This is a genomic window from Pantoea sp. RIT-PI-b (genome assembly GCF_001187905.1).
GTDB classification, from domain to species: Bacteria; Pseudomonadota; Gammaproteobacteria; order Enterobacterales; family Enterobacteriaceae; genus Pantoea; species Pantoea nemavictus.
In genome coordinates this window covers 346,029-403,699 of the sequence record NZ_LGIS01000033.1, presented here as the reverse complement: position 1 = coordinate 403,699, position 57,671 = coordinate 346,029, and the positions used below count along the sequence as shown (strand labels likewise).

The following is a 57,671-nucleotide window of genomic DNA, read 5'->3' as shown; positions in this document are numbered from 1 at the left end:
CGGATTTCCGGATAACGCGCGATGAAATCAGGCAGCGCGGGAATCAGGACGTCACGCGCGGTTGAGCCGCCAATGTCGATGCGCAGGTAGCCACTGGGCCGGGCGCTTTCCGCGTTAAACGAGTGATCGATATCTTCCAAATCGCGCACGATACGCAGCGCTTTTTCGTAATAGTCGCGCCCTTCCGGCGTCACCGTCACACGGCGCGTGGTGCGTTGCAGCAAGCGAATGCCGAGATGGGCTTCCAGCTCCTGCACCAGTTTACTTAGCGTCGCGTTGGGTAGGTCGAGCGAATCTGCGGCGCGAGTATAATTGCCGGCTTCTACTACGCGGGCAAATGCCCGTATCGCCATTAACTGGTCCATCCCGTTCTCCACCCAAATGATTATCCACACACAGGAATAGTCTTTTCTATTTTACACCATTTATCAACAAACAGCTGAGCGTTACATTGGCTGTCATGCACTGCATCGCAGTCATCACAACTCAACTTAAATGGGAGAACGTCAACATGAACGCATTGAACGGTAAAATAGCGCTGGTAACTGGCGGCACGACCGGCATTGGCCTGGCATCGGCGCAGGAGTTGGCGGCACAAGGCGCGCGCGTGTTTATCACCGGTCGTCGTCAGGCCGAACTTGACGCGGCAGTGGCCAGCATCGGCAGCAGCGCGAGTGGCATTCGCGCTGACGCCTCCGTGCTGAGCGATCTCGACCACGTTTACGCCGAAATCGCTCAGCAGGCAGGCCGATTGGATATTCTGTTTGCCAACGCCGGTGGCGGCGATATGTTGCCGCTGGGCGCCATCACCGAGGAACATTTTGACCGTATTTTCGGCACCAACGTGCGCGGCGTGCTGTTTACTGTGCAAAAAGCGCTGCCGCTATTGAGTGACAAAGCCTCGGTCATTCTTACCTCTTCCACCACTTCGGTTCAGGGCACCGCCGGCTTTAGCGTCTACAGCGCCAGCAAAGCGGCAGTGCGCAACTTTGCGCGTTCATGGGCACTGGATGTGAAGGATCGCGGTATTCGCGTCAATGTCGTCAGTCCAGGTCCCGTGCATACGCCAGGTTTGGGCGGGTTGGTGAGTGAAGATCAGCGGCAGGGATTGTTCGATGCGTTAGCGGCGCAGGTGCCATTAGGCCGACTTGGCGAACCCGCTGAGATTGGCAAAGTGGTGGCTTTTCTGGCATCCGATGCCGCCAGCTTTATCAATGCCGCTGAATTGTTTGTCGATGGCGGTATGGCGCAGGTGTGATGCGCATCGGGTCGCCATTAATGGCGACCGCTCTCTCAAGCCGCACTAAGATCCGCCTCCACATACAAATAACCAATTCCCAACACCTGCCGCGCCCGATTCAACTGACCAAAATGCACATTAGTACCTTTGCTTTTCAACGCATCACGCGGATCGAACGGATTGAAATCGATCTGCCGAACAATGGTTTGCAACCAACTTTCACCAAAGGTACAGCTACGACCATACAACCAAATCTGATTAATATTTAGCGTGTTAAGAAAGTTATATAAGCTCATGCCAATCGCTTCGGCGGCGCGCTGTGACCACGCCACAATCCAGGGCTCGCCCGCTTGCCACGCCCGTAGTAACTGCTTGCTGCTGGGCTGCGGCGCATCTGGTTGGCGCTGATGAGCCACCTTTTTCAAGGTGCTGAGTGAGGCCACCGTTTCCAGACAACCCTGGCGCCCGCAGCTGCAGCGCTGGCCGTTAGGCTCAATGATGGTGTGACCGATTTGGCCGCTGCCGTAAAGATTGCCGCGAAAAATCTCACCGTTTATCACGAATGATGAGCCGATACCGTAATCCACATTGATCACGCAGAATTCGCTGAGAGCATTTTGATTCAACCATTTCTCGGCCAAAGCCAACATCACGCAGTCATTATCCACGCGCACTTCCACACCAAGCTTCTCCTCCAGCAAAAATTTCATCTGCAGCGGCGTTCTCCACGCGGCCTGCGGCATATGCTGTGACACACCAGTCACTGGATCGACCTGTCCGTGCACCGCTAACGCTAAATTAATGCGCCGCTTAGGCCACTGTTTGCAGATTTTCCGCCAGGCCGCTTCAATCTCACTCAGCAACGCCTCGGGCGTGTCGGCTTTGATGGTGTTTTGCTGAAATTCGCCCTGCGCCACTAGCTGCGCATCGGCCAGCTGCAATTCAATGCTGGTTGGTTTGACACATAAACACAGCGTCCAGGCTCCGTTGGATGGCAGCTGAAAACTGCCGTTGCTGTTACCGCGCGCGCTCATCAATGCATCAGAATGCTGCAGTTTTCCTTCCTCCAGCAGTGCTTGCACAATTTTGCTGGCGGCGGGAATCGTCAAACCACTCAGGTGAGCCAGCTGCGATTTGCTTAGCTGTTTATGACGCCACATCAGCTCAATAAACAGCGCCTTATTATGCTTTCGCACCTGGAAATTGTTCAGTCCAACCTGCTTCATCCTCTCTCCACCGCCGTGCATCAACCCGTTTACTAAACAGAGTTTACTGTCTTTTGTGATGGTTTCGCCATCCTGCCCACAACCATTGCTCTAGAGTTCGTCCTCATGCCAATAACAAAAAAACCTGATCACCTCTCAAGAGAAATTTAAAAATGACAACATCACCTGCAAAACACTCGTGGCTGGTCCGCCTTGGCATCCCACCCGCGCTGGCCTGGGGCTACATCGCTGTATTGCTGTTTATGATTGGCGATGGCGTGGAATCGAACTATCTCGCACCTTACCTGCATGAAAATGGCTTTACCCTCAATATCGCGGCGGCGGTCATCGCCTTCTACGGCGTCACCGTTACGCTCGGTTCGTGGCTGGCCGGTTCACTCTCCACATTGATTGGCCCGCGTAAAGTGATGCTGGCAGGCGGTGTGATTTGGATTGTGTTTGAAGTGTTGTTCCTCGCCATCGCCTTACCTTCCCACAGCGTGGCCCTGCTCGCGTTAACCTATGGTTTACGTGGCGTCGCCTATCCGATGTTTGCCTATGCATTCCTGGTATGGATTCAGGCCGCAGCGCCCAGCGATATGCGCGGTTCAGCAACCGGCTGGTTCTGGCTGGCCTTTACCGGCGGCTTGCCAACGCTGGGCTCGCTGGTGGCGATCTTCTCAATAAAGTTAATCGGAGAATACGCCACGTTCTGGCTGTCGCTTGGGCTGGTCGCGTTAGGGTTGCTGGTCATGGTGGTCGCACTGAAAGAGCGCAGCGGCTATCAATCGTTACTTGATGAGCAACAGCGTCAGCAGAGCGTCGCTCGCACGTTGATGGGCGGTATCGATATTTTGTGGCGTGAACCACGGATTGCCGCCGCTGCCGTGGTTCGCATCATCAATACCACGCCGTACTTCGGCTTCTTTATCTTTCTTCCCGGCTTTTTCACCGATCAGATCGGATTTACGCAAACCGAATATCTCAGCCTAATCACCATCATGGGATTAGTCGGCATGAGTTTTAACCCGATTGTCGGCAAGCTCAGCGATCGCATCGGCTGGCGCAAAGTGCTGACGGTATTTGGTGGACTTGGCTCCGGCGTTTCAATGCTGCTGATGTACTTCGTACCACAGTGGAGCCACGGTAGCTTTGTACTCAGCGTCATCTGCGCCTGTTTATATGGCATCACCTTATGCGGCTATGTTCCCGCTGCCGCGCTGTTCTCATCCCTGTGCCAACCCAAAGATAAAGGCAACGCAATGGCGATTTACTGCTTTGCCGCCGGACTCTCCACCTTTTTTGGCCCCGCGCTTTATGGCACCTTCAACGCGCTATTTGGCACCTCGGGCGTGGTGTGGGGTTACGCCGCCTTATACCTGGTCAGCGCCATCGTTTCCTGGTGCTTCCTGCTCAGCCCGCTTGATCCCGGCGAGCAGCATAATCCCGAGGCGCAGCGCCTGCGCCGTTTAGATTCTGTCGCTTCAGAGTAAAGAGAGAGCCATGAAAGAGTTTGATTACATTGTGGTGGGCGGCGGCAGCGCCGGTTGTATCGTCGCCGCCAGGTTAGTCACGAAAGGCAACGCGCGCGTACTACTGCTGGAAGCCGGGCGCGATGAGTATCATCCAGTGCTAAAAATGCCGGCGGGTTACATGAAGTTTCTCGCCAGCGACAAATTCCTCACCATGCACCAGACCGAGCCGCAGCCGCAGCTTAACGGACGCGGCGTGATTGTGCCGCAGGCGAAAGTGCTGGGCGGTGGTTCGACGGTAAATGCGATGGTATATATGCGCGGCCATCGTCAGGATTACGCCGACTGGAACAGCGCGCTGGGCAATCAGGGCATTGACTGGTCGTGGAATGCGCTGCTGCCGCACTTTACCGCCATCGAAGATAATGATCATCTCGGTGCACCCTATCACGGCGTCGGCGGGCCAATGAAAGTGTCGCATCTCGGCCACTTCAGTCCACTCAGCCGCGCCTACGTGAAGACGATGCAAGGTTTAGGCATTCCTTACACGCCAGATTTCAATACCGGCAATCCGTTTGGCGTGGGATTTATGCAGCACACCATTAACGGAGAGACGCGCCAGCGCTGTAGCGTGGTCGATGCCTTTATCACGCCGCTGCGCGAGGACGCGCGCTTGACCATCGCCAGCGGTGCGCAGGTAGAAGAGATTATCTTTGAGGGCCAAACCGCCATCGGCGTGCGCTACGCACAAGATGGCCATCCACAACTTGCCAGCGCACGCAAAGAGGTGATTCTTGCTGCCGGTGCCTATCAAACACCCAAGCTGCTAATGCTCTCCGGCATTGGTCCGCAGGCGCAGCTTAAACAGCATGGCATTACGCTGCGTCAGCATTTGCCGGGCGTCGGCAAAAATTTGCAGGATCACTATGAAGTGCCGGTCGTAGCCAGCACCAACGGTGCGTTTGGCTATTATGGTCAGGATCGTGGCTGGCCGATGGTTAAAGCCGGCCTGCAATATATGTTGTTTAAAGCCGGCCCAGTCACCACCACTGGCGTGGAAACCTGCGCCTTCTTTGATCCTCTCGATTTTAGTGCAACGCCAACCATTCAGATGTTCTGTGTGCCTACCGTGTACCTCGACCGCGACATCATGGGTGCCGATCCTGGTCACGGCGTTACCGTCAATTCGTTGTTGCTTCGGCCCAAAGCTACCGGCGAGGTAACCCTGCGCGATAGCCGCGCCAGCAGCTTGCCGATAATCGATACACGCATCTTTGGTCATCCCGACGATTTAGCACGCACCATCGCCGGCTTCCGTTTTGCGCGTAAGGTGATTGCCGCTACGCCCATCGGCGCGATGGTGCAGCAAGAGATCTTCCCCGGCGCAGAGATCAATGCTGATGAAGCCATCGCCGAACACTGCAAACGCATGGTGAAAACCGGCTATCACCCGGTTGGCACTTGCCGCATGGGCCACGATAACGATCCGCTGGCGGTGTTACACGATGATCTGCGCGTGCGTGGCGTTAACCGCCTGCGCGTGGTCGATGCTTCAATGATGCCCAACATTATTAGCGGCAATACCAATGCCATTGTGATGGCGGTGGCCCATCGTGCTGCTGAATTGTTGTTGCAGACACACCTCAGCGAGAACAAGGAGCCCGCTTATGAGTGAAAAATTAATTCGCCTGCAGCGTGCGCTCGCCGACTGGCAGCTCGACGGCGTGCTACTTACCCGGCGCGATAACATTGCATGGCTAACAGAAGGTGCCAGTTTTTACGTAGTGGAGCGCGCCGAAACCGGCGTAGCCAGCCTGTTCATTACGCAGGATAAGGTTTTGCTGCTCGCCCCCGAAAATGAAATGCCGCGCATCGTCGCTGAAGAAGCACTGCCGTTTGCCTACCAAGCGCTGAGCTATCCGTGGTTTCAGTCGCTAAATGGCATGTTGCCGTTGGGTCATTTTGGCAGCGATACGCCGCAAAGCGGCATGACTGATATTCTGCAATCGATGATCGTGCTGCGTCAGGGGCTGAACGCCAACGAGCAACAGCGATACAGAGTGCTGGGGCGCGAAGCCGCGCAAATTGTCGAGGGCGTGGCGCGCCAATTACAGTCGGGCGTGACGGAATGGCAGGTTGAAGCCAGAATTGCTGCAGCCTGTCTGGCACGCGGAATTCGTCCAATGTGCATCTTAATCGCGGCCGATGAGCGCATTGCCGCGTTTAAACATCCGGTGCCGACGCAGAAAAAGCTGCAACAGCAAATGTTGATTACGCTCGGTGCCGAGCGCCATGGGCTGCACGTGAGTCTGACGCGGTTGGTGCATATCGGCGAACCTGAACCCGTATTACGCCAGCGGTTCAACGCGTTGTGCCAGATCCACGCCGATATTCTCTGTGCGATGCAGCCGGGCCACAGCTGGTCAGCGCTATTTAAAGCGATTGAAGCTGCCTATCAGCAGCATGGACATGTTGATGCATGGCGCGACCATCATCAGGGCGGCCCCGCCGGTTATGGTTGCCGCGACATGATCGTGACGCCAGAAATGCCGGGCAACGTAAGCAACGATAGTGCTGTGGCGTGGAATCCCACGCTAAAGGGCGTAAAAAGTGAAGATACTTTTTTGCTCACCGTTGAAGGTTGCGAAGCGTTAACGCGCAGTGGCGAATGGCCCATGATTACGGTGCAGCGTAGTGAGCGTACGCTGCACTTCCCTGACTGGCTGGTGTTGCCATCGTCGGCATAAGGAAGCGTTTATGTCACCTCGATTACACAATAAAACCGCGATTGTTACTGGTGCTGGCAGCGGCATTGGCAGCGCGATCGCTACACTGTTTGCGCAACAAGGTGCCCGCGTGGCGCTATTTGATCTCAATAGTGAAATCAGTGAAACGCTGGCTGCGGAATTGCAGCAACAAAGCGGTCAGCGCTGTCTGGCCTGGTGCGCTGACGTCACGCAGACCGATCAGGTGCAAGGTGCGGTGACGGCGGCGCAACAAACCCTTGGCCCTATTGATATTCTGATCAACTGTGCGGGCGTGAATGTGTTTCGCGATCCGCTGGCATTGGAAGATGACGACTGGCAGCGCTGTATGGAGGTCAATCTTAAAGGACCCTACAACCTGATTCGCAGCGTGCTGCCGGGTATGCTGGCGCGGCAGTATGGCAACATCGTCAACGTTGCGTCGGTACACGGTCATAAAATCATTCCCGGCGCGTTTCCCTATCCGGTTGCTAAACACGGTTTGATTGGCATGACGCGCTCGCTAGGCGTGGAGTATGCCAGCCAGGGGATTCGGGTTAACAGCATTTCACCGGGTTTGATCCTGACACCGGCGGCTGAAGCCTGGCTAGCAAGCTGTAATGATCCACAAGCAGAGCGTGAGCGGCAGGCGGCATTGCTACCTTGCAAACGTATTGGTGAACCGCAAGAAGTGGCGTATACCGCGCTGTTTCTGGCATCCGATGAAGCGCGTTTTATCAACGCCACTGATATTCTGGTCGATGGCGGGCGTAGCCAGGTGTATCACGAGTAATCAGTGATCGATTGGGTTGCCGCCTCAGCCTTCGCGATTGGCGATTGGCGATTTAACACTCGCCAGCACGTTGATTGTTGATGCGCCACCCGATGACGAAATGTGCCAGTTGTTGCGGAAAAAGAACATTACTCTGCTGTAACCCGCTATGCTTCGGTGCTGAACCGAAAACGCGTCCGCTTTGTGGCGGCACTTGATAATCAGGAGCTTAAAAGATGTCTGAGAATCCCTCCATCGCCCTTATTGGACCGGGCGCGATTGGCACCACCATTGCGGCGGCCCTGCATGAAGTTGGGCGCACACCCACCCTTTGTGGTCGAACTGCGCACCCCCAACTGGAGCTGCGTCACGACAGCGGTAAGATTATCGTTCCTGGTCCGGTGCTCACCAATCCGGCTGAAATTGCGCAGCCATTTGATCTGGTGTTCTTGGCGGTGAAAACCACGCAGGTGGCCGATAGCGCCGCGTGGTTGTCAGCAATGTGTGGCGAACACAGCGTGGTGTGTGCGTTGCAGAATGGCGTGGAGCAGAAAACCCAACTTGCGCCGTATGTTAACGGCGCCAGCGTGCTGCCCTCGGTGGTGTGGTTCCCAGCCCAGCGCGAACCGGATGCCTCAGTGTGGTTGCGGGAGAAGCCGCGCCTAACGCTGCCTGATACGCCGCAGGCGCAGCGGGTGGTTGCCGCCCTGCGTGACACGCGCTGTGCGGTTGAGCTTTCTGATGATTTCCTTACTATTGCCTGGCGCAAGCTGCTGCAAAACGCGGTTGCTGGCTTGATGGTGCTGTCGAACCGTCGCGCTGGTATGTTTCAGCGTGAGGATATCAGCGCGCTGGCGCTCGCCTATCTGCGCGAATGTTTGGCAGTGGCGCGTGCAGAAGGCGCTGCGCTAAGCGATGACGTGCCACAGGAGATCGTGGAGCGCTTCCATCGGGCACCGGCCGATTTAGGCACCTCTATTCTGGCCGATCGCCAGGCCGATCGCCCGCTGGAGTGGGATATCCGCAACGGCGTGGTTCAGCGTTATGGCCGTGCTCGTGGCATTGCGACACCGATCAGCGATGTGATCGTCCCGCTGCTGGCGGCCGGCAGCGAAGGCCCGGGTTGAATTAAACGCGCCACGCCGCAAACAGTACGCCGCTTACCTGGCCTGATTGCTCGGTAATGGGGCTATTAGCGGCGTGATTTTCCATCCGGTTAAGTGGCAGCCCCCTTCATACGTGCATTAATCTCCGCAATTGATTCCTTTCCCATTCCCCACATCTCCAGCGCAACGTTTGTTTATTTCCACGCTTTACAGTGATAAATGTCACAAACTTGCGCATTGTTAAAATCTTTACTAGGGTTTGCGCTTCTTTAGACTCATATAGCTTTCTTTTCCTTTCGTGAAAACATGGCTGCGAAAGCTATAAGATCGCGCCACTTTTTCTCATGGAGGTTTATGAGCACAGAAGCGAATACCCATCAGTCGGCCACATCCAGCGGATTGACCGTGGACGATATCACCGTCATCGACAACAAATTACTCAAACGCGCCGTCGGTGCTGCCGCGTTGGGTAATGCCATGGAGTGGTTCGATTTCGGTGTATACAGCTATCTCGCCGTGATTATCGGCCAGGTGTTTTTCGCTGATGCCAGCGCGGCTGCCCAGCTGATTGCCTCGTTCGGGACTTTTGCGGCGGCATTCTTAGTACGCCCCATCGGTGGCCTGGTCTTCGGCCCGCTCGGCGACCGCATTGGTCGTCAGAAGGTGCTGGCGATAACCATGATCATGATGTCGATTGGTACCTTCTGCATCGGACTGATCCCGAGCTATGCCAGCATTGGCATCGCCGCACCGATTCTGCTGTTCGCCGCGCGCTTGCTGCAGGGCTTCTCCACCGGCGGCGAATATGGCGGTGCCGCCACCTTTATCGCGGAATATTCCACCGATAAGCGTCGCGGTTTTATGGGCAGTTTCCTAGAGTTCGGTACGCTCGGCGGTTATCTGCTGGGTGCCAGCTTGGTTACCGCCATGATCGCCTTCTTACCGCATCAAACCATGATGGATTGGGGCTGGCGTGTGCCGTTCTTCCTCGCCGCACCTTTGGGTCTGTTTGGCTTGTATATCCGCTTGAAGCTGGAAGAAACGCCGGCGTTTAAAGATCACATGGACAAGCGTGAAGAGATGGAGCACAACAAGCCGCGCTTGAGCGTGTGGCAGATGTTGCGCGATCAGCGTAAACCGCTGCTGAAATGTATTGGTCTGGTGCTGCTGTTTAACGTCTCCAACTACATGCTCACCGCCTATATGCCAAGCTATCTCACCGGCGTGCTCGGCATGAGTGAACTGTCCGGCCTGATGTTGGTGATGGTGATTATGTTTATCATGATGCCGCTGACGTTAATGTGGGGACATTTGACTGACCGCATTGGTCGCCGTCCGGTAATTGGTTTAGGTGCGCTGGGATTAATTTTGCTGGCAATCCCGAGCTTTATGCTGATCGGCACCGGCAATATGCTGCTGGTATTTGCCGGACTGGCGGTGCTGGGGGTATTACATACCTGCTTCAGCGGCACCATGCCCGCGACGTTACCGGCGCTGTTTGTCACGGACATTCGTTACAGTGCGTTGGCGATTGGTTTTAACCTGTCGGTTTCGCTGTTTGGTGGCACCACGCCATTGATCACTGCCTGGCTGGTGGACACTACGCACAACAATATGATGCCGGCGTACTACATGATGGGTGCCGGAATTATTGGTTTGCTGACCGTATTAACGCTGAGTGAAACGGCGCGTAAACCGCTGAAAGGTTCATCACCGGCGGTGGCGACGGAAGCGGAAGCGCATCGCTTGATTGATAAGCTGCGTAAACGCAAAACGAAGCATAAACCGGCTTAACTTACAGCCTGCGAAATCAATGAGGTTGCTGCTGCTGGCAACCTCATCTGTTACTAAGCGAAGCGTTAAATCCCCCTCTTATTCGATAATTTCCGAAACCCGCCTGAAATCCGTTGGTAAGCGCCAGAAAAGGCCAAAATATCGACTATGATTTGATGTCCGACCCAACTTTTATCCCGATTTTTATATCGTTTTCAGCCAGTAGCGAATCGCTTGATGTCGTCCATTGCCCCTGCGTGGGCTAAACGAGGCAATTGAATGGAATTCAGATCATTTGAAAAATCCTGGGGCGCTGAGATTCTTGCGGATAGCAGCGTCCGTTTTCGTGTTTGGGCACCTGGGCAGCAGCAGATTACGTTGAGACTTGCCGACAAGGATACGGCCATGGCGCAGGTGGGCGACGGCTGGTTTGAGCTGCAGCTCAGCGGCGTGGTAGCCGGTGCAGAGTATAACTTTGTGCTGGCTGACGGCACGGTGGTGCCGGATCCCGCCGCACGCGCGCAGCAGGGCGACGTCAATGGCCCTTCCCTGGTGATCGATGCGCACAGCTATCGCTGGCAGCACACCGCCTGGCAAGGTCGGCCGTGGCAGGAGAGCGTGGTGTATGAGTTGCATATCGGCACCTTCACACCTGAAGGCACCTTTCGGGCAGCGATTGAGAAGTTGCCGTGGCTGGCGGAGTTAGGGATCACTCAGCTGGAAGTGCTACCGGTTTCGCAGTTTGGTGGCAATCGCGGTTGGGGCTACGACGGTGTGTTGCTCTACGCACCTCACTCCGCTTACGGTTCGCCGGATGATTTCAAAGCCTTTATCGATGCCGCGCATGCGCACGGTTTATCGGTGGTGCTGGATATCGTACTCAACCATTTTGGTCCGGAAGGCAACTATCTGCCGCTGCTGGCACCTGAATTCTTCCATCACGAGCGCATGACGCCGTGGGGCGCGGGCATTGCTTATGATGTCGATGCCGTACGCCGCTATATCGTTGAAGCGCCACTTTACTGGCTGCAGGAATATAACCTCGATGGCCTGCGCTTTGATGCCATCGATCAAATTGAAGATAGCTCCAGCAAGCATGCTCTGATTGAGATCGCCGAGCGTATTCGCCGTGAAATTCCCGACCGCCCTATTCATCTCACCACCGAAGATTGTCGTAACGTCATCTTCCTGCATCCGCGCGACAAACAGGGCAACGCCCCGCTGTTTAGCGGCGAATGGAACGATGATTTCCACAACGCGGTGCATGTGTTCGCCACCGGTGAAACCCACGCCTATTACCAGGATTTCGCCGACGTGCCAGAGAAGTTGGTGGCGCGCGTGCTGACCGAAGGTTTTGCCTACCAGGGCGAACTGTCGCCGCAAAGTGGTCAACGCCGTGGCGTGCCCAGCGCCGGTCAGCCGCCGGTGGCGTTCGTCGATTTCATTCAGAACCACGATCAGGTCGGCAACCGTGCGCAGGGTGATCGATTAATCACCCTCGCCGGCAGCGATCGCACTAAGGTGCTGCTGGCGACGCTGCTGCTGTCACCGCATATTCCGCTGCTGTTTATGGGCGAAGAGCACGGCGAAACTAATCCGTTCCTGTTCTTCACCGATTTCCACGGTGATTTAGCCAAAGCGGTACGTGAAGGCCGGGCCAAAGAGTTTACCGGCCACGCCGGTCATGACGAAGAGGTGCCCGATCCCAATGACCCGCAAACCTTCACGCGTTCGAAACTCGACTGGAACAAACTGCAAACGCCCGCAGGCCAAAGCTGGCTGGCATTGACGCGCGAGCTGCTGGCGCTGCGCCAGCAATATATTGTGCCGCTGCTGGCAGATGCCGGCGGCAACAGCGGCAAGGTGCTCGCCACGGCTGAAGGCTTTGTTGCCGTTAGCTGGCGTTTCCCGCAGGGCGAGCTGTCGCTGGCGTTGAATATCGGTACACAAAACCAACCGTTGCCGGATATGCCGGGCAGGACGATTTTCGCCTGGCCGCAAGAGGCTGAAGCATTGCCACAACACGCCATCGTGGTGCGTTTGGCACAGGGAGCAACAACATGAGTATTCCAACCGCGACGTACCGTATTCAGTTCCGTAACGGCATGACCTTTGATCGCGCTGCTGCGCTGGTGCCTTACCTCAAACGCCTCGGCATCAGCCATCTGTATGCCTCGCCGATTTTCAGCGCCACCGCCGCATCGACGCACGGCTACGACGTGATCGATGCCAATGAGATCGAACCGGCCATTGGCGGCCGTGCCGGTTTTGATCGTTTGGTTGCGGCGCTGCAGCAGGCGGACATCGGTTTGATCCTCGACATCGTGCCGAACCATATGGCGGCCTCGCTGGAGAATCGCTGGTGGCGTGATGTGATTGAGTATGGCGAAAGCAGCCGCTATGCCAATCACTTTGATATCGACTGGACGCGCCGCCTGACGCTGCCGTTTCTTGGCGACAGCTTTGACAACGTGCTGGAAAACGGTGAGCTGAGCATTCAGGCAGATCCGCAAACGGGCCATCCGGCGCTGGCCTATTTCGACAGCTTCTATCCGCTCACGCCGGCGAGCTGGCAGGATCGCGCTGATGAAGTGCTTGCCATTACCGATGCCAACGCAATTGCTGAACTGCATGATCAACAGCCGTGGCGCCTTATCAGCTGGCGCGACGCACGCAGCGAGCTCTCCTATCGCCGCTTCTTTGAGATTACCGGTTTGGTGGGCGTGCGCGTGGAGGATCCGGCGGTATTTGCCGATTCTCACCGCTTGATTCTGGAGCTGGTGCATTCCGGCGCAGTCAGCGGTTTGCGTGTCGATCACGTTGATGGCCTGGCCGATCCGCAAGGCTATCTGCAGCAGCTACGCCGCGCCACCGGTGAGGATTGCTATATCACGGTGGAAAAAATCCTCGCCGAAGGTGAGCACATTCCCGCCGAATGGCCAATTTCCGGTACCACCGGTTACGAGTTTATTGCTGCGCTCTCACATGCGCTGATCGACGATGCGCAGATTGATACGCTGCATCTGGCGTATGAGTCCACCACCGGCGAACGCAACAACGTTGAAGCCGGATTACGCGTGGCGCGTGAACTGATGGTCGATCGCAATTTCGCCGGTGAATTTTCCCGCCTACTGCAGCTGGCGACGCAGATTGCTGGCTCGGAACACCGCAACCTTGGCGAAGCGGAACTGCACGTTGCGCTGCGGGAGATCCTCATCGCCTTCCCGGTATATCGCACTTACGGTCAGCTGGATGGCATGCCGCTGGAGGGCGAGGAACTGCTGCAACAGGTGCTGGAGCTGGTGAAAAACAGCGCCTCGCCGACGGTGCTGAGTTTGCTGCAGGCGATTTTACTGGGCGCGGTCTCTGAAGAGAGCGAACACCATGCCCATGAATTCCGCGTACGTTTCCAGCAGTTAACCGGACCGCTGATGGCGAAGTCGGTGGAAGATACCCTGTTCTTCCGCAATCACGTGGCGTTAGCCATCAATGAAGTGGGCGCTGAACCGTTGCCGCACGCCTTTTCGCTGGCGCACTTCCACAGCGAAATGCAGACGCGGCTGCAACAGCAGCCTGACGGCATCTCATCCACGTCAACCCACGATACTAAACGCGGTGAAGATGCGCGCGCGCGTCTATATACGCTAAGCGAAGCCCCTTCGCTATGGGCCGAAAATGTCACGCGCTGGCGCCAGATTAATCAAGCGCAGGTGGTTGAACTGGAGGACGGTGCCGCACCGGAACCTGCGGTGGAGTGGATGCTGTATCAGGCGTTAGCTGGCGTGTGGCCAACGACTCTGCAACCGCAGGACGCCAGCGAGCTGGCGTCGCGCTTTATCCCGTTTGTCGAAAAAGCGTTACGCGAAGCCAAGCTGCGCACTGACTGGGCTGAGAACAACGAAGCCTATGAAAAAGCGGTGCTGGATTACGCGCGCCACCTGCTGTCGCCTGCCAATCAACTCTTCCTCAGTGATTTCAGCCACGCGCTGCAGCCGTTTATTCAGGCTGGGCTGATCAACAGCCTGACGCAAACGGTGATTAAACTGACCGCGCCGGGCGTGCCGGATATCTATCAGGGCAGCGAAGCGCTGGATTTCAGCCTGGTCGATCCCGATAACCGCCGCACACCCGACTTTGAGCAGCTGGAACAGCAGCTGGATGAATCGGCGTCTCCCGACTTTAACGATGCGCAACACTGGCTAAGCGGCAAGCTTAAACAGCAGGTGATTGCGCGCTTACTGCAGCTGCGTCGTGATTATCCACAGCTGTTCCGCATGGGTGATTATCAGCCGTTAAACGTCAGTGGCGAACATCAGGATAAAGTGATTGCCTTTGCGCGCCAGGACAGCGACCACGCGCTGCTGGTGATCCTGCCGCGCCTGAGTTTCGACAACGCCCAATGGACGCAAACTGAAGTGGTATTGACCGAATCACTTGCCCATCGCCACTACCGCAATCTCTGGACCGGCGCAACCGTGACGATTGGCGATTATATCGCGCTGGATGAGGCGGCCTCGAGTGCGCCATTAGTGCTGCTTAGCAACTAACACATTGTCTGTTAACGCTGTTTGAGGAAATAACATGGAAAACGGTAAGCCTACAGAAATTACAGCAGGTTCGGGACAAGTGCTTGGCGCTAACTTTGATGGCGAGGGCGTGAATTTTGCCCTGTTCTCGGCCTGTGCCGAGCGGGTTGAGCTGTGTTTATATGACGAGAGCGGTGAAAATGAGATCGCGCGTTTCGATTTGCCAGAATACACCCACGAAGTATGGCACGGCTATATTCCCGGCTTACAGCCTGGCGCGCTGTATGGTTATCGCGTGCACGGCCCGTATGAGCCGGAAAACGGTCACCGCTTTAATCCCAACAAACTGTTGCTTGATCCCTACGCACGCGAGCTGGCGGGCGAACTGCATTGGGATGAATCGCACTTTGCCTACGATTTGCTGCACGAAGATAAAGATTTAAGCTTCGATACTCGCGACAGCGCGCCATTCACGCCGAAATGTCGCGTCATCGATCCTAACGAGTTTGACTGGCAGGATGCCAATCGCCCGAATATTCCGTGGTCGAAAACGGTGATTTATGAGGCGCACGTGAAAGGCTTCAGCCAGCTCAATCCGGCGGTGCCTGCTGAAATGCGCGGCACTTATGATGGTTTGAGCAATCAGGCTTCGATCGACTACATCAAAAGCCTCGGCGTCACCACCGTTGAGCTGCTGCCGGTGCACGGTTTTCCAGACGATCAGCATCTACTGGATCGCGGCCTGAAAAACTTCTGGGGCTATAACACGCTGGCCTTCTTCGCGCCGGCAACGCGCTACTTTGGTCCGCGCGGCATTCAGGGTTTCCGCGATATGGTGCGCGCTTTCCACGATGCCGGGATCGAGGTGATTTTGGATGTGGTGTACAACCACACGGCCGAAGGCAATGAGCTGGGCCCAACCTTGTCGTTTAAAGGCATCGACAACTACTCCTATTACCGCACGCTGCCAGATCAGCATCGCTACTACATCAATGACACCGGCACCGGCAACACGGTAAATACCTCACATCCTCGCGTACTGCAGATGATCCTCGATTCGCTGCGCTACTGGGCTGAATCCATGCACGTGGACGGTTTCCGTTTCGATCTCGGTACCGTGCTAGGACGTGAACCGGAAGGCTTTGATCAGCGTGGCGGCTTCTTCGATGCCATCATGCAGGATCCGGTGCTCTCCAAACTGAAGCTGATTGGCGAGCCGTGGGATATCGGCCCGGGCGGCTATCAGGTGGGCGGCTTCCCGCCGGGTTGGGCGGAATGGAACGACAAGTATCGTGATACGGTACGTGAATACTGGAAAGGTGACATGGTCACCAATGATTTTGCGGCACGCCTGCTCGGTTCCGGCGATCTCTACGATCAGCGCGGCCGTCGGCCCTGGGCCAGCATCAACTTCCTCACCGCCCATGATGGCTTCACCCTGAACGATTTGGTTTCGTACAACGAGAAGCACAACGAAGCCAATGGTGAAGATAATAATGATGGCCACAACGAGAACCGTTCGTATAACTACGGCGCTGAAGGCCCAACCGACGATGAAGGTATCAACGCGGTGCGCGAGCGGCAGAAGCGCAACTTCCTCGCCACCCTGCTGTTCTCGCACGGTACGCCAATGCTATTGGCGGGTGATGAATTTGGCCGCAGCCAACTCGGCAACAACAATGGCTATTGTCAGGACAGTGAAATCTCCTGGCTGCATTGGGAGAATTTGCCGCCCTCAGCCGATGCACTGCGCGATTTTACCCGCCAGGTACTGGCGTTGAGAGCCGCGCAGCCGCTGCTGCGCCGCGAAAGCTGGCGCGATGGCATGGATATCAAATGGTTCAACGCCGGTGGCGGATTCCAGCAGGCCGACCAATGGGATGATGGCACCACGCTCGGCGTGTATCTTGGCCGCCCTGACCTGCAGCCGGAAGATGGCATCTGGCATGACGTGCTGATGCTGTTTAATCCGTACGAAGGCAACGTACCGTTCCGCATCCCGCAGTTCGGTGAAGGCGGTTGGGTGCTGGAACTCTCTACCTCCGACGGCGTGGAAAAGGGGTTGGTGATTACCAAAGAGAAGGATTTCGAGCTGGAAGGCCGAAGTATGGCGCTATTCCGTAGGCCTTGATCATCCCTTGCTGAATGCGCAATAAATTGCGCCGCTACAGAATGAGCACACGTATCCGTAGCGGCGCGATTTATCGCGCTCGGTTGTTATTCTCGCCAACGCTCGCTTTCCGCAACGATTTTTGCGCCCGCTGATAAAAATAAATTAACTAAATTCCCTCATCTGCCGATGGTTATTAATCTGCCCTGTTCTCTGCGCGCCGTTCGCAGGGAGGCTTTTAGATTAAGGATAATAAGATGAACATCTCCCAACGCCTGTTCCTGACCTTTTCCATGCTGTTCGCCGCCATCATTCTGCAAGCCGTGCTCGCCATCAGTTTGCTTTCCGGCTTTCAGGATCGTTTTGAATATGTGCAAGCCAATGCGATTCCCTCGATCAAAGATCTCGGTAAGCTGATCGACGGAAGTAATCGTCTGGCGCTGACGCTGTATAAACATAAAAGCCAAACCGATGACAACAAAATGCCGGCGGTTGAAGAGGAGATCGCTAAGCAGCTGGCTGAGTTGAAATCGCTTACCGATTACTACATGGCACACGATATCTCCAGCGATGAAGATAAGCGTTTAACCGAACTCGCTTACGACAATATTCAGCGGGTGAGCGCCGCGCTCCCGGCCTTTCTGACAGCTTCCCGCGCCCATCAAAATGACCTTAGCCTGGCGTTGATTGAAGAGCAAAACGGCATCGGCGGCGCGATTCGTCAATTGATTGCGGATTACCAAAAGCAGCTGGCGCTGAATATTGCCATCGGCGATGAACTGCGCGCCACCAACCGTAGCACCTTCCATTCGGTACTCTGGACCACCATCACTGGCGTCATTGCCACCGTGGTGATTTTTGGCTTGCTGTCGCTATTCACCGTGTTGCGTATCCGTCGTAGCTTGTCCGCTGCCGGCAAGGTGATGATGGCCGCCAGCGAAAACCTCGATCTGACCCTGAAAGCAGACGAAAGCCGTCGCGATGAAGTCGGGAATATGGCGCATTCGTTCAATATCCTGATGGAGCGTGTGTCAGGCGCCCTGTCGTCTGTGCGTCAGGCTTCACAATCGGTCAGCAGCGCCTCCGTGCAGATCTCCGCCGGCAACGAGGATCTCTCTTCACGTACCGAGCAGCAAGCCGCCTCGCTGGAGCAAACCGCCGCGAGCATGACCGAGCTGAGTGAAACCGTGCGTCAAACAGCTGATAACACCCATCAAGCCAGCCAGCTTGCCGCTAACGCCAGCGGACTGTCGGAAAAAAGCAGCGCATCGCTCACCACCATGCTTTCGACCATGGACAATATTCGCGGCAGCTCGCGCAAGGTAACGGAAATCGTCTCAATCATTGAAGGCATCGCCTTCCAGACCAATATTCTGGCGCTGAACGCCGCAGTAGAAGCCGCGCGTGCCGGTGAGCATGGGAAAGGGTTTGCGGTGGTGGCAGGTGAAGTGCGCAGTTTATCGCAACGATCAACCACCGCCGCGCGTGAGATTAAGACGCTAATCGAAGAGTCGCACCGTCTGACCGAAGCGGGTGCTGAGCAGGCGAGCGATGTCGGCCGCAACATGAGCGTGATGAACGATGCCATCCATCAGGTGAGTCAGCTGGTGGAAGAGATCGCCGCGGCCGCCGTCGAGCAGAGTCAGGGCATTGTGCAGGTGCAGCAAGCGGTAAATCAGATGGATGACGTCACGCAGCAGAACGCCGCGCTGGTGGAGCAGGCCTCTGCCGCTTCGCAGTCATTGCAGGAGCAAGCCGGGAATCTTAATCAGCTGGTGGGTAAGTTCCACGTTGCAGAGGCTGCAGAGGTTCAGCGGCCCGCAGCGGTGGCGCGCACGCCGTCACCGGTGAAATCCTCGCGCGTTGCGCTGGTGAATGACGCGGATTGGCAGAGTTTTTAATGCGCTGCCCTCCACAATGCTGTTGTGGAGGGCATTTTATACCGTTAGCGCTTTACGCTTGATCAAGTAAGACAGCTAACTGCTGTAAAGCACTTTGCAGTTGATATCCCGCCTGAATACGCTCCTCTTCATTGGCTTGCTCAACGCTGTCACAGGCACGCAGGATAAAATCTGCGTGAATACGCTGTGCCGAGGCACGAATTTGCGCATTGAGCTCAAGTAACGATTTGCCATCTCTTTTTGCCAGCAGTTGGTTCAGCTCTTCCTGATAATCGGCATTACTGCGTTTGAGTTGCCCGATGATCTGCGTGTTAAGTTGACTATCGTTGCCGGTTATTTCAGCCAGATGGAAGGTCGGCACGGCATCAGAGGGTTGAGCGAACACCTCAAGTAGCGCGCGCCGCACGTCGTCCAGCGTACAGGGTTTGAATAAGCAGCCATTCATCCCGGCCTGTAAACAGCGATCGCGTGCTTCATTCATGGCATCAGCCGTAAAACCGATAATCGGTAGCGCGGCCAGTTGCTGAGCTTGCTCCAAATCACGAATGGCGCGGGTCAGTTGATAACCATCCATGCTCGGCATATTGCAGTCGGTAATGACCAGATCCCAGCGTTGGTGATTAATCAACGCCAGCGCCGCCAGCCCGTCTGCCGCTTCTGTCACCTGATGCCCTAAATGGCTTAACTGTTTATTCATCAGCAGGCGGTTGGCAACGTTGTCATCCACCATCAGAATGCGCATTTCACTGAGGTTTTTGCTGATCGGCATAGCAACCTCAGCGGCGGGTAATTGACTGGCCACCGGCAGTAAAATCGTTGCGGTTACGCGCGTGCCCTGCGACGGCTGGCTCTCAAGCGTAATGTCGCCATTCATCATGCGGCAGAATGACTGGCTAATATAGAGTCCCAGCCCGGTGCCGGTTCGACGGTTATCCGCCTGTTCAAAAGGCTGAAACAGCTGGGATTGCTGCTCCAGAGGGATACCAATACCACTGTCACTGACGCGCAGCGTAATTTCGGCCTGTTGCGTCATCTGGTTTAACTGCTGCTCAACTTCCAGTAGCACGCCACCGCTGTCGGTAAATTTAATCGCATTACTTAACAGATTGGCCATCACCTGCTTAATACGCAGCGCATCGATCTCCACATTCTCAACCGCATGAGACGGAACGTGCAGTGACAAAGATATCTGTTTTTGTAACGCCAACCCTTTAAAGGTATTCACTACGCTCTGCGCGATATCCACAATATTGCCGGGTTTTGGCATTAACTCCACGCGCCCATTTTCGATGCGCGAGATGTCGAGAATATCACCGATCAACTCGACTAATCCCTCTGCGGAATCTGACGCCACTTCCAGTGCCTGCATATCCAGCTCGCCAGTTTTGCCTTTACGAATAGCAATATCGAGCATGCCAATAATCGCATTCATTGGGGTACGAATTTCATGGCTCATGGTGGATAAGAAGGTAGATTTAGCCCGGCTGGCCTCTTCGGCCTGCTCTTTAGCGATGCGCAGCGCTTCCGTCATCTGCATGCGTTCGGTGATATCCATCCACCCGCCTAATACGCCAGCCATTTGCCCGGAGGCATCCTGATAAGGCAAAAACCAGGAGTAAAAGGCCATGAACTTCTTTTTCCCGGTGTTGGGGTTTACATCAAAGGTTTCATCGACAAAATAGGGCTGGTTATTTTTCATCACATCCATAAAAATTTGGTGGATGCGAACTGCATGCTCCTGTCGATGAAAAGGCGCTTCTTCCAGAATGGTTTTGCCCAGCGCCTGCGATCTTTCCAGACCCACGATATCAAGATAGTGGCGGTTACAGTCGATCAGGCGTCCCTGAACATCGCGGGTAAACATCGGGAACGGCATACCATCCAGCAGATGACGCATTTTTTGGTTTTGATCATCCAGAGCCTGTTGCGCTTGCTCTTTCAGTATCGTCTGGCGACGCAGATAAAAGGCCCAAATGGCGGAAATCAGTACTAACGCTAACGCAGCACTTAATGAGCCGATAATGACGGTGCTATAGCGATACCAGAAGCTGTCCTCCACCACCATGTTATGAGGTCGCCAGCGGTTACCGATAAGATCTAATTCATCCGGGGGATAAGAGAGTAAAACTTTATCAATAATATTTTGTAGCATCGGTTCATTTGCAGAGACCGCAAAAGCAATAAAAGCAGGGTTATCGCCGACCGTATTAACGATTTTAAATGCGTCGTTGTAGATGCTGACTAATTGATATTCGGTATTAACCATCGTATTGACTACCGCATCCACCTTGCCCTTATCCAGCAGCTTCATCACGTGATTAGCATCAGTGGCATGAACTATTTTGATGGTGGGATATTGCTGCGCGATCATCGGTTCTACTGCGGTGCCGGCAATAATGCCTAAACGCTTACCTTGTAAATCCGCTACTGACAGAGTCTGTCGATCTTTTTTAGGCACCACTAATACAAAGGCATTACGTAAATATCCGCGGGTAAAACGCAGTTTTTCCAGCCGACTGGCGCTCGGCGTTAAAGCCACCAGCATGTCCGCTTTATTTTCAGTGACCTGTTCAATCATCGATTCGACATTATCGCCACGAATAAAACGGAAATTCAAGCCGGTGGTGAGCGCCACCATTGACAGCACATCCGGCCCCACGCCTCTTACATTACCGTTATTATCAATAAACGAGACGGGTGCATAATTTTTCAGCGTTAATACATCTAATTGCGGGTGTTTTTTAATCCACAATAGCTCTTCGCTATTGAGTGGAATGGGCTGACCTTCCTGCAATAGTCCCGATCGCCCAGGCAACCAGAATTGTAAAATCTTGCGAGAGAATTCGGCTGGCAGTGCATTTAGCGCCTGATTAAAAATAGTCAGCAAGGTTGCGTTGTTAGTATTTACCGCAAAGCTGATTTTCGTTTCAGGTGTGCTAGCGTACTGAGTGATGCGCAAATTATTTAGAAAATTACGACTGACTGGATAGGCATCGCCGAAATAGACTTCAGCGCGACCAAAAGTCACCGCACTGATTGCATCCTGGTAATTATCATAGATTTGCAGTTTCGCCAGCGGATAATAACGCTTAAAGGTTGCTTCAGGCATAAAACCGCGCGCCATTGCCACGGTACGATCGGTAAGATAATACCCCGGCTGCTGATTTTGCCTGGAGGGTACGGCAATAATTGATTGTACGCCGGTGTAAGGCTGAGTCAGTTGACTATCCTGCGGCGCTCCCCACGACGTTACGGTAGGAATGAGATCAATTTTATTATCTTTTAACGCTTGCCACAGTGCCTGCTCACTCTCAAAGCGGGTAACCTCAACCGAAACGCCCAACATAGCGGTAATTTGATTAAGATATTCAGCAGAAATTCCCTGCAATTCGTTACGACTGCTGCGAAAGGTGAATGGCGGCCAGTCACGTGAAAAAACGCCAACTTTTAATACCGGATGGTGCTTAACCCACTGTTCACCTTCAGGAGATAACGTTAGCGGGATAGTGGCATCGACTGCATCGTTGACACGACTGAGCAGGATCATTTGTTCGGTTGCAGCCATAACCTGAGTTAATCCATAACTTAGGATAAATACGCTGAGACATAACTGTAATCTGACCCGACGCCAAAATCTCATAATGCTCCTTTCACGTTAAAACCCTCTTTTATACCTGCCCAGCATCATCACATCAGACGGATCTTTGCTAAATAGCGTGTCAATACAGCTTTGTCGCAGGAGATAATTTCCCGACCAACTCAACCAAATTTCTTGCCTGGGTCTTTTGTAACACACGCGCTTTATAGGTGCTGACCGTTTTACAGCTCAGCCCCATCATTTGCGCGATTTCACTGTTACTTAATCCACGCAGCAGGAATTGCAATACTTTATGCTCTTGCGCCGAGAGTTTCTCTTCCAGCGAGTGCGGTGAATTGCTGGCACTTAATTCCACCACATCGCTGCAGGTTTGCAATGGAAAAAAAGCGTAACCGTCCTGAACAGCATCGATGGCGCGCGGCAGATCCTGGGGAAGATTATCTTCGCCAATCAGTGCTGCCGCGCCACAGCGACGAAAAGCCTCCGTTGATTGTTGCTCGGGCTGCGCGGCAATCAGGATAGTTTTTCCTGCATATTGACGTTTATTGAGCAGTTCCAGTACCTCAATGGCCGAAATAGCGGGTAATTCCGTGCTCATTATTACTGTATCCGCCACAACGGTTTCTACCAATTGCAAGGCTTCATAACCATTAGTTGCACTCCCTAATACCCGCATATTTTGCGTGAGTAATACAGACTGAATGACTCTTCGTCTTTGCTCGAGCGTTTCGACAATGATTACGTTATTCATAATGATCAGTTGAATAAATCATCGCGATATTTGAACAGCTCAATATCGCTTTTGATACCCAGCTTACGCATGCCGGATTGTTTATGGCCGCTGATGGTCTTGCGACTGCGCTTTATTTTGGCGGAGATTTGCAAAATCGTCATGCCATCGAGGAAGCATCGCAAAATTTCAGATTCACGCGGAGTAAGCAATTGCACATTACGGAATACATCTTCACGACTTTCCGCTGCTTCACCTTCAACGCCCTCTTCGCCCTTATTTATTGGGGCAGATGGCGCTTTTACCGGCATGGCCAGCAGCTCATGTTTAATATTTTCCGGGCGGTAAATCTGGCCGTTAGCAACATGACGAATAGCATGAAAATACTCTTCCATGGTCGCGCGTTTACTCACGTAGCCACGAATACCGATGTTATAAGCCGTGCGGATCACCGCCAGGCTCTCAACTGAGGAGGAGAGCAAAATCTTCATCGACGGATAATGATTTAAAATCTGACGAATCAGCGATAATCCATCTAACTCTTCATCGCCCAAAATATAATCGAGGATCAACACATCAGGCCGATCGGTACGTAAGTAACGCATTAACTCGTTGCTCAGGCCGAAACAGCCGCTGAGCACGAAATCTTTTTCGTCCGTAATCACCATCTGCAGCGAACTGCGGATAATGGGATGATCATCCAGTAGAACGATAGATATTTTTTTGTTATCAGATAACCAACTCATCTTTAATGACCTCAGTAAATAATCTCTTTGTGTGACTGATATCCAGTGAAATCAGCGTAAGTTGCCACTCAGCCATGGAATGAGCTGGCCTGCGCTGGCGTAGCCGCGGAAGGTGGCACTGTAACTGTCGAAGCGATTGGTCACTTCGGCCACGCGGTTGTTGTAGTAATCAGATTCTGCAGATAACACGTCAAGCAAAGTCCTTTTCCCCAGGTGGTACCACTGGTCAAAGAACGCCAAGCGAATACGATCGGACTCAACCGTCAAATTACGGTAAAGATCAGCACGCTGCAGCATGGAGCGCGCGTCTTGGTCGGCGTTACGTATACGATAGTCAAGATCGCGCTTTTGTTCTGCAATTTGTTCGCGCTGCGCTTCAGCACGTTGCAGTGCAGCCTGCTCTGCTGCAGTGCCTGAACCGCCACGGAAAACGCCCCAGGTAACATTGACACCGGTCTGCCAGGCTTGCTGACGACCAAATTGATCCTCAGCGGTATTTTTACTCACCACCCAATTCACTTTTGGCATATTGCTGGAACGCACCGCCTTAGCCTCAGCAATGGCGGCTTCAGTCTGCGCCTGCGCCTGGCGGAGCACCGGATGCTGATCAACGTTCGCCAGCAAGCGTTCCATTGAGGACAACGCAAGATTCCACTGCGCGGTGCGCGGTAAAGGCACCTCGGTATTACCAATCAATTTATACAGCGTAATTTCCGTTTCACGCGCTTTGGCCAGCGCGTTGTCCAGCGAAGACTGCGCCTGAAGCTCGCGCCCCCTTGCCTGGGTTAATTCACTGCGGCGGCCTGGGTCCGAACCAACAATACCGCTCAGCATTTTCACCAGCTCTTTCATGCGCGCAACGTATTGTTGGCTCAATTCGATGATTAACCGCTGCTTACTCAGTTCGACTAATGCGCCACTCACCTGCCAGGCGAGATCTTCAGCAGAAGCATTCACCGCGCTACTGGCTGCGTTGGCGGTCTTTTTACGACTATCAATAGTATGGCCGGTTTGACCGAAATCGTAGAGCGTGGTGGCCATATTCATGCTGACTGCCGGTACATTGCTCTGCTTACTCTTTTCGCCACCGCCAAACTGAACAGAACGTGAACTGGTGCTCAAATCAACCTGAGGCCAGCGTTGCCCTTTAGCTTCATCGACATTCGCCTCTGCTGCCTGCACGCTAAACTGCGCACTACGCAACTGCGGGCTGGTCTGCAATGCAATTTGCGTGGCGCGATAAAATATGGCGCGGAGCGCATTTTCATCCGGGCCAGCCCCTTTGTGATGGCTGTTAAGCGCTGCAGCTGAAGGTAACGCGTTTAAACGGTTTAGCTGCTTAGCCTCCTGATTTGAGGCTGCAACAGGCTCCTCGGGTACTGCAGTGAACGGATTAAAGTTAACGTTTTGCTGTTGGTTAAGTTCCGCCGCTGCGCGTTGTTGCGCCGCAGAACTTACCGCTGGCCCCACATTTTCTTTCACGTCGACAACCGGTTTTGCCACAACATTCGTTACTGGCGCAGCTGCGATGGTTGTCGAAGCCTGGCCAGAAAACAGTGGACGAACGGGCGCATTGCCCGGCTTTGCTTCCGCTTTTGGCAAGGCTTGAGCGCGCGGAGCGCTGACGGCTGGCTCTGACTCCCAAATCAATACCGGTTGACGCACACCCACAGCGGGAGCCGTCACGGTTGTTTTTTTAGTTAACGACTGCGTTGAAGCCGCCAGCGTTGTCGCGGGTGTTGCCACCGGCGTGCGCACCACCGGCGTGGGTAGCGAGACACTCACCGGTGCGCGGGCACGGCTATTTGACTCGGTTACTGCGGTGGCGGCACCACTGCTATTGCTATCGCGGAAGACGCTCGCCGGACGCGCGGACGTCACTGGCGCTGTCTTTTTGGGCTGCTGCGCCGCAGAGATAAACTGCAATAACTCATCGTCTTCAATACTTGCATCGGCGGTGGACATCCAAAACTGTGATGCAATTAGTACTGCTAACAAGCCAACCTGGGTTCTAAACTGCAAAGAAGTATTGTTCATTAGTATTAACGCTCACGAAACGCTTCACGGGCTTTCATTACCGGTTTCAGCAAGTAATCAAGAATGGTTTTTTCGCCGGTACGAATCTCAACGGTGGCGATCATGCCGGGAATAATGGGCAGCTCTTTACCGCCTGCGGTCAGCGAGCTGTGATCGGTGAGAATCATCACGCGATAGTAGGTATCGTCCGGGCGCCCAGCCGCGGCTTTCTGATCGTCCTTGAGGGTGTCAGGGCTGATGAACTCGACCTTGCCGGTCAATCCGCCATAAATGGCGTAGTCATAGGCGGTGATCTTCACCATCGCTGGCAAACCGGGACGCAGGAAGGCGACATCAGAAGGACGGATTTTGCCTTCCACCAGCAGCTGATCTTCCAATGGGACGATCTCCATGATGTGCTCGCCCGGCTGGATAACGCCGCCGATGGTGTTAACACGCACATTCTTCACCGTGCCACGTACCGGAGCGCTGATGCTGGTGCGCTCCAGCACGTCAGAGCGGCCAATCAGGTTTTCAGAGGTTTGCGACAGCTCCAGCTCCAGCTTGATCAATTCGGAGTTGGCATCCGCCTGGAAACGGTTCTTACGTTCAACAACCTGCGACAGCAGATCGTTAGCGGAACGACGCATGCGCAACAGTTCAACTTCCGACAGCAATCCGCGCTTAGCCAGCGGCTCAGCCAGCGAGACTTCGCGCATTGATAAGGCATAGCTGCGTTGTAAAGACTCGACGCTTTCATCCAGCGCTTTTTTGCGCGAGTTATAGGCACGTGTTTCCTGCTGGACGACTGCAGGATCAGACATCACCTGCTCGTCGAACTTCAGTGGCATTTGATAGGCTTCAGCACGTAAACGGGTGATGGTCGCCTTAAGGCCAATCACTTTATTTAGCACTTCGCGATAGCTGGACTGTGCACGTGTTGGGTCGATTTTCAGCAGAATTTGCCCCTGCTCAACCACATCCCCTTCACGCACGTTCATCTCAGCCAAAATCCCGCCTTCGAGGCTCTGGATCACCTGCTCACGGCTTTTCGAAATAATGGTGGCGTCGCCGCGCGTAATCTCTTCCACGCGTGCCAGGCTAGCCCAGATAAGCGCCGAGCTAAAAATAATCAGGATCATCCACAGCACCAGGCGCGAGCCAGGCGTGCTTTGTGACATCAACGATTCCTGGATGTCGTTCATAAAGTGGGCATCGGCAGCAGAAACAAATTTCTTTTGCTTACCAAAGCCTAAACGTGGCCATTTCATACAGTTTTCTCCTGCGCTGATGCCTCGGGATTAACCGACTCATTAGCGGAAGTTTGTGGTGTGGCAATCGGCTTTTTCTGCACTGATACCGGTGCCTGAGCCGCCTCACCGCGCAGGGTTGCCAGAATGTTGGCTTTTGGACCGTCTGCGGCAACCCTGCCGTTTTCGACGATGATGATGCGATCGACCAGCGCCAGCAGCGATGGACGATGCGTCACCACCACCAGCGTTTGGTCGGCAGTCGCCTTCTTCAGATGCTCAAGGAAAATAGCCTCGGTCTGGTTGTCCATCGCGCTGGTCGGTTCGTCCAGCAGCAGCACCTTAGGACGCAGCAGCAGCGTACGTGCCAGGGAAACCAATTGACGCTGCCCGCCTGACAAGGCATTACCGTGTTCACCCACCGGCAGGTTGATACCTGCAGGATGGCGTGCGGCGATTTGATCGAGACCGGTGAGGCGCAAAACGCGCAGCAACTCATTGGAAGTGGCATCCGGCTGGCCGATCATCACGTTTTCACGCAGCGTGCCGTAGAACAGACGCGCATCCTGGCCGACAAAGCCCACCGCACGGCGCCAGTCGGCTGGGTCGATCTGGTTGACATCCAGTCCGCCCGCAAAAACCTGCCCTTTCACCGGTTGATACAGGCGCGCCATAATGCGCAGCAGCGTCGATTTACCGCTGCCGATACGTCCGAGGATGGCTACACGTTCGCCCGCTTTAATGGTGACCGAGATACCGGTGAGAATTTCCGGGTTCGGGCGCATTGGCGGTGCGGGATAAGAGAAAGCGATGTTTTTCAGTTCGACGTCGCCATTCAACTCTGGCTGTGGCAGATAGACCTGCTCAGGATCGCGATCGGTCGGCATTTCCATCAGCTTGTTGAGTGAATCCAGCGCTGCTTTTGCCTGCTGATAACGTACCGCCAGTCCCATCACCTGACCCAGCGGCGCGGTGGCGCGACCAGAGAGCATCACGGTCGCAATCAGCGCACCCATGGTCAGCGTGCCGTCGGAGATCAGATAGACACCAATCACGATTAACAGCACGGTTTGGAATTGCTGCAGGAAGGTCACCGCGCCCATTGCGCCAGTCGAGATACGCTTGGATTTCATGCCGCTCTCGGCCTGCATGGCGCTGAAGTTCTGCCAGCGACGCTGCATGTGCGCTTCGCCTGCGACGGCTTTCAGGGTTTCCATGCCCTCAATGGATTCAATCAACACGCCCTGCTTCAACGAGGCTTCCTGCAGGTTGCTACGCATGATCTTTTTCAGCGGCCACTGGATAATCACGCTGACCAAAATGATGGTCGGAATCATCATCAAGGGTACCCAGCCCAGCGGTCCGCCAATCATGAAGATGACGGCGACAAACAGCAGGACAAACGGCAGGTCAGAGATGGCGGCCAGCGTGGCAGAGGAGACGAAATCACGCACCGATTCGAATTCACGCAGCTGGTTAGCAAACAGTCCTGAAGATGACGGCTTGTTTTCCATCCGCACCGCCAGTGCCTGGCGGAATAACACGCTGCCGAGTATCAGGTCAGCTTTTTTACCGGCAACGTCGAGCAGATGCGCACGCACATAGCGGGTAATCGCTTCAAATACCATGGCCACAACCACACCAATCGCCAGCGACCACAGCGTGACAAACGCCTGGTTAGGAATGACGCGGTCATAAACGTTCATGGTGAAGAAGATGCTTGCCAAAGCCAGCACGTTGACTAGCACGGCGGCTAACGCGGCGCTGCGATAATAACGGCGATAAATCCATAAGGTGCTGAACAGCCAGTGCTTCTGGTTCTGCGGCAGATCATCGGCAACCTGCGGATCAACTTTGGCGACCGGTTTCACCAGAATGGCATAACCGGAGTACCATTCGTTTAACTCTTCGTGAGTGATTTCAACCGGCGAAGGGCTGACTTCCGGCATGATGAGCTGATAGTAAAGCGTCATCTTGTCTTCGTCGTTTTTACGACGCTCACGACCTAACAACAGACTGCCGCCCGCTCCTTTGCGCACCAGAATAATCGGCATAACCTGCTCAGGTAATTCCCAAGCCTGGCGCTCAACCAAACCGCCGGCCATGTTGGCATTTTCCAGTGCTTTGAGTGCCAATGACGGCGTCAGCAAGGTGCCTTTTGGCAGGCCAGCCATCAGCGCGTCATCGCTTTTCCCCATACCATAGTGGTGGCAAATCCATGAAAGGCTTTGCAAAAGTGTGTCGTCTATGCGGGTTTGTATCCGCGCATTGGCCTGCAGTTCAGATTCTTGTTGCTCAGTCAGCGAGTTCGCGTCCATTTCAGCATCTCAGTCGTTGTATCGAAGGTGGCAATTCTTTGTGCAGGAAAATTCCTGCGATTTGAGAAAATTCTGACAGACGGCGCTTATGGGGCATACAAGCCGGGTCTTGGATGAAGGGAAGAAGTGCATAATTACGGCAAAAAAAAATCCTTATTCCAATGAAAGGAGCTTCATCAAAATAAGGATGTATTAACAATAACTTGTGTTAATTAAAAGCAGGTAGCTACGCGCTCACACTGCAAGGGTATAACATCAGGAAGCATCAAAAACACCACTTTTGCAGGGGACAACGGCTGAAGCTCGGGAAAGCATATGAATACTTTCGTGTAAGCCAACAGATTCCAATTCAACCTGCTGTTTTTGTTTGATAAGCGAACGACCATTATATGAGGCATCAACGCGTAGAAAAATTGTTTCGCCCGCTTTGAATTGGTACTCCTGCGTCGGCGCCTCTTTACCTAAATAGTGCGGCGCCTCTTTGAACCACGAACCAATAAAGTGCCGTCCTGGCGTCAGGCAAAAAACGTTATAACTATTGGGCAGCAGCGCGGCATGAAACTCACCGTCGACATACAGATTGGCGACCCCATCGCCGACGCGGTCGTCCTTGCGGTAATAGACCACTCTCACCTGGTTGGCGCCCGGCTTACCGTCAGCAAGGCGGTCTGCAGACGTCGTCGGGGATGGCGGCGTCGGCGAAATCGCCTGCACGTATGCCGATGCAAAACACGCCAGCAGCGCAAAAATGATCTGTTTTTTCATTAGATACAGCGGGTGACAACTTGCCACCCGCGCTCCCGGTTAGTCGTTATATTGAGCCATCAGGTCAGCCAACATCGCGTCGGTGCTGAGGGCGGCCGCCGTTGGTGTGTATTCAATCCCCATCAGTGCCAGATCCTCCTGCTCTTGCCACAGCGTGATGCCGCCTTGTGGATGGATCAGCATCTGCAGCGCAGATTCATCGAATGTCGCCAGGGTTTGATCAGGGGATTCAACAAACAGCAGCTCCGTGGCGCTATCCAGCAGCAGATCGCTAAGGCCAAACGCGAAATCGCTGGCCACTTGCACCGGCTCAACCGCCACAATCAGGTCAAGATTAAGTACCGGTTCATTTTCGATTATCGGCAGCACGCTGAAGGAGGGTGCATCGATAATCGGTAGTCCGCTCTCGACAATGACGGGTTCGACCATGACCGGTGCAACGGCAATAATCAGATGCAGGTTTTGCCCTGCCATCTCACGCACGCCATCGCTACCGGTGGTGTAGAAGCTGAAGTCGTAGCTGCCATTGTCCAGGGGTTGATGCAGTTCGATGTACCAGTGACCGCTTTGGTCTACCACACTGCTGCCGAGAATCTCGCCATGCTGGTTCACCAATTCAATCAGGCTACCGGGTGCGGCTTGCCCCTTAAAGCTCGGGCGATCGTCATGAGAAATACCCGATTCCGGCAACGCACCTTGCTGTGCGTTAACCGCCTCAACGCTAAAGTGCACGATAGGATTCGCCGTGACGGCCTTCTCCGCTTCCTCCAGCGCCGGTAACTCTTCTGCGGTCAGAATCAGCTGCTCGAAGACCGTTTTGGGCATTTCGTTGTCAACCTGATGGCTGACCAGCACCTCTTCCTGCACCGTTTGCTGGCTTTGCGGTTCGCTCAGCGCCACATCTTCAACCACTGGCATGAAAATCTCATTGTGCTGCTCGTCACCTTTACGGGTTTCGCTCGCGGGCTGCTGCGGCTCTACCGGCGTGACCGGCGTTGGCCACTGGCCGATAAACTCCCCGCCCGGTGTGGCATAAGCCACGTTCGCCATCACCAATTCATAGCTACTTTCACGTCCTACTGCAGCCATGCTGCCCAGCGCCAGCAGTGACGCGCAGGCAGCGCCGTGCACCACTAAACCGTGCAGACTGGTGATGCCGTTAGCCTGGTTAAGCGACTGCATCAGTTGACCGCCTTCAGACCAGGCGTGGTTACGGACGTCGAGTGTCGACCACTCGGTTGATTTGAATTTCTCCGGGCGATCCCCGGCAAAAATGTGTGGCAGAAAACGACCGGACAGCCATGCTGCAGGTGCTGTCCCGGCCTGAGTAGATGAATGAATGTTCATGCTGGTTGTCCTTATTGCGCAAAATTGCGTAATCAATCTATCGGGTTGGTTTTCCATGTCGGGCCAGCCCCTGCTGACCCAATCTTTCAGACAATTCTGGTGTTTTAACGCGAATGTCACCATAAGCCAGGTCTTGGAAGCGGGCCTGGGCTCAATTACCCGTCGCTGCTTAGTTGACTTGCAGAATCAGCATGTTTTGCTGCGGGTGCATCGCCTGATCAAACACGATGGTGTTGGGCGCAATCGCGGCATCAATCAGCGCCTGGCGAATCTGCGCCTCACGCTGCGGACGGCCGCTGGCGACTTCAGCACCAAACACCACGCGCAGCTGATTGATCCAGTTGTGATTGCGACGAATTTGTACCGCCAGATCGGAAATGGCTTCGCGTCCCTGCTGAGAAAGTGTGGTGTTGTCGGTAAACAGCGAGGTGTTAGGCAGCAGATAATCAATCATCGGTTGGGCGCGGGCGTAATCGAAGGCGCAAGGAATGACAGAGGTGGCGCGCGAGAGTAAATGAGCCTGGCGGCGCGTATGCTGCACCTCTTTTTCACCTGGCAACACGCGCACCGGTTCAGGCGGTTGGTCCAGCAGGGCTTGCTCATCGACGCGCAGGAAGTAGGTGCGACCTGGCTTCATGGTGGTCAGGAACAGCGCGCGCTCCTCACCGGCTGCGGGTAAAAATCGACTTAAGCGCACGCCAAGGCTATGAATACCCGGCGGCACGCAAAAGGAGGTATACCCGCCGGGCAACAGGCTGGTGTGCATTTTGCCATCGATATACACCGTGGCCCCGCCGTTCGCGGTGATCTCGGCTAACGGGCGATAAAAGATCACCTGGCTTAACTGCTGGGTAACCGGCTGATGTTTGGAATAGGGCTCGCCAAACTTACTGGACTCAATGGTTGAGGCCGAGGCGGCTGGCAGGCAAGGTGCCAGCAGCATGAAGCAGAAGATGTGACGCTTTACCGCAGACATGGTTAAAATTTCCTGGGGCGCTGTGAAAAAAAAAGCGGCGTAAACGCCGCTGTGCTCAGCAATGAAAATAACCGCAGAGTAAAAGCTCCAGACCTAATGCCTCAAGCGATAGGCAGCGATGAAACATCAGGCTCCCGGTGAGGTTGAAGCTGCTCTATTCGGTTATTGATTGCTATCCAAAGGTCGGCGCTTAATAAACTAAGAGATGGCTTGCCGATTAATTATCGTGTGACTATCTCGACCGCTAAATAAAATCTGCGCATCATTACGCAGAGAGAATGACAAAGTTAAACCCTTACTTCGCGGTGACGATGCTGGTCGCCAGCTGCGTTTTAATTCGGAAGCAAACGTCGCGAATGGCAAATTGATATTTCGGCATGGCCAGATCGTTAACGTCCATGCCGATATTGTTTTTCACTTCGAGGTATTTCTTCAGCTGCCCTGCGGTGCGATTAAACTCGGCGCTGAACTGCTGATGCTTAGTGGCGCTGTACATCTGTAGCGCATCCAGCTCCTTGCGGCACTGCATCATGCGTGAGGCGTAATCCTGGGTCTGCCCTTCCGCCGTGCTAACGCGTGCCGGCTGCGCTGCTGGCGCGGGCATCACCACGCTCGGCGTGGCGGATTTATCGGTAGCAGGCGTTTTAGACGCAGGTTTATTGGTGGCAGCGCAACCCGAGAGAATAAATAATGCGGTTACCGCAGGAATCAATTTTTTCATTACATTACCGTTAAATAGATTTAAGAAGAAAATAGGGTTTCCCGGCAGGGAAAATTCATAACCTGAATATGGCGTGATGATAAGAATATTCTTGTGCTGCGGCTACAAGACGCATCTCGGTTTATTTTTTTGCTTTACATGGTGAATAACAGGCAAAAAAAAGGCGGCCCTCAGGCCGCCTCGCGTTGATGTTACTGCTTACTGGTCTACAGCAACACGGACCACCACGCGGCGGTTCGGTGCTTTACACTCGATCTGCGCCTGGCGGTTGCCGCTACAGTCGTTCACTACCGGCTCGTTGCTGCCGGCGCTGCGTGCAATCAGCGCGTTGCCCGGCAGGCCGCCGTCCATCAGCATTTCGCGGATGGTGGTGGCACGCTTGAGACCCAGCGCCATGTTGCCCGCGCGGCTGCCGATGTCATCGGTGTGACCGATAACTTCAATGCGGTCGAGCTTGACGTCGTCCTGGTGCAGCTGTTTGATCAGCGCACCCACCGCGCTACGACCAGCGCCGGTGATGTCCGACAGTCCGGATTTACCGAAGCGGAACAAGATGTCGCCGGCCAGGGTGTAATCCTTGTGGGTCATCGGCTGGTACTGGCATGCTTCCACCGCAGAAGCGCGTGACAGCACGTGCTGCTGCTGACGCAGATTGAGTAGCTTACGCTCGGCTTCGCTGCGGGTTTGCACCAGCGGGCGACCGTTGAGCGCATCATCGACCTGCACGAAGTAGGTTTTACCGCCTTCGAAGTCCATGCGATAACCCGGCTGCGCTTTGCCTTTGTACAGCGGTGCATCTTTTACGTAGGCGCCGAGGGTGTGGCTGCCCGGCGCGACGCAGAAGGTGCTGTAACCGCCCGCCAGCAGCGAGGTTTGGAACTCGCCGTCAACGTAAACGTGGGCCGCGCCGTGCTGATCCTGCTGCGCGGTGCGGTAGTAAACCACCTGCGCCTGGGTGTTAAACACTTCAGCCGCGGTTTGATACGGGTTACCAAATTTTTGCTCGTCGCTGGCCGCGCTCGCCTGTAGCGCGAAGAGTCCGCTGCTGGCCAGGCACAGCGCCAGCAGAGAAGATTTAAATACAGTCATGACAGTTCTCCAGAGGTGCCCCGCAGGGCACCTCATTTGTAGTAATTAAGGGATTAGTGGTTTTCCAGGTTGGTCTGAACGCCCATTTGAATCAGGACTTCCGCCGCCTGGCCGGTGTGGGCGTAAACCGTGTACTCCACGCCCTCTACCCACACGTTCTCGCCTGCGTTCCAGTCACCGGTATCGCTACCGTCCGGTAACAGGTCAGACAGGTTGACCACATCGCCTTCGTTACCTTTCACCATCATCTGTACTTTGCCATCGGCAACGAACAGGTCTTTCTCGCCGTGCACCAGAATATCGCCGAGGCTGATATTCAGGGTGTTATCGCCGTCGCCGGTGATATCAATCACTTCCACCGACTCCAGCGCCGCCGCGTACTTCGCCAGGTCAATCACCAGGTCGCTACCGGTGATCTCCCAGGTGTCGATTTCACCTTCGGTGCCTTCGACTTCTGCTGCGCTGGCAAGCAGTGCTTCTTCAGTTCCATTTTCAACTGCAATCTCTGCAACGTCATTAACAATTGGCGCTGTTACCTCAGTTGTCACCGCCTCATCAGATGTTTCATCATTGATGCTTTCTTCAACTGCCGAAGAGAGTTTTGGTGCTTCCTCATCACCATCGGAAACCTTCGATTCAGAATCATCCTGAGCCTTCACTGCTGCCGCCAAAGCATCATCCTCAGCGAATGTACCCCATTCTGAACCAGGTCTCGGCGTACCCACGGGGGTATAAATGTTGACAGTATAATCCGCAGTTCTGATTATAACTCCCCCAATATTTGCCTCAACATAAAAGTTATTGAGTCCATCACGCTCCCAAAAATTAAAACCATTGATTCTATGTCTGCCTGCGGGGCTGGTCACAGTATTAATACTATAGCGAGCACCATTCCAGACTAACGTTAGAGTTGCGCCAGGTGGCAGATCGCCACTTTTTGCAATAGCTATGTCACTAAAATCTGGAACAGGTCTGTCTGGAATAAAATACTCACGGAAGTTTATACTAGCGCTCGTCATTCCACCTGAATAGCTGATATAGTTTCCGGCTGAGTCTCCTCTATACCACTGAACCATAGTGGTAATACCACCGCCAATGAAGGCGAAGTCCGGCCCAATATTCACACCATAACCCGGTGAATGCCCGCCACGGTTACCCAAATCATCCTCAAAGGTCGCCGTCACTGTGTGCAGACCGGTACCAACGAAGTCACGGTTTGGCGTGATTGTCCAGTTTCCACCGGTAACGACCGCTGAGCCAATCTCAGTGGCACCTTCCCACAGACGCACAATCGAGCCTTCTTCCCCAGTACCACTATAGGTTGGACGTACATCATCAGTCCTGCCGCCATTGACGACGTTGCCGATGCTGGCACCAAAGTCATCCCATGCACTGGTAATACGTCCTACCGTTGGTGGCGTGGTGTCGATGGTAATCGGCCACGAGTCCGCGCGAGTGGTACTTTCATTACCGGCGCGGTCAACAAACTGCGCGGTAAAGTTGTAGGTGCCATCACGCGGTACCGTCACATCAAATTCCCAGACACCCGCCGCATTCGCCTGGCCAGAACCCAACACGGTGGTGCCTGCGCCATCGTAGATATACACCCACGCAAACGGTTCGGCGGTGCCCCTCAGGGTTGGCGAGCGGTCATCGGTGCGATCGCCGCTGACTAATGGACCGGTATCACGGCCAACATCATCGTAAATCTGGTCGATGGTGCCGGTCGGCAGGGTGGTATCAATGTTGATCCCCCACTCCGCACTCTCCACTTCATACACGCCATCGTTGAACACGGCTTTCAGCGTATGCGGACCTTCCGCCAACAGCGCGGTTTCAATCTGCCATACGCCACCGGTAACAATGGTGGTGCCCAGCAGGCGACCGGTTTGGTCATACAGACGCACCGTGGCGCCCTCTTCACCGGTACCGCTGATCACTGGCGTCTGGTCGAAGGTGTAACCGCCTTCTGCCACATCTACCGGTGCAGCCGGATCGCTGTTGTTGGTTGCAGCGGTAATGGCACCGGCCGGTGGCACGGTATCAATGGTAATTTCCCAATCCGCCGAACGGTCACCTTCGTTACCCACTTCATCCGTGAAGCTGACCGAGATCTGCTTAACGCCATCTTCCTGCGGTGGCAGCGTGAAGCTCCAGGTGCCGTCTTCACGGACTACGCGGGTGCCCATCAGCACATCGTCAACAAATACGTTCACGATGTCGCCAGCAACGCCACGACCTTCTACCGTTGGGGTAGTGTCATCAGTTTTACCGCCGCTGAGGACTTCACCCTGATCGGCGCCCACGTCATCCAGCACGCGGTCAATCACGGCCGCGTTCGGTGCGGTGGTGTCAATCTCCAGCGAAAACTCGTTGGTGGTAGTGGTGCCGCTGGCATTGGTCACGCTTGCCGTAATGACGTAGTTGCCTTCAGTCAGCGCCAGTTCCTGCTCCCAGAAGCCGAATGCATTAGTGCGTACGCTGCCGATTTCCACGCCGTCGACATAGAGTGTGACGATGCTGTTAGGCGTCGCACGACCGTGTACGGTTGGTGTGGTGTCGTCGGTTTTGCCGCCGCTGGCAATATTGCCCTGGATGCTGCCTTCATCATCCGCTACGTGGGTGATGGAGACGGCCAGACGCGAGGTGTCAACGGTGAAGTCGATACCCGGCTGTTCGCCGCTGGTGTTACCCGCTTCATCAATCACTTCGGTGGTGAAGCTGTGGTCACCGTCACGCAGAGGCGTGGATGGCGTCACACTCCATTCACCGGTAGTCGCATCAGCAACCGCGGTGCCCACCAGATCGCCATTCTCATCACGCACGATAACCGTGGCGCCTGGCTCCGCCGTGCCCTTCAGGGTTGGCGTGGCATCGTCGGTGGTGCCGCCGCTAATGATTTCCGTTGCCGGGTTGTCCTGCTCATCATCCCACAGTGACAGATCGGCTACGTTAGCTGGCGCATCCACGTCGATAACAATCGGCCATTCGCCGGTGGCAGCGCCCAGGCTGCCGTCAGCCAGTTCTGGCTGTGCGGTGAAGTTGTAGTCGCCAGAGGCCAGCGGACCCACTTCCAGTTCCCAGCGACCATCAGCGTCAACTTCTACCGTGCCCAGCAGGCCAAGGTTGTCGTCAAACACATGCACAATGGTGCCAACAGGACCGGTACCGCGCAGGGTTGGCGTTGGATCGTTGCTCAGACCCTCTTTTTCAATCAAACCGGTATGTGCCGCCACGTCGTCATAGACGCCGGTGATGGCAATATCAGGCGTTTCGCCACCGGAGATGATATCCACTGTTTCTGGCGCTGACGGTAAACCGGTGTTACCCGCTTTATCTTCTGCTACCGCGGTCAGGATCAACTCACCCTGTGGCAGTGGACGCGATGGTATGAACGACCAGTTACCTGGCGCCGTATCACTGGCCGTTGCCGTACCCAGCAGATTGTCATACTGGTCATAAATGTAGACGGTGCTACCCGGCTCAGACGTTCCGCTAATGGTCGGGAACTGATCCGCCGTGCTGCCGCCGCTGACCGGACCATCGGCATCAGTAATCGCGGTGATTACCGGTGCTGGTGGTGGCGTGGTGTCCACTTCAAACTCCAGCGGATCGCTTTCCGGACTGACGTTACCGTTGGTGGCTTCAACAATAATGGTGAAGCTATGTTCGCCATCACTCAGCTCGTCGCCCACTTCCGGGGTAAAGGTCCAGTTACCGTTTTCATCAACAATCGCGGTACCGATCAGCGTTTTGGTGCCTGCCGGGAATTCATCGTAAATGTTGACGATGTCATCTTTACGCAGACCGCCACCCGCCAGTTCCGGACGGTTATCGTTGGTCAGGTCGCCGATCACGCCGACGTGTGCCGGAACATCATCGTAAGCCCCTTCCAGCGCGCCGCCAGGGCCAGTGCCCGGAATGCCTGGTACGTAGGAGTCAATGATGATTGGCCATGAGCCGGTACGACCGCCCACGTTACCCGCTTCATCACGGAACACCGCTTCAAAGTTGTATGGGCCGTCTGGCAGCGTTGCCAGTTCCAGCTCCCAGTTACCGTCAGTTCCGACCTGAACAGAGCCCAACACGTTGGTGGTATCTGCACCGTTATAGATGAAAACCCAGCTGTTCGGTTCGCCGGTGCCTTTCAGCGTTGGCGTGGCATCGTCCGTCACCATACCGCTGGTCACAGGACCGGTAGTGGTACCGAAGTTATCCAGAATCTCGGTAAAGGTGCCTGCGCCCGGTGGCGTGGTGTCAATGGTGATCACCCACTCGTTGCTGGTGGCCTTGTGCACACCGTCATCAAACTCAGCACGCAAGGTGTAAGTGTCTTCTGCCAGAACGATGGTCTCAATCTGCCATACACCGCCGGTTACCACTGCGCTGCCTACCAGACGATCATTCTGGTCATACAGATGAACAATGGCGCCCTCTTCACCGGTACCGCTGATCACCGGCGTGGTGTCGTTGCTGTAACCGTTGTCTGGAACATTAACCAGGTCCGCTGGATCGTTGTTGTTGGTTGCCGCAGTAATGGCACCGGCCGGAGGCACGGTATCAATATTCACTTCCCAGTTATCTGAACGGTCGCCTTCGTTGCCGACGTCATCCGTGAAGCTGACAGAAATCTGCTTAACGCCATCTTCCTGCGGTGGCAGCGTGAAGCTCCAGGTGCCATCTTCACGGACTACACGGGTGCCCTGTGGAATGTCGTCAACATACACGGTGACGATATCGCCCGGTACGCCGCGGCCTTCTACGGTTGGCGTGTTGTCGTCAGTTTTACCGCCGCTAAGGACTTCACCCTGATCGGCGCCCACGTCATCCAGCACGCGGTCAATCACGGCCTGGTTCGGTGCTGTAGTGTCAATCTCCAGCGAAAACTCGTTGGTGGTAGTGGTGCCGCTGGCGTTGGTCACGCTCGCCGTAATGGCGTAGGTACCTTCGGTCAAGGCCAGTTCCTGCTCCCAGAAGCCGAATGCATTAGTACGTACGCTGCCGATTTCCACGCCATCGACGTAGAGTGTGACGATGCTGTTAGGCGTCGCACGACCGTGTACGGTTGGCGTGGTGTCATCGGTTTTACCGCCGCTGGCGATGTTGCCAGTAATGCTGCCTTCATCATCCGCTACGTGGGTGATGGAGACGGCCAGGCGCGAGGTGTCAACGGTGAAGTCGATACCCGGCTGCTCGCCGCTGCTGTTGCCCGCTTCGTCAATCACTTCCGTGGTGAAGCTGTGGTCGCCGTCACGCAGAGGCGTGGATGGCGTCACACTCCATTCACCGGTGGTGGCATCAGCAACCGCAGTGCCTACCAGATCGCCATTCTCATCGCGAACGATGACCGTGGCGCCTGGCTCCGCCGTGCCCTTCAGGGTTGGCGTGGCATCGTCGGTGGTGCCGCCGCTGATGATTTCCGTTGCCGGGTTGTCCTGTTCATCATCCCACAGTGACAGATCGGCCACGTTGGCTGGTGCATCCACGTCGATAGCAATCGGCCAGTTGCCGGTGGCTCCGCCGAGGCTGCCGTCAGCCAGTTCTGGCTGTGCGGTGAAGTTGTAGTCGCCAGAGACCAACGGACCCACTTCCAGTTCCCAGCGGCCATCAGCGTCAACTTCTACCGTGCCCAGCAGGCCAAGGTTGTCGTCAAACACATGCACGATGGTGCCAGCAGGGCCGGTACCGCGCAGGGTTGGCGTTGGGTCGTTGCTCAGACCGTCTTTCTCAATCAGACCGGTGTGTGCAACCACGTCATCATAAACGCCGGTGATGGTGATATCTGGCGTAACACCGCCGGAAACCACTTCGATTGGCGCAGGTGCAGACGGCGCGCCGGTATTACCTGCCGGGTCGCGTGCTACTGCAGTCAGCTCAGTTGTACCCTGCTCCAGCGGACGGCTTGGCACGAATGTCCAGTCGCCTGTGGTTGGGTCAGCCGTGGTGCTGCCGAGCAGTTGATCGTCCTGGTCATAGATAAATACCGTGGTACCTGGCTCTGCCGTACCGATGATGGTCGGGAACGGATCGCGCGTGGTGCCGTCAGTAATCGGGCCATCTGCATCAGTCATTCCGGTAATCACCGGTGCTGGTGGTGGCGTGGTATCAACTTCGAACTCAATTTGATCGCTTTCCGGGCTACGTTGACCGGTTGGCTCTTCCACAATGATGCTGATTTTATGGACGCCATCTGCCAGCTCTTCACCCACTTCAGGCGTGAGGGTCCAGTTACCGTCGGCATCGACAATCGCGGTGCCGATCAGCGTCTTGGTACCCGCTGGGAATTCATCCCACACTTCGACGATGTTGCCTGGCACCATAGTGCCGCCGCCGCCAGCGAAGGTTGGACGGTTATCGTCGGTTAAATCTTCGATGATACCGGTGAATGGACCGACATCATCCCATGCACCTGCCAGCTCACCTTCTGGTCCGATGATTGGACGGCCTGGTGCTTCGGTATCGATGTTAACGGTCCACGGATCGGAACGCTCTGAAACGTGGCCAACCGCATCCTGTACTTCTACTGCGAAGATGTGCTCACCGTCGTTCAGTGGGGTTGCCGGTGTCCAGCTCCAGTTACCGTCGCCGTCAGCACGAATGCTATCGATACGCACGCCACGGTCATAAATGATCACTAAACCGTTTGGCTCAACCGGTACGCCGACCAGCGTTGGTGTCGAGTCATCGGTGTAGCCGTTATTGGCGACGTCACCCTGAATAGAGCCGACATCGTCCGTAATTTTATCAATGGCAGGTTTGACCGGTGGTGTCAGATCGACATTCAGCACGAATTCACCCGTTGGCACACTTTCACCGCCGGCAGGTGTGGTTACCGTTGCGGTGATGCGATGCTGGCCTTCTGGCAGCGTAATGGTGTAAACCCACTCACCACGGCCGTTGGACATAACGGTGTCAACCAGTACGTTATCCAGATAAATGCTAACCAGCGAATTAGGCGTTGCCTGACCGCGCAGGGTTGGCGTGTCATCATCGGTGAATGCGCCGTTGTACAGGTTGTCGCGGATGGAACCGACGTTATCTTCGGCGTAATCAATGGAGATCAGTACTGCACTGGTATCAACGATGAAGTCGATTGGCGTAGTTTCCGGACTCTTGTTACCGGCTTCATCTTCAATGATGACGGTAAAGCTATGGTCACCGTCTTCCAGCGGCGGTGATGGGAATTCCCATGTGCCGTCATCTTTAACGACTGTGGTACCCAATACCTCGCCATCGTCATAGACGTAAACAATATCGCCTGGCTCGCCGCCGGTTCCGGTAAAGGTTGGCGTGCGGTCATCGGTGGTATCACCTGAACCAATTGAGCCGGTTACGGCTGGAACGTCATCCCACAGATCAAGGTCGTCTGCGATAGTAGGTGCGTCGACATCCACGACAATCAGGTATTCGCCGCTTGGCGAGCCGCTGCCATCTGCGTTTTGCGCAATGATGCGGTGCTCACCACTCGCCAGGTCGCGGTTGGATTCGATGCGCCATTGTCCGAACGCATCTGAGGTCACGGTGCCGATGCTGATGCCGTCAATGAAGACTTCAACCACGGTGCCCGCTGGTGCGGTACCGGTGACTTCTGGACGTGGATCGTTAGTCAGGCCGCCTGGACCGATGTTGCCGACGATGCCGCCAGGCACATTGTCAATGACGCCGGTGATTGCCGGGTTATCCGGGATGCCACCTGCCTGAACAATCAGATCGAAAGGTAATGACACGCCGCTACGGTTGCCGGCATCGTCATGCGCCTGCGCCGTGACACGGTGTGGACCGTTGGTCAGTTGGAAATCTGGCGTAAATGACCAGCTACGGTCGTTTTCAACCTTGGCTGAACCAGCATAAACGCCGTCAATGTAAACCCAGATATAGCTGCCAGGTTCGCCGGTGCCGCGGAATTCAGGCTGGGCATCATCGGTTGGCGTGCTGCCGTCGTTGGCGCCCGTTACCGCACCCTGGTCATCGAAGAAATCGCTGATGATTGGATCGGTCGGAGGCGTGACGTCAATGATGAAGTCAATCGGATCGCTTGGATCGCTGACGCGGCCAATTTCATCTTCTACTTCAATAACAAATACATATTCGCCGGTGCCCAGACGCTCGTCGTCACGCGGGGTCCAGGTCCAGTTACCGTTTGCATCAACGATAGCGGTACCAAAGACCTGATCCACACCCGTTTCACGGATATGAACGATGTGACCTGGCGTCAGACCGGTGCCTTTGAATTCAGGTTGGGTATCATCCGTGGTGGAGCCATTTTCGATTTGACCGACCACAGGACCCACGTCATCCCACGCGCCTTCGAACTGATCGCCAGTAGGTTTAGCTGGACGCGTAGTATCAATGACAAATTCGAAAGTTGGGCTTGGGTCGCTGCTCAGACCGGCTGGATCAACGATGGTGACCGATACGCTGTGTGGACCTTCGCTCATGTCTCTATCAGGCGTGAAGGTCCAGGTGCCATCTTCTTTAACAGTGGTGGTACCCAGTAATTCGTTGGTCAGGACATCCCATACTTCTACGGTATCGCCTGCATCCAGGCCGCTGCCGTTAAAGGTCGGACGGTTATCATCGGTGATGCTGTCGCGCGCGATAGGACCGGTTTTCATGCCAACGTCATCAATAACGTTATCCATGTCAAACGCAGAAGGGATCATCACCGGAGGCGTGATATCCACGGTGAAATTAAAATCAGGGGTTGGCAGGCTTGGGTTACCTACCGGATCAATCACGACCAGGCTTACGGTGTGATTGCCTTCACCCAGCGGTGTTGACGGAGTCCAGCTCCAGTCGCCATTGGCATCAACCGGAACGCGGGCGACAACAACGCCATCAAGGGTGATTTCGACTTCAGACAGAGGCTCAGCTTTGCCACGGAAATCAGGCTGCTGATCGTTGGTGCTGCCGCCGTTGCTGACTAAACCGGTACGGGGTTCAATGTCATCCCATACTTCATTCAGTTCTGCGCGATCGGGTGCTTCCAGATCGATATTCAGTTCAAATGGATCCGAAGGTTCGCTGGTGCGGCCGCCGGGATCTTTTTCTACAACGGTGATGCTGTGTGGACCATGGGTCAGTGGCGGCGTGGTATAGGACCATGTGCCGTCTTCACCAATCAGCTGCTCGCCAATTTTTACTCCATTGTCCCAGATTTCAACGGTGTTGCCCGGCGTACCGGTACCGCTCAGAGTTGGAGTGCTATCGTCAGTGGAATCGCCACTGCGCAGCGTGCCTGTCAACGGACCGACATCATCATAGGCTTCGATGATAGAAGGAGTCGGTACCGAACGCGGGCTACCGCCGCCACCGCCACCACCGCCGGCTACCAGCAAACCAATGCCGGTTGCTGCGGCCAATGCACCTAATACGCCCAGCGCAATCAGCGCGGGAGAGAACGCAGTGCCCGCGGCAGTCAGACCGTCGAGACCACCAATGCTCGCTGCACCCAGTGCAACGGCGCTGCTCTCGCCATCCATTAAGAAGGCGGCTTCATCATTCTCATCGCCGCTGGTCGCAGTGTAAGCGTGCCATTGGCCATCTTCACCCTTACCGACCAGTTCGCCTGGATTATCGTAGAAATTTTCGATAATGAGTTGCGGCTGATCGATATCAGAGCCTTCAAGAATGACGTGCAGATTTTTACCTACGCGCTTTAATGTGACGTTTTCTGGAGCAACGCCATCTTTACCTTCGGAGAGAATATATTTACCACCGGCAATCGCTTTTATTTTTACCGGCGCATTTCCCTTGGCAGTACTTAAAACTTCCGCTTTGACAATGGTCTTGTTATCAACCACTGCAATATTTACTGGGGTAAGGCTCATGTATTAACCCTTGTATCGTGAAAGAACGTTGCCCCTGACAACGCCGGAGCACTCTTATTGACCAGATAATTCGACCTGGCCAGATGCGATGGATTTTCAGTGAATGTTCATGGGGAAGACACAAGCCGGGTCTTGCATTGCTCTGTGAAAAGGGAAATTTCTTAGTATTAGCTAATGAAAATAGCTACACTCAACTTCATTGAATACTGCGAGTGTAAATGTTTTTTTCTCATTTATTACAAAGCGTTAATTGAATAATTTCATTTACAGGAAACCCCATTATCATGTTGCGAACGCTACTCAAACCAGGAAACGTCTTGGTATTATTCAGCTTGATATGTTCTTCGGTTTTAGCTTCGCCCACAGCATTGACACTGGTTCCGCGTAGTGAAGTGATCACCTCGGAAATAAAATTTGATCAGCCGCTGCAGCAATGGTTGAGTCACCCCCCAGTGATAAAAGTGGCGGTTTGGGGACCGGCTCAACCGCCGATTTATATGGATGTTGACCCCAAAACCTATGAAGGTTTAGCGGCTGATTATTTACATGTATTAGAAAGATCGCTCGATCTGAAAATTGAAGTGGTGTTATTTGACAACGCTTCACAAGCGCAGAGTGCGTTGCAGCAAGGTGAGGTCGATTTATTGGGTGCATTTAATCCCGATGTGTATCCCATGCAGGATATTGTCGCCACTTCACCCTGGCTGTTAGATCACTCCGCGCTCCTGCTACGCAATGATGCGCAGACATGGGATGCAAAATCTTTTCCGGGGCAAAAGCTCAGCTACATCGCTACACAAAGTCGTATGGACGTTTTGGCGCGCGAATATTCCGGTTTTCATCTGGAACAGGAGTCCAGCTATATAAACGCGTCCGCTTCCGTGGCATGGGGACAAAGTCTTGGTGTCTGGTTAAACCGCTCCACCGCTGAATACCTATTGAATAACGGCTTTTCTGACAAGTTGAAAATCATTAATAGTCCGGTGCTCAGCAATCTCAACCTCTCGTTTGGCGTGAGTAAAAGTAATCCGCTGCTGCTGCGGGCGATCAATGAAGCACTCAACCGCGTTCCGCTCGCCAGCCGTATTGGCATTGCCAATCGCTGGGGGTTGACCAGTGAGAATGTGATTAAAGCCAACCCACTTGCGCTAACCGCTGAAGAGCAAAACTGGTTGCGAAAGCATCCGGAGATCACGGTGCTATTCAATGCCACCACGGCGCCGAACGCCTTTATTAATAAAGAGGGCAAACTGAATGGCGCAGTGGTGGATTTAATGAACGTGCTGGCGGAACGCTATGGCATGAAGTTTAACTTCAAGGCAGCCTATGGTCGCGCAGAGATGATTCGCCTGGGACAGCAATTCCCGGATGCGCTTTACGCGGTGGTACCGATGACCGCAGATTATCAGACTACCTGGAATGTGTTGACAACACGCCCGTATCTCCTGACACCGGTGGTGTTGATGGTCAATGCCACCTCGCCCACCCTCAGCAGCCTGAGCGCCATGCGCGGGCGAAAAATTGCGGTGACGCAGTTCAATCCAATTACGCCATGGCTGCAGCAGCACTATCCCGATATCGCCATCGTGACCAATCCTTCGGTGGAAATGGGTTACGCGATGATGAAAAAAGGCGAGGTTGATGGCGTTGTCACCACCCAGTTTGACGCGGATTATCTGCTGGCTTCGGATCCCGAGCGCGGCTTCAAAATTGGCATTCGTTTAGGTGATGACATCGCCAGAATCGGCATGGCCGCTAACCCTGATAATCCGCTGCTGGTCAGCATCATGAACAAAGCGTTGCTGGACTTACCGCCAGAAGCACTGCAGCGCATTAATGCGCATTGGCAACCGAAAAACAACGCGCTACGCCAGCCGTCGTGGCGCGACTGGCAGGGTGTGATTGTGAAAGTGGCGGCATGCATTGTGCTGGTGGTTGCGCTGCTGCTGTTGTGGACCCGTCACATCCACCGCATCAGCCGGCAGCGTGAAAGCGCACGACGTGCCCTCGCCGATCAGCTCGCTTTTGTGCGCACGCTCATCGATGCCTCACCGATTGCGCTGTATGTCATGGACCGTGAAAAGCGCCTGGTGCACTCCAACCCGGCGCTACGTCAGGCGTTGAACGCGGGAGAGGATAAGACGCTCGCGGAGTATTTACTGGAAAGTGACCATCTGGATGAACAGGTTAAGGATCGTCTGCGAACCATTATTAAACGGGTGATGACCGATGGCGTGCCGGAAGTTTACGAAGGCCCGCTGAAGTTAAATAACGCCATCTGCTTTGTTCACCACTGGATTGTGCCGTGGCGCGATACCAACAACGAGGTGGTGGGCGTGATTGGCGGCTGGCTCGACATCAGTGAAAAAGAGAAGCTGGTCAATGAGTTGCGCAGCGCCAAAGACGAAGCCGATTTGGCTAATCAGTCGAAGAGTGTGTTCCTCTCCAGTATGAGCCATGAAATCCGCACGCCGATGAATGCGATTATAGGACTGCTTGAGCTGGAGGTGAATGAACATCAGCAGCAGGGCATCAACAACGAGAACGTGCGCGTGGCCTGGGAGTCAGCTAAGTCACTGCTGTTATTGATTGGCGATATTCTTGATCTGTCGAAGATTGAGTCGGGCACCTATGAGCTGCGCCCGAGCTGTATTGATGTGCCACAGCTGGTCAGCAGCGTGGTCAATCTGTTTGAGAATCGTGCGCGCGAAAAAGACCTGGAACTGACGCTGGAAGTCGAGCTGGAACATACAACCTATCTGCTTGATCCGTTGATGATTAATCAGCTGGTTTCCAATCTGGTGAGTAATGCCATTAAGTTTACCGACAGCGGCAACGTGACGGTAAGCGTTTATCAATCTCAGGAGGTCAATGACGGGCGTAGCGATCTGGTGATCGATGTGACGGACACCGGTCCAGGATTGACCAGCGAACAGCAGGAACGCATTTTTGCTCCCTTCGTCCAGGTTGAGGGACGTAAGGCGCAGCTCGGCACCGGACTGGGTTTGAGTATCTGTCGTCGCTTAGCGGAGTTAATGGGCGGTGAACTGCACGTTGAAAGCGAACCCGGCGAGGGCGCGAGCTTCCTGTTTTACTTCTCCGCTGAGGCCTGTGCCGCAGAAACTATCGCGCTAAGCGCCGACGATGACGAGCGCTCGATGCATGTGCTGATCGTTGACGATCACAGCCCCAATCGCCTACTGCTGACTCAGCAGTTGGAGATGATGGGCCACCAGGTAACAGCCGCCGAGAGTGGCGAGCAGGCGCTTGAAATCCTGCATTCTGGCGTGGCGATCGATCTTATCACCACCGATGTGACGATGCCTGGCATGGATGGTTTTGAACTGACGCGCCATATTCGCCAATGGGAACTGCAGCACAATATAGCGTCCAAGCCGATTCTGGGACTGACTGCACACGCGCAATCCAGCGTGGTGGATAAATGCCGCGAAGCCGGCATGAACGAATGTCTCTTCAAGCCAGTGCGCAGCGCGCAATTACATGACGCGGTGAACCGATTAATGGGCCGCAGCGCATTCACCCCGGTGAAAGAAATTATCTCCGACGATCAGAAACGTCTGCAGGCATTAAAGTTTTTACACGAAGAAGTTATTCGTACCAATCGCAGCGATCTGCACAAATTGACAAAAATGGTGGAGAGCGGTGATCGTTTGCAAATGGCCAAAATGGCGCACCGATTACTCGGAGGTGCACGAATTATGCAGAGAAATGAACTGGAAGAAGCCTGTTCCCTGCTGGAAAATATCAGTCAGGACGAAAGTTGCACAATTAGCGATTTTCGTGAAGCATTAATAGCGATCACAGAACAAGTGGAAGAACTTGAACGTCAGTTAACCACTGACGAAAAGTAATTCCTCTGTGATATTTTTTAAAAGACACGTCTTGGTCAATATGCGTTAAATGCTGTGTTACAGTATTTAACGGTTGTTAAAAGGAGGATTATTTCAGGATGACCACTATTTCTGTAGTCGATACTAACCCGCTTATACGTCGCGGATTAAAACGTATTTTAACTGAACGCGGTTATAACATTGCTGTTATCGCCGAAACGTTAGATGAGATGCTGTTTAGCAACATTAATCACAAACCGCAGATCCTTATCCTGGAGCCGTTATTTCAGGATCAGTTAGCCTATGAAAAACTGGAGCTTCTGCGCAGTTACAACCCAAAACTTAAAACGTTAATTCTATCTATTTCAGAGAGTTACTATCATATTCAGCAAAGCCTGCAGATGGGCATTGAAGGCTATGTGTGTAAATCCTGGCCGTTAGAGACGTTATTTGAATCCATTGAGGAGATTGAAGAAGGCAAGCACGCTTACTCTAAAGAGCAGTTCCATCACAAAGATAAATATCCAAATGATGCCCGTATTTTATCCTCGCTTACCCGCCGGGAGTTTCAGGTGTTACGGATGTTTGGCGCTGGAAAGTCGATTAAAACCATCTCTCAGGAAATGAACCTGAGTAATAAAACCATTAGCACCTATAAAGTGAAAATGATGCAAAAAATGGCGACCAATAACGTCATTGATATTGTTGACCTGGCACGTAGAAATTTTCTTTTTTAGCTTCAACTGGCAGTCTTCGGAAGCATTTGATATCTTGCTGTCGCTACGGTGACAATAAAATAGATACAAATCTGAATTATATTGATAGGCACACATCAACAAGATTCACGCTGTTTACTGAAACATCTCCTCTTCATTAAGTGAAGCTGATGACGTTAATAAATAGGCCAGGGAAACCTAACGGCAATGAGCCATAATAATTGCAACAGATAATTATGGCTGCCCTTCCTGCAAACGCGGATGGGCGTAGTCTATTTCCCATTAAGGCTATCAGTAACGCTTAAACCAGATGCATGCTTTAATCTGCGCAGTTGCACTGCCCACAGCAATACTCTTTTAAACAACCGTGCATGGTCGGCGCGTTAAACGTGCTGATCTAACTTAATGCCGCCCTGCCAAACATTCGATAATGAAATTCTTCGTTTACCATTTTTCACCGCATTCCGGCTAATAATCAATGATAATTAATTAAGGATGCACGCCCTTCAGTCACCGCACATTTTGTAACGGCGCGATTAATCGCGCAATAAATTGCGCCGCTACGAAATGTGCAAAAATATTTTGCGTTTTAAGAGCATAAAAAAGCCGCTATCTTAAGCGATAGCGGCTTGGTCAAGACCGTGGGCGATAGGGATTTCAAGCGACGCCCACGATGGGTCACTGATTACGCTTGCAGCAGATCCTGCATCTGTTCAGCTGACAGCGCGTCACTGCTCATCAAGGTGTTAACCCCTTCTAAGCCGGTTTCAACTTGCATATCGGCGTCGCTGATGACCAACTCCACCTCTGGCAGGGCAGCGGATGTGCTAAACGCCTGGAACAGTTGTGGCGCTTCATCTGCCAGTAACGCGTTATAGCTAAACGTCTCTGCCATTGACTGCGCTTCCTGCTCTGCGGCTTGCTCCGCGATGTATTGGCGCAACAGATGGGCGGCCACCTTAATTTGCACCGGCTCACTGCTGAGCGAACCCACTTTGACCTGCAGAGAATGCTCGGTGCTGATGAAGTAACGGCTGGCGCTCCAGTTACCGTCAGCATCGGCATATTCCGTCAGCGACAGACGTCCATTAACCCACAACTCCACTTTTGCGTGCGGTGGTGCGAATCCGGTAATGCGCGGCTCGTTATCGGTCAGGCCGTTACTCTGTTGCACCGCATCCACGTTGCCTGCCGAGGAGATAACGGAGGTAATGGCCAGTTTCGGCGCAGGTGCTGGCGCTGGCGCAGGTTCGGGCACGATTGGGGTCAGATTTTCCTGCTCGTTCGCCTCTTGTGCGGCAATGAATTTACGCAGGTTATAGGCTGAAACGTTAATTTTCACCGCTTCACTGCTCAGCGAACCGACTTTAATTTGCAGATTATATTCACCCTCAATAAAGAAACGACTGGCGCTCCACTTACCGTTAGCATCCGCGCGCTCAGTGAGCGATAGACGTCCATTAACCCAAATTTCCACCTTTGAATGCGGTGGTGCGTAGCCTTCAATGAGCGGCTCTTTATCGGTCAGACCGTTGCTTTGCTGCACCGCATCAATTTTGCCTTCAGATGAAATCACCGAGGTGATCGCCAGTTTGGGCGCAGGTACCGGTTCGATAACGGGCTCAGGTTCTGGTAGTGGTGCCGGCTCGGTCACCACGGCTTCCACATGGACTCCCCACTGGAAATCCAGTCGTTGACCATTGATGGCGATTTCCAGTTGATGCTGACCTGCGGTGAGCGTGGTCTGGGCAACCCATTTACCTTCAGCATCAGCCCTGGCGCTGCCAACAACATTTTTGCCTGAATAGATCAGAACCAGTTCGCCCGCAGGTGCCGTACCGGTGACAAACAGGTCGTTTGACTGCGTTTTTGCGCCTGAATCGATGATCTGAGACTGCGCCTCATCTTCCCAGACTCCGGTGATCCAAAGTGGAGTGGGGTCTGGAGTTGGCTCTGGAGTGGGTTCTGGAGTGGGTTCCGGAGTTGGCTCTGGCGTCGGTTCCGGAGTTGGCTCTGGAGTTGGTTCCGTAATTGGTTCCGGAGTTGGTTCTGGAGTTGGTTCTGGAGTTGGCTCTGGAATTGGCTCCGGAATCGGTTCCGGTGTCGGTTCTGGAATGGGTTCCGGGGTCGGCTCAACCACTTCAACAGCAATGACGTTCAGGTTGAAAATCTGACTTGGGATACCGTTGGCTTTCACCACAATTTGATGCGGGCCGGTTGCCAGAGGTGACTCAGGTTCTAAACTCCATGCACCCAGCGCATCCGCTTTCGCGCTGCCAATAAATACATCGTTGGCGTACACATCTACTACCGCATAACGCGTGCTGGTGCCGAACATTTTAGGCTGTGCATCATCAGTGGTGCCGTTATGACGGATAATGCCGCCTTCACCCACATCATCCAGCATGCTGCTGAGCGTTGGGCGCGGGAACCTGCTGGCATCGACGTTGAATCGATAATCGTTGCTTTGCTGATTTCCGGCAACGGCGTAGAAATCGAGATTGCCGCCAGCATTAACCACTACACCATGGTTCCATTCGCCACTGGCCTGGCTTAGCGTGCTGCCCACTTCCTGGCCATCAACAAAAATACGAACCAGCGTATTCGGTGCGGCATGTCCCATTAACATCACAGAGGCAGCTGAAACAAAACTTCCCTGCATTGCGAAGTCGATTGAGACGATAGGCTCAGACGTAGGTTCAACTTCTTCTGCCGTCACTTCTTCAACGGGCACTGGCGCATAATTGATGACGAAAATATCGCTGCTACCGCCCTCTTCAGTCACCAGTCTGATTTCATTGCGACCTTCCTGGAGCTGGGCTTCGAAGTGCCACTCACCTTTATAGTCGGAATAGTCGCGATAAACGCGTTCACCATTGAGGTAAATCTCTACCGTGGTGTATTGCGAGGTCACTTTGCCGCCTAACTGCAGCGTTGCGGAACCGACGGTTTCATCGTGGTTGACCGGCGACCATTCGCCATTCGGCAGTAACACCTCAACACTATCAATCTGCGTTTGGCCAATGAAATCAACGTATGAATCACGCACATCAATGCTGAAAGGCTGGCTGGATTCACCGCCAGCACTGATGTGTAACTGCTGCGCGCCCGGCGACAATTTCTCTGCCAGCATCCAGCTGCCATCTTCACCTGCGCGCACGCTGCCAACTGCCTCATTATTGGCGTACAGCGTTACGATTTGGTTTGGCTTCGCGGTACCGTAGATTTTCGGTGACTGGTCGTCAGTAGACTGTCCCGGACGCAGATAACCCTCGCTGCCGATGTTGTCATAGATATGGCTGATTTGCGGTTCGCGTGGATGAATGGCGGCGACATTAAAACTGTACTCGTCGCTGCGCATGCCTTCTGCCGTCATGACACTTAAACGATGTTCGCCGTTGGCCAGAACGGGAGTAAAGCTCCAGTTTCCTTTTGCATCGGCTGTAACCACCTTAATCACATTATCGCCGTCCATGATGCGTAGCATGCTGAACGGAGCAGCACTGCCCGCCAGCGTTGGCGTGCGATCCAGCGTGGTTGCGCCGGGTAAGATTAAGCCGGCATCCTGAGCATCGGACGTAATGGAAAGAATAGCGGGACGGAAAAGGGGATTTGCTGAGTGTGATACATTTCCTGGTATCATATTTGTAACTCCTTGATAAACGAATTATATAATTTCTGACTACATTTATAACGTTCAGAAATTACCAATAATGCGTCGTCTCAGGCTACAAGCCGGGTCTTTCTTAGGTGCGCTTTTTACTTCAGGGGTTGCGGCGGTAGAGCATGGAAGTGTATGGCGAGGTTTTTAAGGTGCGCAGAGTGCGCACCTCAATAATCAGCAAGAATGGACAATAGCGGTTTACACCTTGAGCATTTTCACCGTGGCATCCACGTCAATCTCATCTGCCGAGAAAATGAGCGTGCTTCCCTGGAAGGTGGTGATCGCCAGCTTTTTCAGCGTGCGCATTTCATCAGGCTTAACATCTTTTTTCGGCTTAATGCTGTTCATCAATATACCCACCGACAACACCGGATTCTCTTTATCAATGCGGGTTTCGACCGGCACTTCTTCGCTGTACACCACGTAATTTTTGATCGAGGTGAGCTTCAGGCGCTCGCCGGCAATATAGATGTATTTACTTTCGGGTGACACTTTCACCGCATAGGCTGACAAGCCTTTGTTATTAGTGGCCGGTTCAAACGTGACCGCGGCATCTTTTTTAATCAGCTCAGGATTAGCGACCTTAATCACATGAAAATAGCGGTTATCGCCATTCTCATCTTTGATAAATCCAAAACCTTTATCCTGAAACCAGGTTGTGATTGTTCCGTTCATCGCCATTACCGCCTACCTAATCGTTATCTACTCAGTTTTTTCAGCGCGCAGTGTAATGCACAATGCCTGCGCAGACTACGTCTACCGGGTAAGTGTGGACGATAAATTTCCGCGCGGCGAATCTGCGGCTGGTCATATTCGCCAGTCAGCGGAAAATTGGTTATTATCCGCCCCCACCTTCCAGCCGGGCAGCCTGATGTCTTCCATTATCGATACCTTTATTGCCCCGCCCTGTACTGAAGAGATAGAGATTGTTTATCAGGACGAACACCTGCTGCTGATCAACAAGCCTGCAGGCTTGCTGAGCCTGTCCGGGAAAAATCCGCAAAATCTCGATTCAGTCCATCACCGGCTGGTAAAAACGTTTCCCGGCTGCACGCTGGTTCACCGCCTTGATTTTGGGACTTCAGGTTTGATGGTGATTGCCCGCAATAAAGCGATGAATGCCGCGCTGTGCCAGCAATTCAGTCAGCGCAGCGTGAGCAAGGAGTACAGCGCACTCCTGTGTGGGCATCTGGAGCATGAACAGGGCGTGATAGACGCGGCGATAGCGAAAGATCCGGCACTGTTCCCCAGGATGTCAATTTGCGCCATCCGCGGTAAGCCCGCGCGTTCGCGCTATCAGGTGATTGAGCGTTTTTATCACGAGTGTGAAGATGGGACGTTACTGCCGTTAACGCGGGTGGCGCTAAGCCCGGAAACCGGGCGCACTCACCAGCTGCGTATTCACTGCCAGCAGCTGGGCCACCCGATTTGGGGCTGTGACCTGTATGGCGGCCGCCTGTTGCCGGGGACCGAACCAACCTCACGGATGATGCTGCACGCCAGCGCGCTGCATTTTGTTCATCCCATTACGGAAGAGTGGATAACTGCACGCAGCAACAGCCCGTTCTGAAGCAGAATTAACGGGATTACCACATCAAATCATCAGGCACTTTGAAATCAGCGTACGGATCTTCTTCATCCTGCTCTTCCTGACTCAGGGTGCTGTTTAAGACAATGCTGTTCGCATCTCGCTGCGCAATTTTATCGGCTACGCTGGCGGGAATGATGGCGTATTGACTCTCACCATTGTTATCAACCACCAAACGCGCAATGGCCAGACGACCACTAATCAGCTGAGCCTGGGTGGTTTTATCCACCATTATTTTTTTAATTAAATTACCGTCGGTGAAGTTGAAACCAATATTGCCTTTCGAAATGTCGATGCGGTTCATTTCAATCAGTTGCTTCACCTGAGCCTTATACTCTTTGGATAAAGCCGCTTGCTTTTGTTGTTCGCTCAGCTGCTTATCGCGCTCAAGCTGCGCTTTTTTATTCTCTTCCACGGCCTCTCTTGCTTCACGCGCCTGAACGCGTGATTTTTTGGCCGTTCTTTGCACTTTATCCATCTTTTTGCTGGTAACTAATCCAGCTTTAAGCATCTGCTCTTGTAAGGTGAGTTTTGTCATTGTTAGGTCTGAACCGGTTGAAGAATTTGGGGGATTATAGCTGGAATTTCCGCGGCTGTGCCAGCCTGGTGACCGTAAGAGGGGAAGCGATGATAGCCACTTTCCCCTCAGTCACGCTATGCAGCAATAACCCCTATTCCGTATGGGCGCACCAGTTTCTCGCCGGATTAATACCACCATCAGGAGAAGTAAAGCCAGAACAGCCTAAAATAGTGTCGAATAGCTTCTCGTGAAACACCGGCGTTTTATTATTTTGCAGCTGCTCTAATTGTGCGAACGAGGCTTTGTGATCCTTATTACTCAGGAATTTATCCGAGGCCCAGACCATAATTGGAATAGTGCGCTGCGCCATAGGTGCATGATCACGCGGCGTGCCGTGGAAATGCAGGTTATCGGAAATCGATTCACCATGATCGGAGGCATAAAAGACAATGGCATTTTTATCTTTCAGGCTATCAAACGTCTGCTTAAGAAAGTAATCGGTATACAAAATACTATTGTCATACGAATTAATCATCTCCTGCGTACTGCATGCATCATCAATGCCCTGGCACTCCGGTTGATAACGCGCAAATGCACGAGGATAACGTTCCGTATAAAGATAGTGCGAACCTTTAGTATGCAGAATAACGATATGCTTGCCCTGAGGATGGCGCTGAATAGAATCCTGGAGTTCCGTGACTAACGCCATATCATCCACCGGTTGCCCTACATGGCGTTTTTCCGCCTGAATAGATTCCCGTAATGCATAGCTGTCTGCCATAACTTTGTTATAGAACCAGGCTTCACTCTGCATAGAATAGAGTTCTTCAGAAAAGCCCTGTTTCTTCATTACCGTGAATACGTTCATCTCTTTAAGCGTTCGCTGCGGTGCTTCTGACGCCCCGCCTTCGCGCACAAACATGCAGCGCAGCGAGAGTTTAGTTGAGGTATCACAGGAATAACCTTGGAGGTGAACCAGATTTTTTTCATGGTCGAGATAAGGCGTGTTGTCACGGTCATAACCGTAAAGTCCCATATGATCGCGGCGTGCGCTCTCGCCAATCACAAACACGATATAGAGGTTGTCAGCATCCTTGGGCGGGTTATAGCGATAATGATCCGTTGGGTCGTAAAGATTACGATTATCTTCCGCCTGGCTGTAGGAACTGTAAGCCAGTAATCCCACGCCTGATAACCAATTCGAAGGAGAATAGGTCCCGGCCACGATACCGCCGTAGCTGGCCATCATGCGATTGTTGTGTTTGTCTTGCTCATCTTGCATTTTACCCATCAGATTGAGCGGTAACCAACAACCCATTGCAGCAACCAGAATGGCCACGGTTTTATAAGACCAGTAGCGTTTTTTATTAATCGTGGCAGCTGAGCTGGTGCGTAACCCACGCCAAATCAGCCATAGCGGAATAATATTGACCGCCACCAGCCACAGCACAAAATGCCAGCCAATGGATTCCTTTGAGAGATCAATTGAATCCGTCGCCAGTACCGCAGCAATAATTCCATAGCCAATATCAATATTGAAAAAGATCATGTAGTAGCTGGCGGCGCTAGAAAATATCACCAGCAGCGTCATCAATAGCCGAGAGATCATCTTGCCGGTTAATGACATTAATAAAGTTAAAAACATCACTAAACAGAATGCGGCGACGACTTCAATGATGACCGACAGAACATTGTCAAATTGCAGTTGATGATAACGACGAATGAAAATAGGAATATTAAGTAAAATGCCGACATACAACGATACCCATCCCGGTACGTAAAATTGCTCAAGCCAACCCCGTTTAAACATCTTTGCCTCATTATTAGTGTAACTAGATTAATTCGTTCCCTGTAAAAAACGTGCCATTGCTGAGACGATGAGGTTGAGAATGGGTTCAATCTAGCGAGAAGAATGAGCATGTTATAATGTAACAATATGTTGTAGATGGTGTATGGCGCCAAGGCTTCCTAAGTCATCAACCTCTGCCAGCGCTGGGCAAATACTTTTGCCATCCCGCAATGTCGCTAGCCATAAACTGGGATTTTGGCTCCTACTGCATCTGCTCCATACCTCATTCTGCACGCCATCATGAAATTCCTTCATGTTCGTTGAAATTAAATCACTTTTTTTCACCCAGAGACTGAGGCATAAAAGATGCATTGTTAATAACTTAAAATAATATCAAGCCTACTCCCTGAGAGTACCAGCGAAGAAAAGCTGGGAAATCCTGCAAGTCAATCAGGCTTGATATTCGACACTAAGGTGCCAGATTGCGATGACTAACCATTTTGACTTTGCTGTGAAAACGCTGCGTTTCGACGAAAATTACAATCCTTCCGAGAACACGCGTATCACCACCAACTTTGCGAATTTAGCGCGGGGCGAAAAACGCCAGGATAATTTACGCAACGCTTTAGTGATGATTGATAACCGCTTCAATTCTCTGGCGCATTGGGATAACCCGAAAGCGGATCGTTACGCTGTTGAACTCGAAATCGTCTCCGTTGAGTTAAAGATCGCCACAGCAGGCAATGACAATACCTTCCCGGTGATTGAGATATTAAAAACCAATATCGTTGATAAAAAAACCAATGAACGTATTGAAGGCATTGTTGGCAATAACTTCTCGTCTTACGTGCGCGACTATGACTTCAGCGTATTGCTGTCCGAGCATAATAAAAATCATCCAGAGTTCCGCACCCCGGATAACTTTGGTGAACTGCATGGCAACGTCTTCAAATATTTTGTTAACTCGGAGGCGTATAAAAATAACTTCAAAAAAGCGCCGGTTATCTGCCTCAGCGTTTCAAGCAAAAACACCTATTATCGTACCGGCAATGAACATCCGGTGCTCGGCGTAGAGTATCAGCAGGATGAACTCTCCCTGACGGATGAATATTTCGGCAAAATGGGATTACGTGCGCGTTATTTCATGCCTGCTAACAGCGTTGCGCCTTTAGCATTTTATTTCCATGGCGATTTACTCAGTGATTACACCAATCTTGAGCTGATCAGTACCATCAGCACGATGGAGACTTTCCAAAAGATCTATCGTCCTGAGATCTACAACGCTAACTCTGCAGCCGGAAAATACTA

33 protein-coding genes (2 of these 33 cut by a window edge) are annotated in these 57,671 nt (G+C 53.5%); 15 read left to right on the top strand and 18 right to left on the bottom strand.

Annotated elements, in window-relative coordinates; translation table 11 throughout:
* On the bottom strand, positions 1-365 hold the start of the coding sequence (locus AC790_RS22695; RefSeq protein ID WP_049853306.1) for a LysR family transcriptional regulator. 541 nt of this gene lie to the left of the window's left edge; the window shows 365 of its 906 coding nt (coding positions 1-365); the start codon lies at positions 363-365; its stop codon lies beyond the left edge, outside the window.
* A gap of 146 nt (positions 366-511) precedes the next feature.
* Between AC790_RS22695 and AC790_RS22690 the strand changes: the two genes are divergently transcribed.
* Complete coding sequence (locus AC790_RS22690) at positions 512-1,258, top strand: SDR family oxidoreductase (RefSeq protein ID WP_007891719.1); 747 nt, start codon at positions 512-514, stop codon at positions 1,256-1,258.
* A gap of 35 nt (positions 1,259-1,293) precedes the next feature.
* On the opposite strand, the gene AC790_RS22685 is transcribed toward AC790_RS22690, so the two are convergent.
* Complete coding sequence (locus tag AC790_RS22685) at positions 1,294-2,466, bottom strand: ROK family protein (protein ID WP_049853305.1); 1,173 nt, start codon at positions 2,464-2,466, stop codon at positions 1,294-1,296.
* 152 nt (positions 2,467-2,618) lie between these two features.
* Here AC790_RS22685 and AC790_RS22680 point away from each other — a divergent pair, with 152 nt between their 5' ends.
* The 10 genes from AC790_RS22680 (at position 2,619) to AC790_RS22635 (ending at position 18,849) form a co-directional block, all read left to right on the top strand.
* The gene (locus AC790_RS22680; protein WP_007891716.1) at positions 2,619-3,938 is read left to right on the top strand and encodes an MFS transporter; all 1,320 of its coding nucleotides are present in this window, start codon (positions 2,619-2,621) and stop codon (positions 3,936-3,938) included.
* A gap of 10 nt (positions 3,939-3,948) precedes the next feature.
* Entirely contained in the window at positions 3,949-5,592 is a 1,644-nt protein-coding gene (locus tag AC790_RS22675) for a GMC family oxidoreductase (RefSeq protein WP_049853304.1), read from the top strand.
* On the top strand, positions 5,585-6,664 hold the full coding sequence (locus tag AC790_RS22670; RefSeq protein WP_049853303.1) for a Xaa-Pro peptidase family protein: 1,080 nt from the start codon (positions 5,585-5,587) through the stop codon (positions 6,662-6,664). Before AC790_RS22675 ends, AC790_RS22670 begins: the two co-directional genes overlap by 8 nt.
* Before the next feature lie 10 nt (positions 6,665-6,674).
* Positions 6,675-7,454, top strand: a complete 780-nt coding sequence (locus AC790_RS22665; protein ID WP_049853302.1) for an SDR family oxidoreductase — start codon at positions 6,675-6,677, stop codon at positions 7,452-7,454.
* A 215-nt stretch (positions 7,455-7,669) separates the two neighbouring features.
* Positions 7,670-8,560: an oxidoreductase gene (locus tag AC790_RS22660; RefSeq protein ID WP_049853301.1), complete on the top strand. Its 891-nt coding sequence runs from the start codon at positions 7,670-7,672 to the stop codon at positions 8,558-8,560.
* 333 nt (positions 8,561-8,893) lie between these two features.
* Positions 8,894-10,333, top strand: a complete 1,440-nt coding sequence (gene proP, locus AC790_RS22655) for a glycine betaine/L-proline transporter ProP (RefSeq protein ID WP_049853300.1) — start codon at positions 8,894-8,896, stop codon at positions 10,331-10,333.
* A 258-nt stretch (positions 10,334-10,591) separates the two neighbouring features.
* The gene (gene treZ / locus AC790_RS22650) at positions 10,592-12,376 is read left to right on the top strand and encodes a malto-oligosyltrehalose trehalohydrolase (protein WP_049853299.1); all 1,785 of its coding nucleotides are present in this window, start codon (positions 10,592-10,594) and stop codon (positions 12,374-12,376) included.
* Positions 12,373-14,859: a malto-oligosyltrehalose synthase gene (treY, locus tag AC790_RS22645; RefSeq protein ID WP_049853298.1), complete on the top strand. Its 2,487-nt coding sequence runs from the start codon at positions 12,373-12,375 to the stop codon at positions 14,857-14,859. Before treZ ends, treY begins: the two co-directional genes overlap by 4 nt.
* A 34-nt stretch (positions 14,860-14,893) precedes the next feature.
* On the top strand, positions 14,894-16,969 hold the full coding sequence (glgX, locus tag AC790_RS22640; RefSeq protein WP_049853297.1) for a glycogen debranching protein GlgX: 2,076 nt from the start codon (positions 14,894-14,896) through the stop codon (positions 16,967-16,969).
* Positions 16,970-17,205: 236 nt separating this feature from the next.
* Positions 17,206-18,849, top strand: coding sequence for a methyl-accepting chemotaxis protein (locus AC790_RS22635; RefSeq protein WP_049853296.1), 1,644 nt, complete (start codon positions 17,206-17,208; stop codon positions 18,847-18,849).
* Positions 18,850-18,901: 52 nt separating this feature from the next.
* Here AC790_RS22635 and AC790_RS22630 read toward each other — a convergent pair whose 3' ends face one another.
* From AC790_RS22630 to AC790_RS22575, 12 genes are all read right to left on the bottom strand, one after another.
* A complete protein-coding gene (locus AC790_RS22630) occupies positions 18,902-22,414 on the bottom strand; it encodes a transporter substrate-binding domain-containing protein (RefSeq protein WP_049853295.1) in 3,513 nt (1,170 codons plus the stop codon).
* Between the two features lie 154 nt (positions 22,415-22,568).
* On the bottom strand, positions 22,569-23,198 hold the full coding sequence (locus tag AC790_RS22625; RefSeq protein ID WP_072093474.1) for a LuxR C-terminal-related transcriptional regulator: 630 nt from the start codon (positions 23,196-23,198) through the stop codon (positions 22,569-22,571).
* A gap of 5 nt (positions 23,199-23,203) precedes the next feature.
* Entirely contained in the window at positions 23,204-23,923 is a 720-nt protein-coding gene (locus AC790_RS22620; protein ID WP_049853294.1) for a response regulator transcription factor, read from the bottom strand.
* A 51-nt stretch (positions 23,924-23,974) separates the two neighbouring features.
* On the bottom strand, positions 23,975-25,888 hold the full coding sequence (locus tag AC790_RS22615) for a TolC family protein (protein WP_235440766.1): 1,914 nt from the start codon (positions 25,886-25,888) through the stop codon (positions 23,975-23,977).
* 77 nt (positions 25,889-25,965) lie between these two features.
* Positions 25,966-27,210 (bottom strand): HlyD family type I secretion periplasmic adaptor subunit, encoded by a 1,245-nt coding sequence (locus AC790_RS22610; RefSeq protein ID WP_007892524.1) that lies wholly within the window; start codon positions 27,208-27,210, stop codon positions 25,966-25,968.
* Complete coding sequence (locus tag AC790_RS22605; protein ID WP_049853292.1) at positions 27,207-29,507, bottom strand: type I secretion system permease/ATPase; 2,301 nt, start codon at positions 29,505-29,507, stop codon at positions 27,207-27,209. The genes AC790_RS22610 and AC790_RS22605 overlap by 4 nt, the downstream gene beginning before the upstream one ends.
* 255 nt (positions 29,508-29,762) lie before the next feature.
* A complete protein-coding gene (locus AC790_RS22600) occupies positions 29,763-30,272 on the bottom strand; it encodes a hypothetical protein (RefSeq protein WP_049853291.1) in 510 nt (169 codons plus the stop codon).
* 39 nt (positions 30,273-30,311) lie between these two features.
* Complete coding sequence (locus tag AC790_RS22595) at positions 30,312-31,619, bottom strand: hypothetical protein (RefSeq protein WP_049853290.1); 1,308 nt, start codon at positions 31,617-31,619, stop codon at positions 30,312-30,314.
* A gap of 169 nt (positions 31,620-31,788) precedes the next feature.
* Positions 31,789-32,595 (bottom strand): hypothetical protein, encoded by an 807-nt coding sequence (locus AC790_RS22590; protein WP_007892514.1) that lies wholly within the window; start codon positions 32,593-32,595, stop codon positions 31,789-31,791.
* Between the two features lie 295 nt (positions 32,596-32,890).
* Positions 32,891-33,316: a hypothetical protein gene (locus AC790_RS24850; RefSeq protein WP_152929154.1), complete on the bottom strand. Its 426-nt coding sequence runs from the start codon at positions 33,314-33,316 to the stop codon at positions 32,891-32,893.
* Between the two features lie 198 nt (positions 33,317-33,514).
* On the bottom strand, positions 33,515-34,405 hold the full coding sequence (locus AC790_RS22580; RefSeq protein WP_007892511.1) for an OmpA family protein: 891 nt from the start codon (positions 34,403-34,405) through the stop codon (positions 33,515-33,517).
* 53 nt (positions 34,406-34,458) lie between these two features.
* Positions 34,459-44,235: an Ig-like domain-containing protein gene (locus AC790_RS22575; protein ID WP_049853289.1), complete on the bottom strand. Its 9,777-nt coding sequence runs from the start codon at positions 44,233-44,235 to the stop codon at positions 34,459-34,461.
* 437 nt (positions 44,236-44,672) lie between these two features.
* Here AC790_RS22575 and AC790_RS22570 point away from each other — a divergent pair, with 437 nt between their 5' ends.
* Both AC790_RS22570 and AC790_RS22565 read left to right on the top strand, forming a co-directional pair.
* Complete coding sequence (locus AC790_RS22570) at positions 44,673-48,107, top strand: transporter substrate-binding domain-containing protein (RefSeq protein ID WP_161804886.1); 3,435 nt, start codon at positions 44,673-44,675, stop codon at positions 48,105-48,107.
* Between the two features lie 98 nt (positions 48,108-48,205).
* Complete coding sequence (locus tag AC790_RS22565; protein WP_049853287.1) at positions 48,206-48,823, top strand: response regulator transcription factor; 618 nt, start codon at positions 48,206-48,208, stop codon at positions 48,821-48,823.
* A gap of 664 nt (positions 48,824-49,487) precedes the next feature.
* On the opposite strand, the gene AC790_RS24920 is transcribed toward AC790_RS22565, so the two are convergent.
* Together AC790_RS24920 and AC790_RS22555 are read right to left on the bottom strand one after the other, a co-directional pair.
* A complete protein-coding gene (locus tag AC790_RS24920; RefSeq protein ID WP_049853286.1) occupies positions 49,488-52,445 on the bottom strand; it encodes an Ig-like domain-containing protein in 2,958 nt (985 codons plus the stop codon).
* 219 nt (positions 52,446-52,664) lie between these two features.
* Positions 52,665-53,147, bottom strand: a complete 483-nt coding sequence (locus AC790_RS22555) for a cold-shock protein (RefSeq protein WP_049853285.1) — start codon at positions 53,145-53,147, stop codon at positions 52,665-52,667.
* A 190-nt stretch (positions 53,148-53,337) separates the two neighbouring features.
* On the opposite strand from AC790_RS22555, the gene AC790_RS22550 reads away from it, so the two are divergent.
* A complete protein-coding gene (locus tag AC790_RS22550; RefSeq protein ID WP_049853467.1) occupies positions 53,338-54,036 on the top strand; it encodes an RluA family pseudouridine synthase in 699 nt (232 codons plus the stop codon).
* A 16-nt stretch (positions 54,037-54,052) separates the two neighbouring features.
* Here the strand turns inward: AC790_RS22550 and AC790_RS22545 are convergent, their stop codons facing one another.
* Entirely contained in the window at positions 54,053-54,592 is a 540-nt protein-coding gene (locus AC790_RS22545; RefSeq protein WP_049853284.1) for a DUF2058 domain-containing protein, read from the bottom strand.
* A gap of 133 nt (positions 54,593-54,725) precedes the next feature.
* Positions 54,726-56,384, bottom strand: coding sequence for a kdo(2)-lipid A phosphoethanolamine 7''-transferase (eptB, locus tag AC790_RS22540; RefSeq protein ID WP_049853283.1), 1,659 nt, complete (start codon positions 56,382-56,384; stop codon positions 54,726-54,728).
* Positions 56,385-56,850: 466 nt separating this feature from the next.
* Between eptB and AC790_RS22535 the strand changes: the two genes are divergently transcribed.
* Positions 56,851-57,671, top strand: partial view of a DUF1852 domain-containing protein gene (locus AC790_RS22535; protein WP_049853282.1) — the 5' portion only. The gene runs 163 nt beyond the window's last position; 821 of the gene's 984 nt are visible here — the first part of the coding sequence; its start codon is at positions 56,851-56,853; its stop codon lies off the right edge, out of view.

What these genes read in the sequence shown, in the direction of transcription:
- AC790_RS22690 (WP_007891719.1), top strand. Translation starts at nt 512, where the DNA reads ATGAACGCATTGAACGGTAAAATAGCGCTGGTAACTGGCGGCACGACC.
- AC790_RS22685 (WP_049853305.1), bottom strand. Translation starts at nt 2,466, where the DNA reads ATGAAGCAGGTTGGACTGAACAATTTCCAGGTGCGAAAGCATAATAAG.
- AC790_RS22680 (WP_007891716.1), top strand. Translation starts at nt 2,619, where the DNA reads ATGACAACATCACCTGCAAAACACTCGTGGCTGGTCCGCCTTGGCATC.
- AC790_RS22675 (WP_049853304.1), top strand. Translation starts at nt 3,949, where the DNA reads ATGAAAGAGTTTGATTACATTGTGGTGGGCGGCGGCAGCGCCGGTTGT.
- AC790_RS22670 (WP_049853303.1), top strand. Translation starts at nt 5,585, where the DNA reads ATGAGTGAAAAATTAATTCGCCTGCAGCGTGCGCTCGCCGACTGGCAG.
- AC790_RS22665 (WP_049853302.1), top strand. Translation starts at nt 6,675, where the DNA reads ATGTCACCTCGATTACACAATAAAACCGCGATTGTTACTGGTGCTGGC.
- AC790_RS22660 (WP_049853301.1), top strand. Translation starts at nt 7,670, where the DNA reads ATGTCTGAGAATCCCTCCATCGCCCTTATTGGACCGGGCGCGATTGGC.
- proP (WP_049853300.1), top strand. Translation starts at nt 8,894, where the DNA reads ATGAGCACAGAAGCGAATACCCATCAGTCGGCCACATCCAGCGGATTG.
- treZ (WP_049853299.1), top strand. Translation starts at nt 10,592, where the DNA reads ATGGAATTCAGATCATTTGAAAAATCCTGGGGCGCTGAGATTCTTGCG.
- treY (WP_049853298.1), top strand. Translation starts at nt 12,373, where the DNA reads ATGAGTATTCCAACCGCGACGTACCGTATTCAGTTCCGTAACGGCATG.
- glgX (WP_049853297.1), top strand. Translation starts at nt 14,894, where the DNA reads ATGGAAAACGGTAAGCCTACAGAAATTACAGCAGGTTCGGGACAAGTG.
- AC790_RS22635 (WP_049853296.1), top strand. Translation starts at nt 17,206, where the DNA reads ATGAACATCTCCCAACGCCTGTTCCTGACCTTTTCCATGCTGTTCGCC.
- AC790_RS22630 (WP_049853295.1), bottom strand. Translation starts at nt 22,414, where the DNA reads ATGGCTGCAACCGAACAAATGATCCTGCTCAGTCGTGTCAACGATGCA.
- AC790_RS22625 (WP_072093474.1), bottom strand. Translation starts at nt 23,198, where the DNA reads ATGAATAACGTAATCATTGTCGAAACGCTCGAGCAAAGACGAAGAGTC.
- AC790_RS22620 (WP_049853294.1), bottom strand. Translation starts at nt 23,923, where the DNA reads ATGAGTTGGTTATCTGATAACAAAAAAATATCTATCGTTCTACTGGAT.
- AC790_RS22615 (WP_235440766.1), bottom strand. Translation starts at nt 25,888, where the DNA reads ATGTCCACCGCCGATGCAAGTATTGAAGACGATGAGTTATTGCAGTTT.
- AC790_RS22610 (WP_007892524.1), bottom strand. Translation starts at nt 27,210, where the DNA reads ATGAAATGGCCACGTTTAGGCTTTGGTAAGCAAAAGAAATTTGTTTCT.
- AC790_RS22605 (WP_049853292.1), bottom strand. Translation starts at nt 29,507, where the DNA reads ATGGACGCGAACTCGCTGACTGAGCAACAAGAATCTGAACTGCAGGCC.
- AC790_RS22600 (WP_049853291.1), bottom strand. Translation starts at nt 30,272, where the DNA reads ATGAAAAAACAGATCATTTTTGCGCTGCTGGCGTGTTTTGCATCGGCA.
- AC790_RS22595 (WP_049853290.1), bottom strand. Translation starts at nt 31,619, where the DNA reads ATGAACATTCATTCATCTACTCAGGCCGGGACAGCACCTGCAGCATGG.
- AC790_RS22590 (WP_007892514.1), bottom strand. Translation starts at nt 32,595, where the DNA reads ATGTCTGCGGTAAAGCGTCACATCTTCTGCTTCATGCTGCTGGCACCT.
- AC790_RS24850 (WP_152929154.1), bottom strand. Translation starts at nt 33,316, where the DNA reads ATGAAAAAATTGATTCCTGCGGTAACCGCATTATTTATTCTCTCGGGT.
- AC790_RS22580 (WP_007892511.1), bottom strand. Translation starts at nt 34,405, where the DNA reads ATGACTGTATTTAAATCTTCTCTGCTGGCGCTGTGCCTGGCCAGCAGC.
- AC790_RS22575 (WP_049853289.1), bottom strand. Translation starts at nt 44,235, where the DNA reads ATGAGCCTTACCCCAGTAAATATTGCAGTGGTTGATAACAAGACCATT.
- AC790_RS22565 (WP_049853287.1), top strand. Translation starts at nt 48,206, where the DNA reads ATGACCACTATTTCTGTAGTCGATACTAACCCGCTTATACGTCGCGGA.
- AC790_RS24920 (WP_049853286.1), bottom strand. Translation starts at nt 52,445, where the DNA reads ATGATACCAGGAAATGTATCACACTCAGCAAATCCCCTTTTCCGTCCC.
- AC790_RS22555 (WP_049853285.1), bottom strand. Translation starts at nt 53,147, where the DNA reads ATGGCGATGAACGGAACAATCACAACCTGGTTTCAGGATAAAGGTTTT.
- AC790_RS22550 (WP_049853467.1), top strand. Translation starts at nt 53,338, where the DNA reads ATGTCTTCCATTATCGATACCTTTATTGCCCCGCCCTGTACTGAAGAG.
- AC790_RS22545 (WP_049853284.1), bottom strand. Translation starts at nt 54,592, where the DNA reads ATGACAAAACTCACCTTACAAGAGCAGATGCTTAAAGCTGGATTAGTT.
- eptB (WP_049853283.1), bottom strand. Translation starts at nt 56,384, where the DNA reads ATGTTTAAACGGGGTTGGCTTGAGCAATTTTACGTACCGGGATGGGTA.